The sequence below is a fragment of the Microbacterium sp. NPDC057659 genome, assembly GCF_042799915.1.
Classification (GTDB): Bacteria; Actinomycetota; Actinomycetes; order Actinomycetales; family Microbacteriaceae; genus Microbacterium.
The window spans coordinates 226,441-281,652 of sequence record NZ_JBHVHU010000002.1; the positions used below are offsets into that span (position 1 = coordinate 226,441).

Here is a 55,212-nt window from a genome sequence, read left to right on the forward strand (position 1 = left end):
GCTGCTCGCGCTCGGCGAGATCGGCCGGCGCGTGGCAGCGCGCCTCCGCGGAACGGCACTGACGCTGCTCGCGCACGACCCCTATGCGGATCCCGCGCAGGCGGCGGGCCTCGGCCTGGAGCTGATGGGTCTCGAGGAGCTGTTCGAGCGGTCGGACGTGGTGAGCCTGCACGCCCCCCTGCTCCCCGCGACGACGGGGATGATCGGCCGGGAGCTCATCGAGCGGATGCCCCACGGCGCCACGCTCATCAACACCGCACGCGGCGGCCTGGTCGACGAGGACGGCCTCGTCACGGCACTGCGGGGCCGCCCTGACCTGACCGCCCTGCTCGACGTCACGGTCCAGGAGCCGCCGGCGCCCGACTCGCCCCTGTGGGACCTGCCGAACGTGGAGCTCACGCCTCACGTCGCGGGGTCGATGGGCGGCGACAGAGCGGCCATGGGGTGGCTGGTCGCCGACGAGCTGGAGCGCCTCGCTCAGGGGGTTCCCCTGCAGCACGACGTGCCCCGCGCACGAATCGATCTCCTGGCCTGAACTGGCAACCGCTTGCCAGAGTCGCCGGACTGTGATTGCATGACGGTGCCCACCCGTCGCGCCCCCGCGCCCTGCATCCGGAGATGAAATGACCATCGACAAGGCCGAGGTGATCGTCACCAGTCCCGACCGCAACTTCGTCACGCTCAGGATCACCACCGCCGACGGCGTGACCGGGCTGGGCGACGCGACGCTCAACGGCCGCGAGCTGGCCGTGGTCGCGTACCTGCGCGAGCACGTGGCACCGTTGCTGATCGGCGCGGACGAGGACCGCATCGAGGACACCTGGCAGTTCCTGTACCGCAGCGCCTATTGGCGCCGAGGACCGGTGACGATGGCGGCGATCGCCGCCGTCGACATGGCTCTGTGGGACATCAAGGGCAAGAAGGCGGGGATGCCCGTCTACCAGCTGCTCGGCGGAGCGTCCCGCACCGGGCTGCTCGCCTACGGGCACGCCTCCGGCAAGGAGCTGCCCGAGCTGTTCGACTCGGTGCGCTCGCACCTCGAGCAGGGGTACCGGGCCATCCGCATCCAGACCGGCGTGCCCGGGCTGAAGGCGATCTACGGCATCGCCTCGCAGTCCGCGGACACCGGCGGCGGCGAGGCCCGCTACGACCACGAGCCGGCGCGCCGCGGCGCCCACCCCGTGCAGGAGGACTGGGACACTCGCGCCTATCTGAACCACCTGCCCGGCGTCTTCGAGGCGGTGCGGAACGAGTTCGGACCGGACATCCCTCTGCTGCACGACGGCCACCACCGCATGACGCCGATCCAGGCCGCGCGCCTGGGCAAGGACCTCGAGCCCTACGACCTGTTCTGGCTCGAGGACTGCACGCCGGCCGAGAACCAGGAGGCCCTGCGCCTGGTGCGTCAGCACACCACCACCCCGCTGGCGATCGGCGAGATCTTCAACACCGTCTGGGACTTCAAGGACATCATCCGCGAGCAGCTGATCGACTACGTCCGCGGTGCAGTCACCCACATGGGCGGCATCAGCGCCCTGAAGAAGACTCTCGACTACGCCGCGATGTACCAGATCAAGTCGGGCATGCACGGCCCCACCGACATCTCCCCCGTCGGCATGGCCGCCGCCATGCACCTGGGTCTGGCGATCCACAACTTCGGCATCCAGGAGTACATGAAGCACGGCGCGAAGACCGACCAGGTGTTCCGGCAGTCCTTCACCTGGCGCGACGGCCTGCTGCATCCCGGCGATCAGCCGGGACTCGGTGTCGAGCTCGACCTCGACGAGGCCGGGAAGTACCCCTACGAGCAGGCCTACCTGCCCTACAACCGGCTGGCCGACGGCACCGTCCACGACTGGTGAGCGCAGCTCTGCCGCCGATCGTCGTGATGGGCGTCTCGGCGGTCGGGAAGACCTCGGTCGGGGTCGAGCTGGCGCGCCTGACCGGCGGGGTCTTCCGCGACGCCGACGACCTGCACAGCGCGGCGAACGTCGCGAGGATGCGGGCCGGCATCGCTCTCGACGATGACGCCAGACGCCCCTGGCTGGAGGCCGTCGGCGCCGCGCTCGCGCCCGGGACGGTCATGGCCTGCTCGGCGCTGGCGCGGCGCTACCGCGACGCCCTGCGCCGGCACGCCCCCGGCGCGGTGTTCGTGCACCTCGAGGCCGGCGTCGACCTGCTGGCCGCTCGGGCCCGGGAGCGCACGGGGCACTTCATGCCTCCCGCGCTGCTGCAGTCGCAGCTCGACGCACTGGAGCCGCTCGCCGTCGACGAAGCCGGGGTCGCCGTGCGCGTCGACGCCGCTCCGCGGGAGATCGCGATGCGGGCGGTCGACGCCCTCGGCACCTCGTCCAGGTGGCGGTGATTGCGACCTGAACGCGTCGCCCCGGCAGGATGAACCCATGACGACGAAACTGCGGGTCGGGCTGATCGGTGCCGGCGCGATCTCCGTTCAGCACATCGAGGCACTCCTCGCGCTGGGCGCCGAGATCCGGATGCTGCGCCGCACCGACGCCCCGGTGCTGGCGGAGGCCTACGGCATCGAGATCGTCGATGACCTGGACAGCCTGCTCGACGCGGTCGACGTCGTCGACATCATCAGTCCGACGCGCACGCATCCCGGCATCGCGCTGTGCGCGATCGCCCGCGGACGGCACGTGATCTGCGAGAAGCCGCTGGCCGCGGCATCCGAGGATGCCGCGGAGATCGTGCGCGCTGCGGCGGGTGCCGGCGTGCGGCTGTTCCCTGCGCACGTCGTGCGGTACTTCCCGGAGTACTGGCGGATCAAGCAGGCTGTGGATGCCGGTGAGATCGGCGAGGTCTCCGAGCTGACGCTCAGCCGTGTCGGAGCCGGGCCCACTGCGGCCTGGTTCTTCGATGAGAGCGCCGGCGGCGGTCTCATCCGCGACCTGATGATCCACGACATCGATCAGGCGCTGTGGCTGGCCGGGCCCGTGGCGTCCGTGTCGGCCATCCAGACCCCGCCGTCGACGGCGGGCGTCGCGCCGCGCGAGGTCACGGCCGTCGTCACGCTGACCCACCGCGGCGGCGCAGTCAGCCGCATCCACGGCGGCTGGCTCGGGCCGGGCACGCCGTTCCGCACGGCTATCGAGGTCATCGGCACGACGGGCCGACTGCACCACGACAGTGCGGATGCCGCCGCCGACGGCTATCTGCCGCCCGCGGCCGACGGGCAGGACCCGTATCTGCTCCAGCTCGCCGACTTCCTGTCCGCACTCGAGGCCGGCACGGATGCCCGCATCCTGCCCGCCGAGGCGGTCGACGCCGTGGCCGTCGTCGACGCCGCGTACCGATCCCTCGCCACACGCGCACCGGTGTCATTCTGATCCGAGTCGACCCGCAGGGCAGGATGGAAGCATGACCTGCCTTCCGTCCGCACGTGCGCGGCGCCTCATTCGAGAAGCGACGCGGTGAGGGCCGAGAACGTCACCGGGCCCATCGCGCACCATGCCGAAGGTCCGGTCTGGTGGGCCGGATGGGGCGGTCTGCGCTGGGTCGACGCCGATGCCGGCGACCTGCTCACGCTGCGCGACGACGGCGTGCACCGGCTGCACGTGGACGACCGCTACGCGGCTTTCGTGCGGCCCCGCACGAACGGCGGCTACGTCGCCGTCGGCGCGCACGCGCTGCACCTCGCGGATGCCCCGGATGCGGCGCCGACCCGCAGCGTGGCGCTGCTCGACGATCCCGCCGTGCGGATGAACGACGGGTGCTGCGATCCGCAGGGCCGTCTGCTCGCCGGCTCGATGGCCTACGACAGCACGACGGGCGCGGGCGTCCTGCTGCGCGTGGACGCCGACCTGGCCTCTTCCCCTGTACTGCCGTCGGTGACCTGCTCGAACGGCATCGCCTTCTCTCCCGACGGCGGGCGCGCCTATTACGTGGACACGGCGACGGGCAGGGTCGACATCTTCGATGTCTCGCGCGGCGATCTGATCGGCCGGCGCGGTTTCGCGGCGATGCCGGCATCCGACGGCGTGCCCGACGGCCTCACGGTCGCTGCCGACGGCAGCGTGTGGGTCGCCGTCTGGGGCGGTTCCTGCGTGCTCGGCTACGACGCCGCCGGGACGCTCATCGAGCGCATCGAGCTGCCGGTTCCCCAGGTGAGCGCCTGCACTTTCGGCGGCGACGATCTGGGCACGCTGTTCATCACCACCTCGGCGCAGGGCCTCGGCGCCGACCACGACACCGACGCCGGCAGCGTCTACGCCGTGCACCCCGGCCCGACCGGGATGCCGGTCCTGCCCTTCGCCGGCTGAGACCGCCCGCTCAGTCCAGGCGCACGCGGCTCGTGCGCTGCCGCTGGCTGCCGAGACCGTCGATCTCGATCGTCATCTCGTCGCCGTCCTGCAGGTACGGGAAGCGACCCGACAGCGCCACGCCCTGCGGCGTCCCGGTGTTGATGACGTCGCCCGGCTCCAGCACCATGTAGTGACTGATCTCCTGCACCAGTTGCAGCACCGGGAAGATCATGTCCGCCGTGGACGAGTCCTGGCGGGACTCTCCGTTGACGAACGATCGGAGCCGCAGCACCTGCGGATCGACCTCGTCCGCCGGCACGAGAACGGGCCCGAGCGGGTTGAATGTCTCGGAGCACTTGCCCTTCGACCACTGCCCGCCCGAGACCTCGAGCTGGTAAGCACGCTCGGACACGTCGTTCGACACGGCGTAGCCGGCGATCGCTTCCTGGGCCTCTTCGGGCGAACGCAGGTAGCGTGCGGTGCTCCCGATCACGACGGCGAGCTCGACCTCCCAGTCGACCTTCTCGGCGCCCGGCGGCAGCAGCACGGTGTCGTCCGGGCCGACGATCGTGTTGGGATGCTTGAAGAAGAGCACCGGATGCTCGGGCGGCAGGGACCCGGACTCCGCGGCGTGCGCGGCGTAGTTCTGCCCGACGCAGATCACGGCGGTCGGACGGGCGATCGGGGCACCGACACGCAGCGACGACACGTCGGCCTCGGCCAGCTCGCCGTCCGCCAGCGCCGCGCGCACGCGGGCGATGCCGCCGCCGGCGAGGAAAGCACCGTCGATGTCGTCCGTGAGCGGGGAGAGATCGCGGATGACGCCGTCATCGCCGCGGACGAAGGGCCGCTCGGCCCCGGGCTCTCCCCGTCGCATCAGTTCCATGTGCTCGTTCCTCCGGTGTTCAGCGCGCCAGGACCGCGCGATTGACGATCGCCGGCACCTCGTCACCTGCGAGGAACCGGATGACGTTCTCGGCGGCGTGCACGGGAAGGTCCTGCAGCGCCTCGGGCGAGTACCAGGCGGCGTGCGGGCTGAGCAGCACGTTCGGCGCGGTGCGCAGCGGCGACTCCGCGGCGAGCGGCTCGACCTCGAAGACGTCGAGAGCCGCGGCGCCGATGCTGCCGTCGGTGAGCGCGTCGACCAGTGCCGCCTCGTCGATCAGCGGACCGCGGCAGGTGTTCACGACGACGGCGCCCGGCTTCATCCGGCCGATCGCCGCGGCGTCGATGAGGTACCGCGTCTCATCCGTGAGCGGCACGTGCAGGCTGAGGATGTCGGCGGCGGCGATCGCGTCGTCGATGGTCGCTGGCTCGCATCCGGCATCGCGCACAGCCTGCTCCGGCGCGTACGGGTCGGCGACGAGCACTCGGAATCCGAGGCCGCGCAGGCCGCGGGCGACCAGGGAGCCGATGCGTCCGAAGCCGAGCACCGACACGGTGGTACGGGACGGACGCACCGCGAACGGACGCGCGTCGACGGGCTTCCAGACGCCCTCGCGCAGCGCACGGTCATAGGCGGGCAGTCCCCGGCCCTGCGCCATGATCATCGCGACCGTGTGCGCGGCGACCTCCTCGATGCAGTAGCTCGGGGTGTTGGCGACCGCGATGCCGCGCTCGGTGGCCGCGGCCACGTCGACCATGTCGTAGCCGATTCCGAGCCTGCTGATGAAGCGCAGGTTCGGCAGCCGGTCCATCAGGGCGCCGTCGATGCGGTGCCACTGCACGATGAGTGCTTCGGCATCGGCGCCCAGCGCGGCCAGCGTCTCGGTCGAGGTCTCGGGCGCGCGCACGGCATGCAGCCCGGCCGCACGCAGGGTCTGCTCGGCCGCGTCGCCGGGCAGATCGCAGTCGGTGATGAGGGTCAGGGACTCTTGCATGGCGTAAATGCTATAGCATCTAGCAACTTGCTCGCCAGAGCTTCTCTCCGAGCCAATTCTGCTATAGCGTTTTCCTCATGACTGTTCGCCGTGCCCTCATCACGGGCGCCAGCTCCGGCATCGGAGCCGCCGCCGCCCTCGAACTCGCCGGCGACGGCGCCGCCCTTTGGATCACCTACGCGGGCCGCGCCTCCGAGGCATCCCGCATCGCCGAGGAATGCCGTGCCGCCGGCTCGCCCGACGTCCGCGTGTCGCAGCTCGACCTGCGCGACCCCGCTTCGATCCGGGCGCTCATCGCCGAGATCGATGAGGCCTGGGGCGCACTCGAAGTGCTCGTGAACAACGGCGGCGTCTGCCCGTACGTACCGTTCGACGAGATCGAGATCGACGAGTGGGACCTGGTGCTCGAGACGAATGCGCGCGGCACCTTCCTGCTCACCCGCGCCGCCCTGCCGCTGCTTCGTGCCGCAGAGGGCGACCGCTCGGTCGTGAACATCTCGTCGATCGCCGGCCAGGTCGGCGCGCTGCAGACCGGCATGCACTACGCCGCCAGCAAGGGCGCACTGCTCGCGATCACCCGCAGCTTCGCCCGGCTGCTCGCCGCGGAGGGCATCCGAGTCAACGCGGTCACCCCCGGCCCGGTCGCCAGCGCCATCACCGACCAGCTGCAGGGCGAGGGCCGCGAGAAGCTCGCCGCCTCCATCCCCCTCGGCGACTTCGGTCAGCCGCAGGACGTGGCCTGGATCATCGCCACGCTCGCCTCGGAGAGGGCACGATTCATCACCGGCGCCACCTATGACGTCAACGGAGGAGTACGCATTGACTGACACCGCCCGCACCGCGATCGACACGGTCCAGGCACAGCTGGACGCGTTCAACGCGCACGATCTCGACGCGTTCGTCGCCACCTACTCCGAGGACGCCGTCATCACCGGGGTCGCCGCCGATCCGATCGTCGGAACGGCCGCGATCCGCGCGTTCTACGAGCCGCGACTGCAGAACCCCGAGCTGTCCTGCGTCATCGACACCAGCGTGCTCTTCGGAAGCCGATGGGTGGTCGCCCAGGAGCAGGTCATCAACGCCGGCGTCGCCACCGAGACCATCGCGACTTTCGACGTGGTCGACGGACGGATCGCGCGCGCCTCGATGCTCAAGGCCTGAGTCCGCGGCATCCGGGCCCTCAGGTGCCCACCCGGTTCCTGAGCGAGGAGCGCAGCGACGAGACGAAGGGCGCTCAGGATCCGGAGACTCTCACTCCGCGGTTCCTGAGCGAGGAGCGCAGCGACGAGACGAAGGGCGCTCAGGATCCGAAGGCTCTCGCTCCGCGGCTCCTGAGCGAGGAGCGCAGCGACGAGACGAAGGGCGCTCAGGATCCGGAGACTCTCGCTCCGCGGTTCCTGAGCGAGGAGCGCTGCGACGAGACGAAGGGCATCCTTCGTCTCGCTCCGCTCGCTCAGGATCCGAAGGCTCTCACTCCGCGGTTCCTGAGCGAGGAGCGCAGCGACGAGACGAAGGGCGCTCAGGATCCGGAGACTCTCGCTCCGCGGTTCCTGAGCGAGGAGCGCAGCGACGAGACGAAGGGCGCTCAGCCGTCGAACCGGGCCCGCAGATCTGCCGGCACTGACACGTCGCCGAAGGAGGAGGTCCAGCCGCCGTCCACCGCGATCGACTGGCCGGTCAGGTACGGAGCCTCGTCGGAGAGCAGGAAGGACACCGTCGCGGCGACCTCCTCCGCCCGCGCGATGCGCGCCATCGGCGGGCCCTCGGCGAGCTCGCGCTCGGCCTCGGCGGGGTCGGCGGATGCCGCGATCTGAGCCTCGAGGTGCGGCGTGCGCACCCCGCCCGGAGCGACCGTGTTGGCCCGGATGCCGAGGCCGCCGTAGGTCACGGCCACGCTGCGGGTCAGCGCGTCGATGCCGCCCTTGGTGAACTCGTAGGCGGCATGGTCGGGATGGCTCGCCCTGCCGTGAATCGATCCGATGTTCACGATCGCCCCGGCGACGCCCTGGTCGACGAACGCCGACACCGCGGTGGAGCATCCCCACATGTAGCCGAAGCCGTTGATGCCGATGATCTCGCGCACCACGTCCTCGTCGAGCTCGTGCAACGGCGTGCGCTTGGTGATGCCCGCGTTGTTGACCCAGCCTGCCAGCGGCGCCCGCGCGATCGCGGCATCCGCCGCCCGACGGTGCGCCTCGCGCTCGGAGGAGTCGCCGAGCACAACCTCGGCGCAGATGCCGGCCTCGACCGTGCCGGAGCCGGGCGTGCGCTCCAGGCCGACCACGATCCAGCCATCGGCGGTGAGCCGTTCGGCCACGGCTCGGCCGATGCCCTTGCCGCTGCCGGTGACGACGACGCTGCGCGGGGAGGGGATGCCGGTCATCGGGTGCTCCTGCCGAAGTCGAAGGTGCCGGGGTCGAGGGTGAAGCCGAGACCCGGAGCATCCGCGGGGACGACGGCGCCGTCGTAGCGCGGGCCGCCGACGATGAACGACGGCGCGGGGTCGTAGGGGTTGCGGCCTCGCGCGAAGGTCTCGACGCCGATGCCGAGGTGCGCGGTGACCTCGGAGTACACGTGGCCCGAGACCGGGACTCCGTGCGCGGTCGCCCAGTCGATCATCTTCCTCGCGGGGGTGATGCCGCCGATCGCGACGACGTCGAGGCGCAGCACGTCGACGGCGGCCTCCTCGACGAGGGCGCGCAGCACGGCCGGGTCGGTGACCTCGTCGCCGACCGACAGGGTCAGCCCGCTCTCGCGGCGGATGCGGGCGCAGCCGGCGGCGTCCTCCGGCAGCAGCGGATCCTCCAGCCAGGCGAGCTGCGGATCGCCCCACTGCGCGATCTCGGCGAGCGCCTCGTCGGCGTCGCGCCAGCCGAAGCCCACGTCGACCACCAGGCCGGTGCCCCGAGGCAGTTCGCGGTTCAGGATGTCGATGAGCTCACGCATGTACGCAGGATCGGGCAGTCGTGAGATCTTGACATTCGTCCAGCCGTCCGCCTGCGCGAGTACCTCGTCGGCGACCGCGCGAGGTGTGCGGTCGGGCGTCGGGTAGGCCGCCACGAGCATCGAGGGACGAGGGGCGTCGCCGGTGCCGAGCATCCGCCACAGCGGCTGCCCTGCTCGCCGCGCGGCGATGTCCCACAGCGCGATGTCGACCAGCCCGATCGCCCGGCGAACCAGGCCCACGCGGCCGACGATGGCGCTGCCGCGCAGCATCCGCTCCCAGGTCGTGGCGGGGTCGTCGGCGTCCGCTCCGACCGCGTGCGCGGCGACCAGACGGTCGACGATCTCGGTCATCGGCGCCTCGCGGGAGAGGCAGTACGCCACCCCGGCAGTGCCGTCCTCGTCGGTCACGCGCACGGCGCTGTACTCGCGCCGCGTCACCGTCATCGCTCCCAGCTGCAGGGGCGCGGGGAGCGGCAGCACGGCGGTCGCCGTGTCGACGCGTGCGACGGCGGTCATTCGGGCTTCTTCGCGAGGGGCACGCCGTAGTCCACCATGAATCCGCCGTCCACGTACAGGGTCTGGCCGTTCATGTACCCGGCCTGATCGGAGACGAGGAAGCTCACCGCGTTGCCGATCTCGCTCGCGTCGGCGAGGCGTCCGGCCGGGATGCGGGACAGGATCGTGTCGAGGCTCAGGGTGCCCGCCTCCACGCCCTGCCGGAAGACGCCGGTGTCGACGTACCCGGGCGCGACGGCGTTCACCCGCACACCGCGAGCGGCCCACTCGGCCCCGGCCGTGGCGGTCAGACCGATCACGGCGGCCTTGGTCGTGGCGTACGGGGCACGACCGGCCGAACCCCGCGACGAGATCGACGAGATGTTCACGATGCGGCCGTCGCCGCGGGTCAGCATCCGCCGTCCGGCCGCCTGCAGGCAGGCGAAGACGCCGTGCAGGTTGACGTCGACGACGGCGGCCCACTCGTCCCAGGAGAGATCCTCGATGGCGCGGTGCCGCTGGATGCCGGCGTTGTTGACCAGCACGGCGATCGGTCCGAGCTCGTCCTCGATCTCGCCGAAGACGCGGTCGACGGCGGCGGGATCGGTGACGTCGAGCTCGCACCACAGGATGCCGGCGGGGTTCTCGCCCGCGGTCAGCGCGGGCACCCGGTCGGCGGCGACGACGGTGTAGCCGTCCGCGGCGAGGCGCTGGCCGATCTCCCAGCCGATGCCGGCTGCTCCCCCGGTGACGACGGCGACGGGCGACTGAGCGGTCATGGTTCTCCTTCGGGTGGTGGTGGTCAGGACGCAGGGGCGTCGAGCAGTTCTGAGACGAGGCGGCAGGCGTGCTCCTCGAGCAGTTCGAGGGCGCCGGCGGCGAGCGGCGTCTGCCACGACTGGTAGGCGCCGCGCTCGTAGGCCTCACGGGTGGGCAGGTAGACGAAGCCGGGTCCGTTGGTGAGGTTCATCACCACGATCGGAGTGCCGGGGAAGCGCGCCCGCAGCGTGCGCTGCAGGCGGGAGTACGCCTCGCCGGGATGCCCGAGCAGCACGGCGTCGCCGAATCGCCAGGCCCACACCGGGTGCGACACGGTCGGTCCGTCGATGTACCCCTCGCGCAGGTTGCGGGCCCGCCCGAGTCGCTCCTCGCGGGAGCGAGGGTCGATGTCCTTCCACTCCTCGGCGAGCTCGTCGAGGGTGGGCAGATCGCGCAGCGGCAGGTCGACGGCGCCGAAGACGCCGGAGGCGGAGCCGTCCGCGGACACCGGGCGGCCTGTCCACACCGCGAGCGGAGCGCCGGACTCGACGACCCGGTCGAGCGTGACCTCCTGCCCCGGCGTGGGGAGGCCGTCCAGCGCGGCGAGCACGGCATGCCCGAGGGAGCGGCCGTGCCGGTCGGCCACACCGACGTCGCCGGTGTACTGCTCGCGCGGGGCGAGCTCGCCGGAGGCGCCCTGCACGAACAGGCAGAGAGAACCCGTGGCGGCCTCGACCGTCTCGCGCATCGCGCCCACGTAGTCGGGCGAGACCTCGCGGTTCTGCCAGGCGAGCGTGGTCGGGTGGCAGGCGTAGTTGACCAGAGTGGCGAGCACCTCGCCGTCGACGCTGACCCGGCCGACGACGACGGTGTCGTCCGACTCGCCCGCGGGGTTGTAGCCGACCAGCGCCCGCCCGTCGAGGTCGAGCTCCCGATCGGCGGCGAGGGTGCAGCGCCCCTGCGTCCACTCGACGAGCCCCTCGGCCGCGCTGTCCAGGGCCTCGCGTCCGGCCGCGATGCCCGCCGTGGCGAGCGCCTCGAGGTACCCCGGGATCAGCTCGCCGCCGGGCAGGTGCGCGTCGGCGGCGCAGAGCACGGCGCCGGCGTGGGTGTGCGAGAGCGAGAGCATCAGCTGGTCGGGGGCGAGCCCGAGACCCGCGAGAACCGCGTCGCGCACGCCGCGCTCGTCGGCGACCCGGCGCCACCAGGTGCCGTCCACGGCGAGCAGCACCCGCGGTCGGTCGTCGGCACCGGTGAGCGCGAGCGCGGTGAGGGTGAACGGCCGGTGCGCGCCCTCGGAGCGCTCCCAGTCGGCCGGGCCCCAGTTCTTGGCGCGGATGCCGACCGGCGGCGTGATGTCGCGGCGCGCGACGCCCACCCGCACGGCGCTGCGCGGCACGCGGATGCGGTCGCCGAGGGCGGTGCCGGGGCGCGCCGCGGTCGTGGGCGATTGCTGCATGCTCTCCATGATGGTGCCGTTCCGATGCGGGTGCCGAGGGTCAGACGGTGAGGATCGAGTCGTCGATGAGGACGCGGTCGCCGGGGTCGGGCAGGCTGCGCTTCACGCCGCTCTCGACGGATGCGCCGTAGAGCAGCGTCGAGGCACCGGCGAAGCCCTTCTCGAGGTCGAGTCTTCCGCCGGTGAACCGCGAGTCCTGGATGCGGACGTGGTTGACGCCGGAACCGATCGCGAGGTGCGCCGCGTCGTCGGATGCTGCAGCGTCGATGCCGGTCAGGCGCCAGGTGACGGTGCCGTCGCCGGCCCCCCGGCCGACGGTGGCGCCTCCGGTGCGCGCCGTGCTCAACTCGACGCCGTCGAGCACCACGACCTGGTCGCGGGCGGCCGTCATGACGAGCGCGGCATCGCGGACGGTGCCGCCGCGGATCGTGACCCGCGAAGAGCCGAACTCGACGGGACCGCCGCCTGCGGGACCGCTGAGATCGCAGTCCAGGAACCGCACGGCGCCGGATCCGCGGACCTTGGCGGCATCGAGGCCGGTGATCGTGCAGCGCGAGAAGGTGACGGTGTTCGAGACCGGGGTCTGCACCAGCACCTGCTCCTTCGGGAGCGCGAACGTGCAGTCCTCGATCGTCGTCGGGCGCGTGGATCGCGCGCTGCGCTGCCCGATGGCCAGCAGCCCGGCCGTGCAGCCGCGCAGCTGCGCGCCGTCGGCGTTGATCGTCATGGTCGCCTGCGGGTCGAAGGTCGAGCGGGGGATCACGCGCACGTTCTCGAGGGTGAGGTCGGTGATCTTCGTGCCGGCGACGAACCAGGAGCACACGTGGTCACGCACGGTGATGCGCTTCGCGGAGGTGCCCCACTGGGCGCCCGAGTTCGCGATGTCCATCAGCCCGGAGCATCCGAGGAACGTGAGGTCGTGCTCGTACTGGCCGTGCGTCGTGAAGGGGTTGCCGCCCTGGTCGTCGCCGTCTCCGTGGCAGTTCTCCACGAGGCAGTATGCGCTCGCGGTGAGGTCGTTCAGGTGCCGCGCGTTCGAGGACGTGCAGTCGCTGACCCGGCCGTAGAGGCAGTAGATCTGCTGGGTGAGATACCCGGCGCCGCCGTAGAACACGGTGGGCGGGTTCTCGATCGAGCAGCGCTCGGTGACGAAGTGGGTGTTCCAGCGCCGCATCACCACCGGCCACCAGGTGCGCGAGGCGTGCACGTCGGCGACGTCGCAGCGGGTGGCGTACTCGAAGGCGACCGGATGCGAACCCGTCATCTCCCGCGGATCGGGCAGGCTCCCGTCGGTCGGGCCGTCGAAGGGGCCGGCGCCGAGGAAGCGCATGTTGGCGATGCGCACGCCCGACACCGGCTCGAAGCGGCGCCAGGTCAGGCTGCGGCCCTTGTCGAGCGGCCAGCCGTTCAGGTAGTCGATCCGGATGTGGGTGCCGTCGATCTTCTGGGTGACCTCGACGAAGCGCTGCAGCTCGCGCTCGTCCCCGCCGCCGCCGGCGACCGGCGCGCACTGCACGGCCCACCAGGAGCCGACCGGGAATCTGTCGGCGTCCGGCACCGCGACGGCGTCGGTGAGTTCGGGCCAGGCCTCGGCGAGCGCATGCTCCACAGTCTCGTCCTTCGCGACGCCGGTGAAGAACATGACGGCGCCGAAGGGGTTGTCGTGGGTGTTCTTCTCGATCCCCTCGCTGGAGATCGTGTGCCCGCCGAAGTCGATCTCGAGGTGCGATCGCGTGAAGCGGTGCCGGCGCTGGAAGAGCAGGTCGGTGTGCCCCTCGATCCGGCGGATCGTGGTGTCGCCGACCATCGCGTCGAGCGCGTCGTCGGCCGCTGTCTTCGCATCCGTGATGCCGAAGGCGCGGAAGTCGACGGTGCCGTCGTGCAGGAGCAGCCAGACGGTGCCCTTCTGTGCGGCGATGACGGTTCCGCCGTTCGCCTTCCGGCCCTTCGCGTCGGCGCCGGTGTAGACGAGCAGACCGGCGTCCCCCGCCGTCCGGTACCCGGCGGCGATCGCGATGTCGCCGGCGCGCGCCCGGATGCTCGCCAGCTCGGCGACGCTCTCGACGCGGCGCACGTTCTGCGGACCCTCGGCCGCCTGCGCGGGGGACGCCCCGACGGCGGCGACAGCGCCGCCGAGCGCCGCGGCCCCGAGGCCGGTGATGAGTGCCCGGCGACCGCCGGATCGGACTTCTCCCGCTGACGTCGTCGTCATGAGTCTCTGTCTCTCTGTCCGTGTGGATTTGCTATAGCAAATAATATCAAGGGGCGGGTTGGTGATCCAACCCGCCCCGGGGGGTCACCGCCTGGCGGCATCCGCCGTCTCCGCGAGAGGAGCGGTGGTGAACTCGGCGCGGCGGCTCAGCGCGAAGCCGATCCCGGCACCGAGCAGCGTGAGCGCAGCGATCGGGATGAGACCGAGGATCGCCGATCCGGTGGACTGGCTGATCCAGCCGATCGCGTACGGTCCGGCGAACCCCGCCAGGTTCCCCACGGAGTTGATGAAGGCGAGGCCCGCGGCCGCGGCGGTGCCGGTGAGCACCATCGGCGGCAGGCTCCAGAACAGCGGCGTGGTGGAGAACAGCGCGGACATGCCCACGCACAGCGCCGCGAGCGCCAGCACCGGAACACCCTGAGCCGCGACCGCCGCGATCAGCGACAGCGCGGTGATCGACAGCGTGATGCCGATCTGCAGCGGGATGTTGCCCTGCTTCCGCGCCGCCCGCTCCCACGGCAGCATCAGCAGCGCTGCGCAGATGTTCGGCAGCGCGACCAGCCATCCGGTGGTGGTCGTGGTGAAGTCGCCCATGTTCGCCACGATGGTCGGCAGCCACAGACCGAGGCCGTATGCGCCGAACACGATGCCGAAGAACAGCACGATGAGCGTCCACAGCCGGCCGTTGCCGAACACGGCGGCGAGGCGCACCTTGCCGTGCTTCTGCTCGACCGCCGCGGTCTCGCGGGCGATCGACTCCGAGATCCACTGCTGCTCCGCCGGCGCCAGCCACCGCGCGTCCTGCGGGCGGTCGGGCAGCCAGAAGAACACCACGAACGCGAGCAGGATCGCCGGGATGCCCTCGAGGAGGAACACCAGTTGCCAGCCCTCCAGGCCCCACATCCCATGCAGACTCATGATCCAGCCCGACAGCGGTGCGGCGACGGCGTTCGCGATCGGATTCGACAGCGCGAACACGGCGAGCACCTGGGTGCGGTACTCCCGAGGGAACCAGAGCGTCAGGTACAGCAGGACGCCGGGGAAGAACCCCGCCTCGGCGACACCGAGGATGAACCGGGCGATCGTGAACTGCGTCGCATCCTGCACGAACGCGGTGAGCACGGCGACGATGCCCCACGAGATCATGATGCGCGTGATCCACTTGCGGGCACCGAAGCGCTCGAGCAGCAGATTGCTGGGCACCTCGAACAGCAGGTAGCCGATGAAGAAGATGCCGGCGGCCAGGCCGAAGGCGGCCTCGGTCATGTTCAGCGCCTGCGTCATCTCGAGCTTGGCGAAGCCGGCGTTGTTCCGGTCGACGTAGGCGACGAGGTAGAGCAGGCCCAGGAACGGGCCGAGCCTCCAGATCGCCTTCTTCATCGCGCTCGCGCCGAGATCGGCGGATGCGTCGGTCGGGGACGTGTGGGACATGGTGCTTCCTCCATCGGATGCATCGGGTTTGCTCTGCTATAGCATCTAGCAAAAAGCGGAATCCGTCCAGCCCCTCTTCGGATGCACCACACCGCGGATGCCATAGCATCATGAGGTCGGTACGCCGAGCCCGGTAGGACCACGAGGGGGAACCATGCGCACCGTGTCGGATCAGAACATCGCCGAGCAGGTGGCCGATGAGCTGCGCGCCGCGATCCACTCCGGCGAGCTGCTCCCGGGCGAGCGTCTGATCGAGCGCAAGCTCGCCGAGCGCCTCGGGGTGAGTCACATCCCGGTGCGTGAGGCGCTCACCCGCCTCGCCGAGGAGCGCCTCGTCGTGCGCGAGCCGCGGCGCGGTGCCAGGGTCGCCGAGCTGACCGCGCAGGACCTCGAGGAGATCTCCAGCCTGCGCATCGTGCTGGAGCAGTTCATGGCGATCCGCGTTCAGGAGCGCTGGAACGAGGAGTCGGCGAAGCGGCTGCAGGACATCCTCGAAGCGATGGACGCCGCGGCCGTCGGGGACATGGACGAGGTGCTCCGGCAGGACCGCGCCTTCCACGAAGCACTCGCAGAACTGTCCGAGCACCGCTTCGTCACCGAGCTGAATGCCCAGCTGCGCGGCCGGATCACCGGTTTCATCCAGGCCGCCAACGCCGCCCTGCCACCTGCCGAGCAAGCCGAGCACGTGCGCAGTCACCGCGTCATCTACGAGGCGATCGCCGGCGGCGACCCCGACGAGGTGCGCTCGGTCATCGCCGCGCACGTCACCCGCGCCTTCGAGCGCATCGCGCCGCTCACCGAGAAGCAGCCGGTGAGCGTGGACCCCGCGTGATCAGGCCCCGACGTTGAGGCTCTCGTAGGTCCGGGCCTCGACCCCGCGGCGCTCGAGATCGAGCACCACCTCGTACATCATCGCCTGCAGCAGCAGTGCGCCGATCACGGTCGAGGTGGGTGCCAGCGGGTACGGCTCATGCGGCATGATCGCGTCGCCGGGCTCGCCGCAGTTGTCGATGACGATGTCGGCGACCTCGAACAGCCGCGACCCGTCGGGCGCGCGCGAGGTGACCGACCGGCTGTGCGCGAGCGACGTGAGGGCGATCACGGTGGCGCCGCGCGCCTTGCCGCCGCGGGCCATCTCGACGGGGACCGCGTTGCGGCCGGAGTTCGAGACGACGAGCAGGCAGTCGCCCTCGCTGACGCCGTGGATCTCGAGGATCTCCGCGGCGAGACCCGGCAGCCGCTCGAGGCGCGAGCTCTTCTCGAGGCCCTCGTGCAGCATGAGTGCCGGCTCCAGGATCGGATGCACGTCGACCAGGCCGCCGGCGCGACCCCAGAGCTCCTCGGCGAGCAGATGCGAGTGCCCGCTGCCGAACACCCAGAACCGGTTTCCCCGCTGCATCGTGTCGGCGACGGCGGTCGCCGCCGCCTGCAGGGCCGGGACCTGTGTCTCGGCCGCGCGCTGCGCGACCGCCAGCGCGGCCCGAAGGTAGTCCTGTGCACTCATGTCCGTCTCCTTCGTCGGTCGTCAGAAGTAGTCTGCGGCACCGAAGTGCCGGATGCCGGTGATCCGTGGAGTCCGCCCCAGCGGGCGGGTCATCCCGGTGGCATCCGGCGTCCATTCCGCGGCCGGCGCGAACGCCCGCACTGCGGCCAGGTCAGCCGCGCGATCGGGGATCGCGATGTCGCAGCGGAGCACGCCGGCGTCCCGCCAGTCGGCGGCGATCTCCCCGAGCAGCGCACCCGTGCGCCCGTCTGTCGGAGCGACCAGCTCGGCGACGGTTCCGAGGCCGTCACGGGCCTGGGCCAGGGCGTATCCGTCGGCGAGCCGGTACAGCGTCATGCCGTCGAGTCGCACCGTCGCCATCGCCCAGTCCTGCGGCGAGCGCACCGGTGCGAGCACGACGCCGGAGCGCGAGCGCTCGTAGACGACCGCGAGTGACGCGAGCGTCTCAGCGCTGACCGGTGATCGCCGCACCTCGACATCCGACGTCTCTGCCGCATCGCGCCACGGGCCGGCCAGCGCGCGCCGCATGGCGAACGTCTCGAAGCCGCTCGAGCGGTACACATCAGGGGTGCCCGTGAACAGCAGCACCCAATCGGCGCCCGAGTGCTCCGCCGCCTCCAGCGTCGCCGCCACCAGACGCCGCGCGATGCCCCGCCCACGCGCCCGGTCGGCCACAGCGACGCTGCCGATGCAGTGCACGGCCGCCGCCGCGCCACCGTCCTCGCGCAGGCGTTTCGGCAGGCCGTAGATCGAACCGATCACGCCCTCGTCGTCGACCGCGACGATCGTGTGCGCGAATCGCTCGGCGTCGACCAGCCACTGGTCGGGTCGCAGCGGCGGGGTGAAGGCGGTCGCCCACAGCGCGGCCAGCGGTGCGGCATCCGCCGCGACCGCCGGCCGCAGGATCGGGTCAGCGAGCATCGGCCCGCCGCCCATTCATGATCCTTCCGCTCACACGACCACGTTCCCGGTGGTCAGGATGTTCTCGGCGTCGTCGGGCACGGTGCGCTTCACGCCGGTCTCCACGTTCGCCGAGTGCAGCAGCGTGCTGCCCTTGCCGAACGCCCCGGCCGAGAGCTCGAGCATGCCACCGTCGAAGCGGCATCCGCTCGCCCGGTAGTGGTTGGCTCCCGAGGTCAGCGAAACATGCGTGCCCTTGCCCGAGAACGTGCTGTCGCCGAGCACCACGGTCAGCTCGCCGCCGCCGCTGCGCGACACCGCCGCCGACTTCGACGTGCGCACCGCCGAGCCGCCGAGGATCTCGACCGCCTGCGCCTTGCCGCTCGCCGCGTCGATCCTCACGTCGTCGACCTCGACCCCGGTCAGCCGCAGTCGCGCCGACGAGGTGCTGAACGTCGCGTCCCGGTCGCCGCCGATCAGCTGACCGCCGCGGAACTCCACGGTGCCGGCGCCGCCGAGCTTGATACCGTTCACGCCGTTCAGGCGGGTGTCGATGAACGTCACCGGGTCGGTCACGGTCGCGTTGGTGAGGTCGCCCGCCGCCACGAAGGTGAACTCCGAGGCCTCGATCACGGTGGGCCGCTTCGAGGCATCCGAGGCCTGGGTGATGATGAGCGTGTCGGTCGCCGAGCAGCCGCGCAACTGGGCGCCGTCGGCGTTGATCCAGAGCATGCCCGAGCCCGCGAGGTCGGGCTTGCCGATGACCCGCACATCCTCGAGCGTCAGGTCGGTGACCTTCACCCGCGCCACGAACCACGAGCACACATGCTTGCGCACGGTGATGCGCTTGGCCGCGGAGCCCCAGGCCGCCCCCGAGTTCGCGAAGGTCATCAGTCCGGAGTTGCCGACGTAGGTCAGATCGTGCTCGTACTGACCGTGCGTCACGAACGGGCCCTGATCGTCGCCGTCACCGTGGCAGTTCTCGACCAGGCCGTAGGCGCTGGCAGTCCAGTCGTTCAGGTGCCGCGCGTTCGAGGTGTGACAGTTCGCCACGTAGCCGTACAGGCAGTAGATCTGCTGGGTCATGTACCCCGCACCGCCCCAGGTCACCGAGGTCGGGTTCTTCAGCGTGCAGCTCTCGGTCGTGAAGTACGTGTTCCACCGGCGCATGATCAGCGGCCAGAACGTCGCCGTGCCGTCGATGTGGTCGACGTCACAGCGCACCGCGTACTCGAACGCCAGCGGGTGCGAACCGGTGAATTCGTCGGTGCCCTTGCCGAGGAAGCGCAGGTTCGACACGACGACGTTCTGCACCGGCTTCACGTGCCTCCAGGTGATCGAGCGATCCTTGCCGAGCGGCCATCCGTTCTGGTAGTTCACCCGGATGCGGGACCCGTCGACGATCTGGGTCACTTGGACGAGTCGCTGCAGCTCGCGCTCCCACCGGCCGGCGAGAGCGTTCACCTCGGCGGCGTACCACTCGCCGACCTGGAAGAACGACGAGTCGCCCACCGGGTAGACGTCGGCCAGATCCGCGACCGGCGCGCCGAGTGCCGCCGTGTGCTCCTTGCCGGTCAGCTCGCCCTGGAAGAACATCACGGCGGCGAACGGATCATCCTTGCCCGCGTTCTCGATCCCCTCGGTCGTCATCAGCCGGTTGCCGAAGTCGAACACGATGTTCGATCGCGAGAACTTGTGGCGCTTCACGAAGTTCAGGTCGGTGTGCGCCTCGATGCGGTGGATGCCGGCATCCGCCACCATCGCGTCGAGGGCGTCGTCGGCCGGCGTCTCCGGGCCGAAGATGCCGAACGCGCGGAAGTCCACCGTGCCGGAGTGCAGGCGCAGCCAGACGTCCGTGCCCTTGCCCGCCACCACGGTTCCGCCGTTGACCTTCGGCTGGTCGCCGGTGACGCAGCGGAACAGCCCGCCGCCACCGTCGCCGGGCTTGGCGTAGCCGGCGACCGCGACGATGTCGTCGGTCTTCGCCTCGACCTTCTTCAGCGCGGCGACCGTCGATGCCGACACCGCATCCCTGGCCATCGGCACCTGCGTCGCCGCGTTCGCGGGGGCTGCCGTGCCCGCGACGGCGATGCCGCCGAGCGCCGCCGCGCCGAAGCCCGCGAGCACCATGCGGCGCGAACGCCCCTCGTCCGCCCGCACCGTCTCCTGCTGGATCGTCTCCGTCATCTCTCCTCGTTTCCGGCATCCTTGCCATCACGTGCGGACCACCCGCACTCCGGGTCGCGCCAGCGCGACCCGCCTACGTCCCCAGTCGTCCTCTGCAGGTCCGCGCGAGATCCGCGGCCGCGATCGCGTTCCGGTACACCGCGGAGGTGCGCGTCGCGTCGACGGGAACCGTCCCCGCCCCCAGACGCAGCACGGCGTCGGCGACGCCGCCGTAGCCCAGCCCGTCCGCGTCGTGCGGCAGCACCAGCTCGCGCAGGCCCTCGTCGTGCCAGGTGCGCACCGCGTACCGGTCGGCGCCTGCGACACCGGAGATCGCCAGCATCACGGGGATCCCGTCGGCGCGGGCATGCACCGTCGCGAGCAGCTCCGACGCGGTGCCGTCCGTCGTGACCCGTGTCGCAGAGAGCATCTCGACGGTCACGCCGGGCAGGAGGACGTCGAGCATCTCCCAGGCGTGCACGCCGATGTTCACCATCGTCCCGCCGGCGCCGGACGGGGAGTCCTGCCAGCTCCGCCCGGCTGTGAGGAATCCGGCGATGTCGTGCTGGGCGTGCACCTCGATCGCCCGGGGACGCGACGGCAGCCTGCCGGCGAAGGCGACCAGTTCCGGGGCGAAGCGCAGCACCGATGACGTGAACCGGGGCGCCTCGGGCAGCGCCTCCCAGCGGGCGAGTCCCTCGGCATCGGCCGCGACGGTCTTGTTGAAGAACACCGGGACATCCGCCGCGGCGCAGGCGAGGGCGATGTCGACGGCCCGCGGCGTGCGAGGCGTCGCCACGACGACGTCGGGGCGCTCGGCGAGCAGTTCGGGCAGTCCGGTGAACACGGGCACCGGGAAGCGGGCGGCGAAGTCGTCGCGTCGATCCGCGTCGTCGGCATCCCACATGCCGATCAGCTGCGCACCACGCGCGGCGAGGTTCGCGGCGTCGGCGAAGGGATGCGAGTGCGCGGCACCCGCGAACGCGACCCTCATCGTCAGGCCATCACGGCGAGCTGGTCACGGGTGATGGCCTGCTGCAGCGGCCTGCCCGCCGCGAACGCCTCGACCTCGTCGGCGACGATACGGCCCTGCTCCAGCCGGCCCTCGGCGGTGCCGGCCGCACGGTGCGGGGTGAGCAGCACGTTCGGCAGCGCGCGCAGCGGGCTGTCCTGCGGCATCGGCTCCTCGTCGAAGACGTCGAGCGCGGCCGCGATCCGTCCCGTCGCCAGCTCGGCCTCGAGGGCGTCGCCGTCGACCAGCCAGGACCGCGCGGTGTTCACGAGACCGGCGCCGTCGGGCATCAGCGCCAGCTCCCGCGCGCCGATCATGTGATGCGTCTCGGGCAGCGTCGGCGCGTGCAGGGCCACGACCCTCGCACGCCGCAGCGCGTCGGGGAGCTCGACCTTCTCGGCGCCCAGCGTCGCTGCCTCCGCGGCATCCACCGTCGGATCCACCAGCAGCGGGCGTGCGCCCAGGGCGCGGATCAGCTCGAGGTACGACCGGCCGGTGCGCGAGGCGCCGATCACGGCGATCGGGGCACCGAGGATCTGATGCTGCACGCCCACGGCCGGGTCGTACCAGCCGCCCGGCGCGCGCAGGGCGACGCTCATCTCGCCGATCCGGTGCAGCAGCAGGAGCGTGAAGGTCAACGAGACCTCGGCCACCGGTCGCGCCATCGCGGCGCCTGTCTGGGTGACCTGCACGCCGCGATCGAACAGCTCGTCGGTGACGAACGTCTTCACGCTCGCGCCGGTGTGCGCCACGAGCTCGAGACGGGGCATCCGCTCCAGCAGCTCCGCGTCGAACGGCACCGCACCCCAGCTGGTGAGGACGACCCGCGTCGTGCCGAGATCCGGCACATCCGCGAGGCGATCCACCCGCACCCAGTCCCCGCCCAGAACGGATGCCGCCGCGCGGAGGCGCTCGACGTCGGCAGCCGTGAAGAACTCCGCCATCAGTTCGGTGCTGACCACGGCGACGAGGACGGGAGAGGTCATCGCAGCCACTCCTCGAGGTGCTCGGCGATGAACGCGTCGTCATTGAGCTCGGGATAGGCGCTGCGCACGCGGGCGATCTCCTCGGCCTGCCCCGGCGAGAGCCCCTCGGCGGGATCGAGGCACCAGGTGCCGTCCATCAGCCCCTGCTGACGCAGCATCTCGTGCACTCCGGCGATCACCCCGTGGAAGTCGTGACCGGGATCGAACACCGCCTGGTTCACGTCGACGAGGTCGGACGCCATCCGGCCCAGGGCGAGATAGGCGTCGCGGTCACCGGCCGCAGCCCGGTGCGAGAGCTCCAGCAGCGAGACCGCGGCGCGCGTGCCGACCGCCCACTGGCCGAGAAGCCCGCCGACGAACCGCAGCGTGCGCGGGCCCGCGGGCGACTCGACGTGGAACTCGGAGAGGAGGTCGGCGACGATCGCGTCGTCGTTGCCGGTGTACAGCGCGATCTCGTCGGCGCGGCCCGACGCCGCCACACCGCGCACCAGTTCGAGGGTGCGGTAGCGGTCGAAGGGCGCGGCCTTGACGGCGACGACCGACGGGATCGAGGCGAACTCGCGCCAGAAGTCTCGGTCGAGCACCGGCCCGCCGATCGCGGTCTGCAGGTAGAAGCCCACCACCGGCAGCACCTCGCCGACCGCACGGGCGCGCTCCAGCAGGGCAGCCTCGTCGGCGCCGGCCACGCGCGGGCTCACCAGCACGGCGTCGTAGCCGAGCGACTTCGCGACCTCTGCCTCGGCGACGGCCTGGACGGTGCCGCCGGCGACGCCGGCGATCCGGACGACCTCGGGATCGCCGTGCGCCTCGAGCTCCTCCGCGGCGAGTGCGAGCACCGGCTCGAACAGTGCGTGCTCCGGGTCGCGGATCTCGAACTGCGTGGTGTGCACGCCCACGGCGACGCCGCCGGCGCCGGCCGCGAGGTAGTACCGGGTGAGCGCGCGCTGCCGGCGCTCGTCGAGGCGACGTTCGGCCGTCAGCGCGAGAGGATGCGCGGGGATCACCGCACCGCGCGTCAGGGTGCGTGCGGCTTCTGGCCGCAGAGCCGGTGCGGCCATCAGAACTTCCCGTCCCGCACTGCCCACTTGGTGGGCTTGGCCGACATCGGATGTCCCGCTTCGACCCAGGCGGCCTGCAGTCCGATCAGGGCGTCGGCCGAGACGGACGGATAGCCGAACAGCGCCATGCAGCGCCGGGAGTCGTTCAGCAGGGCGGTGGGCAGCGGCTCGTCCACCAGCTCGACCTCGCGGCCCAGCAGCTCGCCGAACCGGCGGGCGACCGCGGCGACGCTGAGCGTCTCAGGACCGGTGAGGTTCACGGTGAACACGTCGGACGACGCGTGCCCGATGCTGCGGAGCACCACCTCGTTGGCGTAGCCCTGCCACACCACGTTGACGTTCGCGGTGGCCACGGACACCGGCTGCCCCGCGTGCACGGCGCTGCCGATGTCGGCCAGCACGCCGTAGCGCAGGTCGATCGCGTAGTTGAGGCGGATGATCGACACCCTCGTGCCCCGCTCCTGCGCGCCGAACTCGAACACGCGCTCCCGGCCGAGGCAGGACTGCGCGTACTCGCCGATCGGGGCCGGCGCGACGTCCTCCGACGCACCGCCGGAGGACGCAGGAACGAACGGGTAGACGTTGCCGGTCGACATCACGGCGATCGCGCTGTCGCGGTAGCGGCGGGCCACCCGGTCGGGCAGGGCGGCGTTGACCTCCCACGCCCAGGACGGGGCCGTGGCGGCGCCGAACTTCGCACCGACCATGAACACCACGTTCGGGGCATCCGGCAGCGCGGAGAAGTCGTCGTTCTCGATGAGGTCGAAGGGGACGACCTTCACGCCGGCACTCTCCAGGCGCTCGCGCACGACGGCATCGCCGAAGCGCGAGACTGCGTGCACCTGGTCGCCGGTGCGCCCCGCGGCATCCAAGCCGCGCCGGGCGAGCACCGCCAGGGTCGGGCCCATCTTTCCGCCGGCCCCGAGGATCACGAGATCCCCCGACCCCTGTGCGAGATCGGCGACGAGCGCCTCGCTCGGCGTGGTGAGCACGTCCTCGAGTTCCGCCTCGCCGGCGAATGCCTGAACTGTCACGTGGACGTCCTTTCTGTAGTGCGGGGATGCCGAAGTCACGGTCATCCCTTGATGCCGGTGCCCGTCACGCCCTCCTGCACGTACCGCTGAGCGATGAGGTACGCGAGGAAGATCGGCGCGAGGGCGACGACGGAGCCGGCGAGCATGGTGCTCAGCGGCACGTTCTGCTGCTGCAGCGACGAGATTCCCACGGTCAGGGTGAACATCGCGTTGGACTTCGCGATGATCAGCGGCCAGAGGAAGTCGTTCCAGTGCCAGAGGAAGACGAAGATGCCGAGCGTCGCGAGGATCGGCTTGCACAGCGGCAGCACGATCCGCAGGAAGATGCGGAACTCTCCCGCGCCGTCGATGCGGGCCGCCTCGAACAGGTCGTCGGGCAGGCCCTGGATGAACTGCCGCATGAGGAACACGGCCTGCGCGTTCGCCAGGGTCGGCAGGATCAGACCCCAGTAGGTGTCGACGCCGCCCAGGCCGGCCATCAGGATGAAGGTCGGGATGAGGGTCACGTGGAACGGCACCATGACCATGGCCAGGAACGACCAGAACATGACCTCCTTCCCCGCGAACCGCTTCTTGGCGAAGGCGTAGCCGGCGAGCGCGGAGAGGAACAGCACCGCCACGACCGAGACCAGTGAGTAGATCAGCGTGTTGCCGAGCCAGCCGAGGATGTTCTGCCCCGACAGCACCTGCGCGTAGGCGTCGAGGGAGATGTCCTTCCAGGGCAGCAGCGACTCGGGCAGCTCGACGATCTTGCCCGGCTTCAGGCTGAGCACGACCATCGCGTAGAAGGGGAAGAACGCGAGGATGCCGGCGAGGGTCAGCCAGATCCAGCGGACGACGACGCCCGTCCTGGTCGGCTCGAGCGCGCGGAAGGAGCGGTTGCGCGGCGGCATCGGACGCCGGGAGCCGGAACCGTCGGTGAGGATCCGCTCGGTCATGGTCGTCATTTCTGCTTTCCGATCACGAGGCGCTGGATGAGGGCGACGATGAGTGTCATGACGAAGAGGGCGACGCCGATCGCGGCGGCGTAGCCGTAGTCGAAGTACTTGAAGCCCTGGTCGTAGAGCATGTACACCAGCGAGTAGCTGGCATTGGCCGGGCCGCCCTGGGTCATCACGTAGATCACGTCGAAGACCTGGAAGGCCGCGGTGGTCTCGATCACGGCGAGGAAGAAGATCGTCGGCTTGAGGAACGGCAGGATGATCGAGCGGAATCTCTGCCAGGAGTTCGCGCCGTCCATCAGCGCCGCCTCCTCCAGCTCACGGGGGATGTCCTGCATCGCGGCGATCATGATCATCATCCCGTAGCCGAACCGCGACCAGACTCCGACGATGACGATCGCGGGGATCACGAGCACCGTGCTGCCGAGCCAGGATCCGCCGAGCCCGAGCGGGGTCATCAGCTTCGACCACGGGCCGTCGTTCGAGAAGATCCAGACGAAGATCGAGCCCGCCAGCACCAGCGACGTGATCACCGGCAGGAAGAAGACGGAGCGGAAGAAGCGCGACCCGCGGAACGATCGCCGCACGCCGAGCGCCATCAGGGTGGACAGCACCAGTGAGATCGGCACGGCGAAGACGGTGTAGATCACGGTGGTGCCGAGCGCCCGCCAGAACAGCGGGTCGGCGACCATGCGCTGGAAGTTGGCCAGCCCCTTCCAGTCGAGCTCTCCCGAGATGTCGTACTGGAAGAAGCTCAGGGCGACGCCGGCGATGCTCGGTCCGAAGCGGAACGCGATGAAGAGCAGGAATGCCGGCAGCACGAAGAAGAAGGCCACCCGCGCCTCGCGGCGCGAGATGAGACTCTTCCCGGTCCTGCGCCGGCGAGCAGCGGGCGTCGCCGTCTCTGCGGATGTCGCCGTCGTCATAGTGATTCCACCTCGGGTCGTGGGGAGGGGGCGCACGAGCTCTCCGTGCACCCCCTCATCGCTGCTACTTGTTCAGGAGGGGCGCCGCGGCGTCGGCGGCGGCCTTCAGCGCGTCGGACGGGGACTTCTGTCCCAGCAGCGACGCCTGGATCTCGGGCGACAGGACGCCCATCAGCGCGCGCGAACTGGTGGCCAGCTGCCCCACCGTCGTGTCAGGCACGTACTTCTCGACCTCGCCGAGCAGCGGGTCGTCCGCGTACAGCGGGTCGGTGTCGCTCAGCGCGGAGAAGAAGCCGGATGCCAGCAGGTAGGGCTTCACGACGTCGGCGCTGGTCGCGTACTCGGCGAACTCGGCTGCGGCCTTCTGCGACTTCGACGCCTTCAGCACGGAGAGCGAGCCGACGGTGCCGTAGGCGATCGACTCCTTCTCGGTCAGCGGAGGCAGCACCTTGACGTTCTCCTTGCCCCAGAACGGCTCGACCTCGGGGACCGCGTTGTTCCACGTGCAGGCGACCTTGCCCTGAGCGACGGCGGTCTGCTCCAGGGGCACGCTCGTGGTGATCGCCTCGGGGTCGAGCGCCTTCTCCTTGGCCAGGTCGGTGATGAAGGTCAGTGCCTTCTTGCCCTCGGGGCTGTCGAAGCCGACGTCGCCGTCCTTGGTGTAGACCTCGCCACCGGCCTGCCAGAGCAGCGGGTAGTAGGTGAGGTTGAGGGTGTTCTCCGGCGAAGCGGGATAGTTCAGGGCGTACAGGCCCTTCTCGACGAACTTCGGCGCCATCGCCGTCACGTCGTCCCAGGTCTTCGGGTAGTCGGTGACGCCGGCCTTCTCGAACACGGCCGCGTTGCAGAGCAGCGGCATCGCGCTGGTGAGGATCGGGGCGCCGAGCAGGTCGCCGTCGATCGTCGCGGACTTCTTGACGTTGGGCAGCAGCTCCTTCTGACGATCCTTGCTGAGCAGATCGTTCAGGGGCTGGATGGACTTCTGATACGCCGCGAGCTGGTCGGGGATCAGGTAGACGAGGTCGGGACCCTTGCCGGCGGCGATGGCGGTCTGCAGCGCCTCGTCGCGGTTGGCCCAGGGGAAGACCTCGTACGAGACCTTGATGTCCTTGTGCTCCTTCTCGAACGCCGAGATGGTGTCGTCCCAGAACTGCTTGTTCTTGGCCTCGTCGGCGACGACCGGGTACAGCCAGACCTTGACGTTCTGCTCGCCCGAGGAGGAGTTGCCGCCCCCGCCGGCGGAGCAGCCCGCCAGGAGGGCGATGGCGGCGACGCCTGCGGCGAGGCCGGTGAACTTTCTGACGCGCATGGTGCTCCTTTGCTAGAACCGTGCAGGGGTGGGTAGGCCTTCATTATGACATTGAGGTGTGATAATTAGTCAATACCCAGTTTTCTGCGGCTTGTGAACGGACGAGTATTCCGCGAGTGAGCTGTGCTATTTTGATCGCACCGACGACGAAGGCGACGAGAGGAGGGACATGTCGAGCCCCGCACCGACCCCGATCGTCGCCCGAGCCGCATTGCAGCTGCGCGACGGCGGCGCCGCCACCGTGAACGAACTGGCCACAACGCTCGGACTCTCCCGCACCTCGGTCGAGAACGCCGTCGGCGCCCTGGGCGATGCCGAGCTCATCATCGAGGCCCCGGCCGCGAACGGACGCGGCGCGGGCCGGCCCGCCCGCCGGTACGCCTTCGATGCGGAGGTGGGCGCCGTGGTGGGCGTCGACATCGGCGCCGCCAGCATCCGGGTCGCGATCGCCGATCTCGGCGGTCGCGTCGTCGCCCAGCAGACCTTCCCCGGCGTCTCGGACGAGCGCGACGGCGCCTCCAAGCTCGCGGCCGTTATCACCGACGTCCGCACGGCCCTCGACGATGCCGGCTTCCCGGTCTCGCGCGTGCGTGCGATCGGCGTCGCCCTCCCGGGCATCGTCGACGACGCCGGCCGCGTCACCGCGTCCGTCGTCATCCCGGACTGGTCGGGGATCGACATCGGCTCGCACATCCGTCAGGCGTTCGGATGCCCGGTCGCCGTCGACAACGGCGTGCGGCTGGCCGCCGTCGCAGAGCACCATCTCGGCGTCGCCCAGCTGGTGGACGACGTGCTCTACCTCTCCGTCGGCAACCGCATCGCGGCGGGCCTGATCCTGGGAGGGAGCCCGCGGCGCGGCATCCACAACGCCGCCGGTGACATCGGTCGCCTCGCCTTCCGCGGCCTGAACACCGAGACCGGCCAGATCACCTGGCGCGCGGCAGACACCGCGGCCGAGGTCTTCGAGCTCGCCCGCGCCGGCGACGTCGCGGCGACCGCGGAGATCGACGCCTTCGTCACCGAGCTCGCCCACGGCATCGCGACCCTGGTGCTCACCGTCGACCCGGCGATGATCGTCATCGGCGGCGGACTCTCCGCCGCGCACGGGCAGCTGCTCGATCCGCTCCGCGAACGGCTGCAGCGCAACATCGGCCTGCCCTTCCAGGTGCCGATCGCCGAGGCGAGACTGGGCGCCGAGGCCGCCGCGCACGGCGCACTGGTGCACGCGTTCCGCCGGCATTCCACCGCGGTGTACGGCATCGAGGGGCTTCCGGTGCCCTCGGTGACCCCGCTGAGCCACGACGGATCCGCCGATGCGGCCGATCCGATGACCCTTGAGGAGAGACTGTGACCAGGTTGCGTGTCGGGCTGATCGGCGCCGGCGGGATCTCGCGCGTGCACGCGGATGCGTGGCGGGCGCTGGGCGCTGAGGGGTATGTCAGCTCAGTGCAGGGCGCGGAGGCGATCGCCGAGGAGTTCGGGTTCCAGGCGGTCGACGACGTCGACGAGCTGGTCGGCCTGGTCGACATCGTCGACATCGTCACCCCGAGCAGCACGCACGCGGATCTGGCGCTGCGGGCGATCGCCGCCGGCCGGCACGTGATCTGCGAGAAGCCCCTCGCGTCGACCTCGGTCGATGCCGCGCGCGTCGTCCGCGCGGCCGAGGCCGCCGGGGTCCGGCTGTTCCCCGCGCACGTGGTGCGCTACTTCGGGGAGTACCTGCGCATCAAGCAGGCCATCGATTCCGGTCGCCTCGGCGACATCGCCGTGCAGCGGTTCAGCCGTGCGGGCTCCGCTCCGCAGACGCCCTGGTTCTTCCGTGAGAGCACGGGCGGCGGCGTCATCCGCGACCTGATGATCCACGACATCGACCAGGCGATCTGGTTCGCGGGCCCCGTGGCATCCGTGTACGCCGTGCAGAACCCGCCGACCGTCGACGACGTGGTGCCGGCACCCGTGACCTCCCACGTGGTGCTGACGCACGCGAACGGCGTGATCAGCCACCTGCACGCCAGCTGGGTCGCGAACGGGATGCCGTTCCGCACCAGTGTCGAGGTCTCCGGGGCGTCCGGGCGGATGCGGCACGACAGCGCAGAGGACCGCGTGAGCCGCAGCGACACCGCGGCGGTCGCCGCCGCCACCGACTACCTGCCGCCGATGTCGCCGCAGGAGAGCCCGTACTACGCAGAGATCGCCGACTTCGTCGCTGCGCTCGGCACCGACGCCGACGTGCGGATCACTCCGGCGGAGGGCGTCGAGGCCGTCGCCGTCGCCGAAGCCGCCTACGCCTCGATCGCCGCGGGAACGCCGATCGCCCTCGACACCCTGGAGCTCGTCCGATGACCGCCGCCACCCCGCTCCGCGTCGCGGTGCTCTCGTTCGCGCACACCCACGCGCTCAGCTACGTGCAGTCCTTGAGCGCGATGCCGGGGATCGAACTCCTCGCCGCCGACCCCGACGGGGCGACGGCGCCCGACGACGCGCCTCGCGGTGCCGAGCTGGCGGCCGAACTGGGGGTCGCCTACGTCGACAGCTATGAGGAGGCCTTCGCCTGGAAGCCCGACGCCGTGGTGATCGCCGCCGAGAACTCGCGGCATCGCGCGCTCGTCGAGATGGCGGCCGCGGCGGGTGCGCACGTGCTGTGCGAGAAGCCTCTGGCGACCTCGGTCGAGGACGCCGAGGCCATGCGCGAGGCGTGCGAGCGGGCGGGCGTGATCCTCATGGTCGCCTACCCGGTGCGCTTCGCCCCGTCGTTCCGCGACGCGCTGGCGCAGCTCCGCAGCGGGCGGCTGGGGCGTGTGCTCGGCGTCACCGGCGTCAACAACGGCAAGCTGCCGCAGGACCGCGCCTGGTTCACCGACCCCGAACTGGCCGGCGGCGGCGCTCTGGTCGACCACGTCGTGCACTGCGCCGACCTGCTCGACGAACTGCTCGGCGAGCGCCCCGGCACCGTGCGGGCCGTGTCGAACGGCACGCTCTACGCCGACCGCGACCTCGCCGTCGAGACCGGCGGAATGGTCACGCTGCAGTACCCGAGCGGAGTGATCGCCAGCATCGACTGCTCCTGGAGCTGGCCGGTGTCGTCGCCCACCTGGGGCGGGCTCACGCTGCAGGTCGTCGCCGAGCACGGCACGATCACGGTCAGCCCCTTCGCGCAGGGCGTCGCCGGACACGACGCGCACGGCGAGACCTGGGACCCCGTGGGACTCGACCTGGACGCACTGCTGCTCGCCGAGTTCGTCGCCGCGGTCCGCGAGGGCCGCCGGCCGCAGCCGGATGCCGGCGTGGGCGTGCGCACCGTCGAGATCGTGAAGGCCGCCCAGGCCTCGGCGGCCCGCGGCGGCGAGGTCGTCGCCCTGGCCTGACGATCCGCGCCGACGGATCGTCCTGACGAAGAAGTGAGGAGAACCACCGCATGACCGAGAGCTGGCGGGAACGGGCTCTGGCGGTGATGCCGGTGGGCTCGAGCACCAATTCGAAGGCCCCGTCGCTGCTGCCGGAGGAACCCGAGGTCATCGTCCGCGGGCGCGGATGCAGGGTCTGGGACGACCGCGGCAGGGAGTTCATCGACTTCCGCTGCGCTCTCGGACCGATCACGCTCGGCTACGCCGATCCCCGGGTCGACGAGGCGATCCGCCGGCAGCTCGACGACGGGATCCTGTTCGGCCACCCGCATCCGCTCGAGACGACCACGGCCGAGCTGTTCTGCTCGATGGTCCCCGGCGCCGAGGCCGCGCGGTTCCTGAAGACCGGGGGCGAGGCGCTCGCCGCGGTGATCCGCATCGCGCGGGCCCACACGCGCCGCGACCGGGTGGTGCAGATCGGGTACAACGGCTGGCTGAACTCGCTCGCCGCGGGTGCCAGGGTGCTGCCCGGGGCCGTCTCCGACTCGATCCCCGGTGTGCCGGCGGCGCTCGCAGCGCTGCACCACGCCGTCGACTGGGACGACCGGGAGACCCTCGACCGCCTGTTCGCCGAGCAGGGATCTGAGATCGCGCTCATCCTCGTCGCGGCGGACTACCCGTCGATCCCCGCATCCGCCGGGTTCTACGCCTACCTGCGCGAGCTGGCCGACCGGCACGGCGCGCTGCTCGCCTACGACGAGATGGTCACGGGCTTCCGGGTGGCGCTCGGCGGCATGGCGGAGTTCACCGGGGTGCTGCCCGACCTGGCTGTGCACGGCAAGGGCGTCGCGAACGGGATGCCGCTGTCGGTGTACAGCGGCCGTCGCGATGTGCTCGGCGTGCTCGACCGCGGCGAGGTCGTCGTCACCTCGACCTATGGCGGCGAGACGCTCTCGCTCGCCGCAGCATCGACGACGATGACGATCCTGCGCGATGAGGATGTCCCTGCGAAACTGCGCCGCTCGGGCGAGCGGATGCAGGCCGGGCTGAACGCGCTGTTCGAGGATGCCGGCGTCGCGCTGCGTCTGGACGGGCACCCGACCTGCCCGCAGTTCGTCGGCGACGGCGCCCTGATCGACGCGTTCCTGCGCGCCTCCTTCGCCCACGGGGTGTCGTTCTACCGGGTCGTGTACGTGAACGCCGCGCACACCGCGGACGACCTCGACGAGGCACTCCGTCGTGCCGCCGCCGCCATCGAGGACATCGCATGACCGTCATCGACGCGCACACCCATCTCGACGACGGACGCTTCGATCCGCGCGTGCTCGACCTCGGCGATCGGCTCGGCATCGACCTGTTCCTGTGCACCGACATCGGCGCCTTCATCGCGCATCCGTCGATCGACGAGGTGCGCGAGATGAACCGCACGCTCGCGGGCGAACTCCGCAGGCACCCGGATCGGCTGCGCGGCTACTGCTACGTCAATCCGCGATACGGCGCCCGGACCATGGACGACCTGCGCCGCAACGTCGAGGACGAGGGGATGATCGGGATCAAGCTGTGGATCGCGACCCTCGCCGACGACGCGCTGTGCGATCCGATCCTGGAGTACGCCGCCGAGCACCGTCTGATCGTGCTCACGCACGCCTGGCGCAAGAACGTCGGCGGGTTCCCCTACGAATCGACCGCCGAGCACGTGGCGCGCGCCGCGGCGAGGCATCCCGACACTCGGTTCCTCATGGCGCACCTGGGCGGTCAGCCCGAGTCGGCGACCGCCGCGGTGCTGCCGCATCCGAATGTGTGGGTCGACACCTCGGGCACCCTCATCGGTGCCGGCGAGGTCGCACTCGCCGTGGAACGGCTGGGCGCCGAACGAGTGGTGTTCGGCTCCGACCTGCATCACGTGGACCTGGTCGAGAACGTCGGAAAGATCCTCGCCGCGCGGCTGGAACCCGCCGAAGAGGCTCGGGTGTTCGGCGGGAACATCGCGCATCTGCTCGAGGAGGCCTCCCGGTGACCGCACGCGCCCACGAACTGCTCGACGGCTTCACCCGACTCGGTGCCGTCGACACTCTCGCCCTTCTCGGTCAGTGGCCGTACCGGCTCGGCGCCGCGGCAGCCGCCGACGGCCTGCGCGCGCACGCCCGCCGGCTCGGGCTGCAGCAGCTCTGGGTGTCGCATCTCGCGACGCTCACCGGCTTCGACACCCGCACCGGCAACGAAGCGCTGCGGAGCACCTGCGGCGACGACCCGCTGTTCCGCCTGTTCGCGGTCGTCGACCCGGGCGCACCGGAGTGGCGGAGGGAGCTGGCCTGGGCCGCGCGGGAGGGCTTCACCGGAGTGCGCCTGTTCCCCGGCGACCACGGCACGTCGGTGGAGGCGCTGCGGCCGGTGATCGACGAGGCCGCCGCGCTCGGGCTGACGGCGCAGATCGTGCTGCGGCTCGACGATCCGCGCGTGCGTCATCCGCGTTCGCCGGCGATCGATCCCGGGATTCCCGAGGTCGCCGAGCTGGTGCGCCGTGCGCCCGCTCATCCGCTCGTGCTCAGCGGCCTCAACCGGCTGGAGTGGATCGAGCTCGGCAGGCACCTCGGTGACGACGTCCCCTCGCACGTGCTTCTCGATCTGTGGCATGTGAACGGCCCGACCTTCGTCGGCGACACCTGGGGCGATGATCCGGGCCGATGGGTGTTCGGCAGCGGATTCCCCGTGCAGGCCGCCGAGCCCACGGCCCTGCAGATCGCAGCCGCATCGATCACCGACGACGCGCGCCGACGGATCGCCGCCGGCAATGCCCTGCTGCTCCAGGCGTCCCTCCGAGACACGGAAGAATGAACTCATGACCACCGCCGAGACCGCCAGGCTGCAGGCCGCCCTCACCGCCGAAGAGCCCCTGAACTGGGTGATCACCGGCGACTCGATCACGCACGGACTGATCCACACCCAGGGCGGGCGCAGCTACCCGGAGCACCTGCACGAGCTGATCCGCGGCGAGCTGGCCCGCACCCGCGACATCGTGATCAACTCCGCGATCAGCGGGCACAAGATCGTGCAGATCCTCGCCGACTTCGACCGTCGCGTCGCATCGTGGAACCCCGACATCGTCACGCTGATGATCGGCACCAACGACTGCTCGACCGCGGTCGCGACGCTCGAGCCCGCGGACTTCGGCGCGTCCATCTCCGAGTTCGTGGCGCGCGTGCGCGCGCTCGGCGCCGTCCCGGTGCTGCTGACGCCGCCCTCGGTCGACGTCGCCGCCGCTCCGGAGCGCGCGCGCATCGGCGCGTTCGCGCAGGCGATCCGCGATGTCGCCGCACGCGACGACGTGCTGCTCGTGGACCAGCACGCCCGCTTCGCCGAGGTCGGCCACGGCGGAGTGCCCTGGGGTTTGATGAACGACCCGTTCCACCCGAACGAAGCCGGCCACGCGCTGCTCGCCCTCGAGGTCGCAGCCGCGCTCGGCGTCCGTCCGGAGCCCTCGCGCGCGCTCACGCTGCTGCGGGCGCAGGTCGCTGCCGCCTCGCTCAACCCCTGAGTCCGGGCCCGAGAGGGCACCCCGCACGCCCCGACGCCCGGATCCGCGCCCTGATCGCCCATCCGCGCCGAACCCTGCCGCCGCGCCCCCGACCGTCCTAGGCTCGGAGCACCGACGAAGGGAACGCGCATGCGCATCGACCTCAGCGGCAGGACCGCTCTCGTGACCGGATCGACCCAGGGGATCGGGCAGGCGATCGCCGCCGCGCTCGCCGACGCCGGCGCACGCGTCGCCGTGAACGGCCGCAGCGCGGCGAAGGTGGATGGCGCCATCGCCGAGCTCGCTGCCGACGGACGCGAGTTCATCGCGGCGCCGGGCGACGTCACCACCGAGGAGGGCGCGGCGGCGGTGCTCGCCGCTGCCGGCCAGGTCGACGTCCTCGTGAACAACCTCGGCATCTTCGGTGCCGAGGAGCCGCTCGCGATCACCGACGACGAATGGCGGCGCTATTTCGACGTCAACGTGCTCGCCGCCGTGCGCCTCATCCGCGCCACGCTGCCCGGTATGACCGAGCGCGGCTGGGGCCGCATCCTGAACATCGCGAGCGACTCCGCGATCGTGATCCCCGCCGAGATGATCCACTACGGCATGTCGAAGACGGCGCTGCTCGCGGTCTCGCGCGGCTTCGCGAAGGCCGCGGCCGGCACGGGCGTGACGGTCAACTCGGTGCTTGCGGGGCCGACGCACACCGGCGGCGTGGAGGACTTCGTCTATCAGCTGGTCGACAAGGACCTGCCGTGGGATCAGGCGCAGCGCGAGTTCATGATCACGCACCGGCCGCAGTCGCTGCTGCAGCGGCTGATCGAGCCCGAGGAGATCGCGAACATGGTCGCCTATCTCTCCTCGCCGCTGGCGTCGGCGACGACCGGCGCCGCGGTCCGCGTGGACGGCGGCTACGTCGACTCGATCGTGCCGTGATGCGCGCCGATCACTACGACGAGTTCGCGGACGGCTACGACGCCGAGAACGCCGCCAGTCTCGTCAACGCCTACTACGAGCGTCCCGCGATGCTCGAACTCGCCGGCGATGTCCGCGGACGCCGCATCCTCGACGCGGGATGCGGCTCCGGTCCGCTGTCCGCGGCGCTGCGCGAACGCGGGGCGGACATGACCGGCATCGACGGCAGCCCGGCCATGCTCGACCTCGCCCGCGCCAGGCTGGGCACCGACGTGCCGCTGCAATTGGCCGACCTCGCCGAGCCGCTGCCGTTCCCCGACGACTCCTTCGACGACGTCGTGGCGTCGCTCGTGCTCCACTACCTGCCGGACTGGTCCGCCACGCTGGCGGAGCTGCGGCGGGTCCTGAAGCCGGGCGGCCGCCTGATCGGATCGGTCAACCACCCCTTCGCCCGCGCATACAACTACCCCGACGAGGACTACTTCGCCGTCGAGCAGTTCTCGGAGGAGTACGACTTCGCCGGGACGCCCGGGGTGCTCACGTACTGGCATCGGCCGCTGCACACGATCATCGAGGAGTTCGTCGCGGCCGGGTTCGAGATCAAGGTGATCGACGAGCCCGCGCATTCGCCGGACACGCCGCCCGAGCTGCTGCCGCCGCTGATCCGCAGCGGCGAGCGCACGCGGTTCATGTCGTTCCTGTTCTTCGTGCTCGTCGCGCCCTGACGTCCTTCGTCACTTCGTCTCGCTTCGAAGTGACGAAGGACGCCGCGGCTCAGCCCTCGAGCATCCCCTTCATCTCGGCGATCTCGTCGGTCTGCGCGTCGATGATCTTCTGAGCGAGGGCCGTGGCATCGGGGTTCTTCCCGTTCTCGACCTCGTCCTTCGCCATGTCGACGGCGCCCTCGTGGTGCACGATCATCTGCTCGAGGAACAGCTTCCCGGCATCCGCTCCGGACGCCGCCTCGAGGGCGGCCATGTCGTCAGCGCTCATCATGCCGTCGTCGTGGCTCATCGAGCCGTCGGCCTCCGGCACGCCCCAGTCGTCGAGCCAGCCCTTGAGCTGCTCGATCTCGGGCCCCTGCGCCTCCTTGATGCGGGTGGCCAGATCCGCGACCGCGGAGTCGAGGCCCTCCTTGCCGAGCACGAGATCGCTCATCTCGATGGCCTGCTCGTGGTGGCCGACCATCATGCTCGCGAACATCGCGTCGGCGTCGTTCGCCGCAGCATCGGATGCCGGCGACTGCGACATCCCCGGCATGTTCTCGTGCCCCGACGGCGTGGGCGTGCACGCGGCGAGAGTGGTCAGCGACAGGACTGCTGCGCCCGTGATCAGGGCGCGACGAATGGTGTTCATGGTTCTCCTTCAATGTTCGATGACGGTGCTTCGGCGCGCGGGCGCGCCAGAGCACGGGTCATCTGCGACTGATGCAGAGAACGTCGAGAGAGGGCGGCCACGGGGCGACGGGCGCCGCGGCGAGCGCGCGCCGCAGGATGCCGGGCGCGGGCAGTCCCCCGCGCAGCACCGGCGCGCGCAGCAGCAGGATGCCGGCGAGCAGTGCGAGCACGCAGAGCGCGGCCATCGCGCCGTCGGCGCCGGAGCCGTGACCGCCGGGTGCCTGCAGGACGGGGTACGCGTCGGCAGCCATCGGCTGCGGGGCATCCGTCGTCATCGTGGCATCCGCCGTCATCGCGTGGGTGACCGCGGTGTCGGACATGGCGTGGTGCTCGGAGGAGCCGTGCAGTCCTAGCACGTGCATGCCGAGCAGGCCTGCGAGCAGCACGATGACGGCGATCAGCCGTCCCGTCCGCAGCGAATACCCCACCTGGGTATCATACGACCGATCGCCCATCGCGGGCGTTCAGCGCGCCGCGGCCCGCCCGCTCCTGCGCCGCCGGACCAGCGCCCGGCCGCAGCCCGCGAGAGCGAAGACGCCGAGAGTCGCAGTGATCATGCCGAGGAGCGCGAACGCGACGGGCGCCAGTCCGTCGGCCGGGCTGGCATCGACCGTGCGCCCTCCGAGCGACCACAGTCCGACGAAGATCGGGCTCGATGCGCGGAGCCCGACGCCCAGGATCACGATCCCGACCCCGGTGATCGCCGCACTGATGGCGAGAGTGCTCAGCGGTCGCCTGGCGGATCTCTCCGCGCTGATCCCGAACGCTCCCCGCCCCAGGAATCCGGCCGTGAGCATGACAGCACACGCCATCCAGGCGATCCGCGTGACCGGGACGGCGCCCGCCGCATCGAGAACGGCGAAGTACATCACACCGCCGACGGCGAGCGATGAGCAGATGAACACCCACTGCGGCTCGACCCCGAGCATGCCGACGATCCCGGCGGCAGCGAGAAGGCAGGAGATTCCCGCCGAGAGCACCCCGGTCGCGATGGCCACGACCGGGTCGGCATCGGGCATCAGTGCCGGCGTCACGATCCATCCGATGCCGGCGCCGATCAGCGTCGCCGCGACGAGGATCGCCGCGCTCGTACCGGCCGACAGTCTCCAGCGGGCTTCTTCGCGCTCGCGCTCCTCACGCGCCTCACGGCGGGCTTGCCGCGCCTTCCGGCGCTTCTCCTGTTCCGTCGTCGACAGTTGCTTGGCCACGCGATCCCCCTCAGTCGGCGGTCGGCGCGTTGAGTGCCGCGAAGTACCGCGCCACGACCTCGAGCTCCTCGAGTGCGAATCCGGCGTGAACGCGTTCCATGTGCGCGGAGACCTCGGCGTAGGGCGAACCCTCGACGGGCGAGCTGATCCGCGCGAGCTGCTCCTCGTCGACCTGCACCACGACGCGGCGGCGGTCAGCAGGGTCGGAGACCCGGGTCACCAGCCCCTGCTTCTCCAATCGGTCGATGACGCGCGTCGTCGTGCTGCTCGGCAGCTCCGTGCGCTGACTGAGCTCGCCGGCGGTGAGCGGATGCCCGGCCCTGGCGAGCACGCCGAACGCCTGCAGATCGACGACGTTCAGGCCGAGGGTCCGCGCGATCCGCTCGTTGCGCAGCACGGCGTCCGCGATCAGCACCTGCATGTCGGCGTTGAGACGGCCGATCACCTCGGACCTGCTTGACATCGTTTCCTCCCACGCATATTCTCTCCGTTGTGGAATTATCCCGATTCGGAAATATTCCATGAAGGAGACATCAACAGTCTAAGGAAGGACTCCTCATGGCCACCACCACGCGACGAGGGCTTGCCGTCGGCATCCTCCTGTTCGCCTCGTTCATGGACCTGCTCGACGTGACCATCGTGCAGGTCGCGCTCCCGTCGATCGGCGCCGGGCTCAAGACCGGCCCTGCCGCGCTCGAGTGGATCGTCTCGGGCTACATCCTCGCCTTCGCGGTCGCCCTCATCACGGGCGGCCGGCTGGGCGACATCTTCGGCCGCAAGCGGCTGTTCCTGATCGGCATCATCGGCTTCACCGTCGCCTCTGCGCTGGCCGCCTCGGCATGGTCGGGCGAGGCGCTCGTCGCGTTCCGGGTCATCCAGGGTCTGTTCGCCGCACTCATGGTGCCGCCGCTGCTCGCCACCATCCAGGCGCTGTACTCGCCGCGCGAACGCGCCCCGATCTACGGCCTGGTCGGTGCCGTCACCGGACTGGCCGCCGTGATCGGCCCGCTTCTCGGCGGCTGGCTCGTCGACGCCGACATCGCCGGACTCGACTGGCGGTCGATCTTCTTCATCAACCTGCCGGTGGGCATCGTGATCGCCGCGCTCGCGGTGCGCTTCGTGCCCGAGACCCGCTCGGAGCGCCCGCTGCGCACCGACCTGTGGGGCGTGGTGCTGCTCACCGCGACGCTGCTGTGCCTGATGATCCCGCTGATCGAGGGACGCTCGCTGGGCTGGCCGGTCTGGCTCTGGTCCGTCGTCGGCGCCGGCGTGGTGCTGCTGGCCCTGTTCATCGTCCACTCCCGCCGCCGGATGGCGCGAGACGGATCGGCACTGCTGCCCCTGCCGCTGTTCCGCAACCGCGGCTTCTCGGCCGGACTCGTCACCCAGGCGATGTTCCAGGGCGCGATGAATGCGTTCACGCTGCCGTTCCTGCTCTACCTGCAGCTCGCGCTGGGCTTCGACGCGCTGGGCGCCGGCCTGAACCTGCTGGCCTTCAGCATCGGCGCCATGCTCGGAACCGGCCTGGCCGTGCCGCTCACCGCGAAGCTCGGCAAGGCGCTGATCGCCGCCGGCTGCGTGCTGATGGGCGCTGGTATCTGGTGGACGTACGCGGTGCTGGTCGCCACGGGCGCCGGGTTCACCGGCTGGGCGGCGGTCGGCGGCATGCTCACCGCCGGCGTCGGACTCTCGCTGATCATCATTCCGCTCGTCGACGTCGCACTCGCGACCGTTCCGGTGCAGGATGCGGGTGCGGCATCCGGCACCTACAGCACCTTCCAGCAGATCGGCGCGGCCGGCGGCATCGCCGTGTCGACGACGATCTTCTTCGCCCTGATCGGCGACGACTGGAGCCGCACGTCGATGATCGACGCCCTCGGCGCCTCGGTGACCGTCGCGCTGATCGGTCTCGCGATCGCCGCCGCGGCCAGCCTGCTGCTGCCCGGCGTGCGCGCCGTGCGGGCGCACCTCGCCGAGGAGCACGCGCTGGCGGAGGCGGATGCCGCGGAGGCGGTCACGGTCCCCGGCCGTTGAGCGAGCGACGGTCGTTGAGCGAGCGACGGTCGTTGAGCGAGCGAAGCGAGACGAAACGCACAGACGAAACGCCCCGAGCGGGTCACGCCAATAGCCTGGCAAATGGTCAGCACACGCTGTATGGTCAGTGCGTGCTGACCATTGCCTCGCGAACGGACGTGATGAACCGCCTCGGGCGGGCCATGTCCGACCCGACCCGCTCGCGCATCCTGCTGTCCCTGCTCGATGGCCCGGGATATCCCGCGAAGCTCGCCCGCGACCTCGATCTCACGCGCACGAACGTGTCGAACCACCTCGCCTGCCTGCGCGGATGCGGCATCGTCGTCGCAGAGCCCGAGGGCCGGCAGACCCGCTACGAGATCGCCGATCCGCACCTCGCCGCCGCGCTCACCACGCTGGTCGAGGTGACGCTCGCCGTGGACGAGAGCATTCCCTGCATCGACCCCGCCTGCACCGTTCCCGGCTGCTGCGGCACGGAGCAGCCGTCATGACGACCGCAGTTCTGACCCCGGAGCGGACCGCGGTGCTGCGGCGACGGATCAGGATCGTCGTCGCGATCACGATCTCCTGGAACGTGATCGAGGCCATCGTCGCCCTCGCGGCAGGAGGAGCGGCCTCCTCGGCCGCACTGATCGGGTTCGGGCTGGACTCCATCGTGGAAGTGCTCTCCGCCGCGGCGGTCGCCTGGCAGTTCGCAGCACCCGATCCCGAGCGACGTGAGAAGACCGCCCTGCGGGTGATCGCCGTCTCGTTCTTCGGGCTCGCGGCCTACGTGTCCGTCGACGCGGTCCTGTCGCTGGCCGGGTTGCGCGAAGCGGAGCACTCGCCCGTCGGCATCGCCATCGCCGCACTGAGCCTGCTGGTGATGCCGTTCCTGTCCTGGTTCGAGCGCCGCACCGGCCGCGAACTCGGTTCGGCGTCCGCGGTGGCGGACTCCAAGCAGACCCTGATCTGCACCTACCTCTCTGCCGCCCTGCTGGTCGGACTCGTGCTGAACAGCCTGCTCGGGTGGGCATGGGCCGATTCCCTCGCCGCGCTCGTCATCGCCGGCTTCGCGATCCGCGAGGGCGTCGAAGCCTGGCGTGGCGACGCGTGCTGCGCGACGCCTGTCGCCGTGCTCACCGGAGAGCGCGAGGCCGACCACTGCGACGATGGCTGCTGCAGCCCGAGCTGAGCACCGGATCACCGGCCGATCGGGTGCACCACGACCCGGCGCCGGTCGCGCACCCAGACCTCGCCCGTCTCGCGATGCTCGGCGCGCGAACTGAAGCGGTACCGGTACGAGACCGCCCGCACCCAGCGCGGCGTGCGCCCGTCGAAGGGGTCGGCGGCAAGGAGGCGCAGCGTCGGCGCATCCGCCTCGAGCAACCGCACCAGGAAGACCAGAAACCAGTCGTCCAACGAGTACCCGAGCGGCAGGAACCACATCAGCCAGTCCAGTCGCAGGTGGTAGGGCGCGAACTGCCGGGGCACCCGGCCCAGCTCCCCCGGCTTGCCCTTGAAGGCGTACTCGACCCACTCCGCGGCATCCGGATCCTCGTCGAGCGTGCCCTCGACCACGATCTCGATGCGCTGCTTCGTGACCGTCCCGAACGCCCCGTAGGCGTTCGCGAGCTGCCACGGATTGAAGCTGGCGTTCATCATCTGTCTGCGCGCGAACAGATTGAGCAGCGCGGGCCGGCTGATGACGACGTAGAGCAGGCCGACGGCGGAGGTGATCACGAGCCAGTAGAGATCCACCTCGCCGGTTCCTGAGCGAGCGAAGCGAGCGTCGTACTGAGCGAGCGAAGCGAGACGAAGTGACGAAGGGCGCTCAACGACCGGGATCGCCGAGAAGGCCAGCACGATCGTCGCCCAGTTCAGCCACGCGAAGTTGCCCGTGATCACCAGCCAGCACTGAGTGGCGATGACGATCGCGGCGGCGACTGCACCCACGACGAGCGGCACCGGACCCGGCACCCACAGCGACAGGATCGAGGCGAACAGGAAGAACGGCACCACCAGCTGGGCGAAGTGGTTGCCGATCACCTCGCCCTTGTGGAACCAGCGCGGCAGGAGGTGTGCCTGACGGCTCAGCGGGCCCGGCATCGGCTGCGTCTCGTGATGGAACGTCAGCGCGGTCAGGTCTCGCCATTCGCGCCCGCCGCGGATCTTGATCATCCCGGCACCGAACTCCAGCCGGAAGACCAGCCACCAGAACAGCACGATCACCACGGTCGCCGGCGGCTGGTCACGCGAGCCGAGGAACGCGGCGAGGAACCCCGCCTCGAGCAGCAGCATCTCCCATCCGAAGGAGTAGAAGGTCTGCCCGATCGTGACGATCGACATGTATCCGAGCCAGAGCAGCAGGAAGGCGATCATCGGCACCCACGGCGGGCCGAGCTGCGGGATGCCGGCGACGAGCACAGCGGAGAGCACGATGCCCGTCCAGCACAGCGCGATGAGGCGCCGGTCGGTGTAGCGGATGACGCGGAACAGCGTGGGCCGCCGCATCCGATGCTTCCCCGCCGCCACCCAGGCGAGCAGCTCGGGTGCAGGCAGCAGTCCGCGCTCGCCGAGCAGCGGACGGAACTGGTTCAACGTCGACACGAACGCGACGAGGTACAGCGCCGCGATGCCGCGCTGCAGCACTTCGCGCGCGAACCAGAAGTCCGGCGCCGCGAAACCGTCCATGCCGAAAGGCTACGACCGCCGTCCGGCTCTGCGGTAGGGCAGCGGCGGCCGCTTGACCGTGACACGAAACGGGGGCCGACACGCCGGATGTCGGACAGAACACGGCGTTCCGTCCGACATCTGGCGTGTCAGCCCCCGAACTGTGTCGGGTCGAATGACCGTCAGGCCTGCGGCAGCGCCGCGACCACGTCGATCTCGACGAGGATGTTCGCCAGCTGCGAGCCCACGGTGGTGCGCACCGGGTACGGAGCCGTGAAGAACTCCTCGTACGCCGCGTTGAACTCCGCGAAGTCGGCGAGGTCCTGCAGGTGCACGGTCGACTTGACCACGTCGTCCATGGTCAGGCCGTGCACGGCGAGCACCTTCTGGATGTTGCGCAGCACCTGGCGGGTCTGGTCGCCCACGTTGTCTGCGATGGCGTGGTCGTTCGCGGCATCCTGCGGGCCGAAGCCGGCGGTGTACAGGAATCCGTTCGCGACGACCCCGTGGCTGTAGGGGCCTGCGGGGGTGGGGGCGCCTTCGGCGTAGAAACCGATCTTGTTAGCCATGTTGTTCTCCTTCTTCTCGGTTCGGTCGGTTCGGTTCATCCCAGCTGGTGGGAGATCTCGGCGGCGGCCTCGCGCAGCACGGGTACGCGCTGCTCGAGCTGCTCGCGGCTCTGGGCGGCGCGCAGCGCCGTGAGCGACAGCGCTCCGACGACACCCGCCGAGGTCACGATCGGCACGGCCACGCAGCCCACGAAGTCCTCGAACTCCGCGTCGTCGAAGGCCCAGCCGCGGCGGGCGGTCAGGGCGAGGTCGGCGTCGAGGGCGGCACGACTGGTCAGGGTGTTCGCCGTGTGCCGATGCCAGTCGCAGCCCGCGAGCAGTGCGTCTCGACGGTCCGCCGGAAGCTCCGCCAACACGGCCTTGCCGATGCCGCTGCAGTACGGAAGCACGGCGGCGCCGACGCGGGAGTACATCCGCACGCCCGCGGCATCCTCGACCTTGTCGACGTAGACGATCTCGTCGCCGATCAGCGCTCCGACGTGCACGGTGTTGCCGACGATGCGGTGCAGGCGGCGCACCTGCGCGAAGGCCGCGCCGCGCAGGTCGAGCTGCTCGAGGGCGGCGCCGCCCAGCACGGCGAGCTGCATGCCGACCGCGTAGCGGCCGTCGGGCTGCTTGCGCACGAACCCGACCTGCTCCAGGCTCTGCAGTTCGCGGAACATCGTGGTGCGGTGGATGCCGAACTGCGCGGCCAGCTCGGCCGCCGACATGGGCCCTGCGGCGATGGACGCCAGCACAGCGGCGGCACGGGTGACGCTCTGCGACATCAGGCGTCCCCTCTACGCAGCCCGCGACCGGGGAGGGCGCCGGTCGGCTCGCCGTCAGCGAGAACGCGGACGCCGGCGACGAACACGTCGTCGATGCCGAGCGCGAGTTCACGCGGGTCGTCGTAACTGGCGCCGTCGGCGACGGCCTCCGGGTCGACGAGCACCACGTCGGCGACCGCGCCGGGCTCGATCGCACCGCGCCGGACGAGGCCGAAGCGCTGCGCCGGGTGCGCGGACAGGTGCTGCACGGCATCCGCCCACGACCAGGTGCCGAGCTCGCGGACGAACTCGCGCAGGTACCGCGCGAAGGATCCGGCCGCGCGCGGATGCGGATGCTTGCCGATGAAGATGCCGTCCGACCCTCCAAGGTGCCCCGGGTGCGCGAAGATGCGCGCCAGCTCGGTCGCCGGACGCGGATTGTGCACCGCCATGACGGCGCTGCTCTCCATGCGGGATGCCGCGAGCAGGTCGAGCGCGAAGTCCATCGGGTCGGCTCCGGTGCGAGCGGATGCCTCGCGCAGGGTCAACCCGTGCGCCCAGTCGTAGGCAGGCGCCGCGATGTGCGCGAGCGTGATCATGTCGGGCCAGTCAGGGCCGAGACTGGGGCTGTTCGAGGCGCGCTGCACGCAGGCGGCGCGCAGCGCCTCGCGGCCATCGGCGTCGGTGAGACGGGCGACGGCCTCATCGACGGTGAGCGCAGACACCTCGGGCGGCAGCAGCGGCATGCCGAGCAGCGTGCAGCCGCGGATGTAGGGGTAGGCATCGAAGGTGGCGTCGACGCCGGCCGCGGCGAGCGCGTCGAGCTGGTCGAGCACGATGTCGGCGTCGGCGTGCAGGTGCGAGACGTGCACGGGCAGCGGGGCACCGGCATCCGTCGTGGCGATCCGCGAGATCTCCGCCATCTCGGCGATGCCGGCGGCGCTGTTGTTCTCGTAGCCGCCGCGCATGTGGCTGACGTACACGCCTCCTGCGGCGGCGACCGGCACGCACAGTGCGGCGATCTCGTCGGCGTCCTGGAAGATGCCCGGCACGTAGTCGAGCCCGGTCGACAGGCCCAGCGCGCCCTCCGACATCCCCTGCGTCACCAGCTCGGCCATCCTGGCCCGCTCGTCGGCGGACGCCGGGCCGGTGCGACGGCCGCAGACCTCGAAGCGCACGGTGCCCGCGGGCACGAGGTACCCCGCGTTCAACGGCGATGCGCCGTCGACGGATTCCAGCAGGGCGGCGACGCCTCCGCCCCGATAAGTGGGGTGCGGGCCGTTGATCGCGGCGAAGTACTCGGTCGCGTACGCGCCGTCGCCGGGCGCGTACGAGATGCCGTCCTGCCCGCCGATGACGGTGGTGACCCCCTGCCGCAGCAGCGAGGTGGTCACCGCGGAGTCCTGCAGCAGGCCGTCCGCGTGGGCGTGCGCATCGATGAAGCCGGGCAGGATCAGCCGGCCGGTCGCGTCGATGACCACATCGCCGGGCTGCTCCGAGACGTCGCCGACCGCGGCGATCATCGCGCCGTCGATGACGACGTCGGCGCGCGTCACGCCGGCGGGCGAGACGACCGATCCGCCGCGGAGAACTGTACGACCGGACATGTCGCTCCTCAGAAGTACGTGCGGACGAGGCCGGTGACCACGCCGGACTCGAGCGAATCGATCACGGGCAGCACGCGCCACTTGTCGAAGGCGGTGCACGGGTGCGAGAGGCCGAACCTCACGACGGAGCCGACCGTGAGCGGCTCGGCCGGGCGCACGTAGGAGTGCTGGTCGTTCATCGCGGAGAGGGTCGCGTCGACGGGATGCCAGGGACCCGCGAGATCGTCGGCCGCGGCGCGCGGGATGGGCAGGCCCTCGTCGTAGGGGAAGTCGCGCTTGCCGGCATCCACCAGCGCGAGAGCAGGCTCGGGGCTCGAGACGACCCGCGCGATGCCGTGCATCGCGTTGACGAAGTGCGGGCCCTCACCGCTGCCGCCCTCGTCGAACGGCGAGATGCCGCGGTAGAAGCCGTCGTCGTGCACGATGTAGGCGCCGGAGCGCAGCACGAAGCGGGTGCGTCCGTCGCGCTCGGCGCCGGACCAGACGTCGGCGACGACCTCGAAGTAGGCGCTGCCGCCGGCGGTGACGTACACGTCGCCGTCGCTGTAGAGCGGCGTGATCGTGCGGTGCAGCGCCAGCTGCGCCTCGAGGTAGGAGCGCACGGCGGCGAGCCCCGCCTCGGAGCGGTCGTGCGCGAGGCTGCCCTCGTAGCCGGCGACGCCGGCCAGTCGCAGCACGTCGGATGCGGCGATCCGCTCGGCGATCGCCACGGCCTCCTCCGACGAGCGGGCGCCGGTGCGTCCGCCCTCGGCACCCAGCTCGACGCAGACGTCGACCGGACGAGGCACGCCGACGGCGCGCAGACCGCGCTCCATCGCATCGACCGTGGCGAGCGAGTCGGCCCAGCACACGAAGCGGAGGCCGGGGTCGGCGAGCTCACCGGCGAGCCAGGCCAGCGAGCGGGCGTCGACCGCGGCGTTCGCGAGCATGATCGAGTCGAAGCCGAAGTCGCGGGCGGTGCGCACCTGACCCATGGTCGCGAGGGTGATGCCGAGGGCGCCGGCGTCGAGCTGGCGCTGCCACAGGTCGGGGGCCATCGTCGTCTTGCCGTGCGGCATGATCTCCAGGCCGCGCTCCGCGCACCATTCGGCCATGGTCGCCACGTTCGCCCGCATCGCGGCGTCGTCGAGCACGATCAGCGGAGTCCAGAACTCGTCGAGACGCGGCTTGGTCGCGAGGAAGGCGGATGCGGTCATGCCGACGGCGCGCACCGGGATGCCCTTGTCCCGTGCGGTCAGCAGCTCGTCGTTCAGGTCGTTCATCTCACACTCTCCTCACGTTGTGCATATGTTGCAACATCGGTTGCATTCTGCGCACATGCCGTCTCATCATGGTAACCATGCCCGACGCCTCCGCACCACGCCTCATCACCATCGGTGAGACCATGGCTCTCGTCACCCCCGCACTCGCGGAGCCGCTGGCCACCGCCGTGGACGTGCGACTGCTCGTCGGCGGAGCCGAGTCGAACGTCGCGATCCACGCCGCCCAGCTCGGCGTGCCGACCGCCTGGGTCAGCGCCCTCGGCGACGACGCCCTCGGCGTGCGCGTGCGCGATGAGGTCGCCCGCCACGGCGTCGACGTGCGCTGGGTCACCACCGATCCGTACGCACCGACCGGCGTCTACTTCAAGGACCCGGGGCGCGGAGTGCTGTACTACCGGCGCGGATCGGCGGCCTCGGAGATGAGTCCGGCGACCGTCGCCGAGATACCGCTCGAGCAGGCCGAGATCGTGCACGTCTCGGGCATCACGCCCGCACTGTCGGCCACCTGCTTCATGCTGATCGACGCCGTCATCGATCGCGTCGACGCCGGGTCGGGCGTCCTGAGCTTCGACGTCAACCACCGGGCAGCCCTCTGGGAGCCCGACGCGGCGGCCCCGGTGCTGCTCGCTCGCGCGCGGCGCGCGGGCATCGTCTTCGTCGGGCTCGACGAGGCCGAGGGCCTGTGGGGAACCTCCGATGCGGACGCCGTGCGCGCCCTGCTCCCCGAGCCGGAACTGCTCATCGTCAAGGACGGCGACGTCGGCGCGACCGAGTTCCAGCGCAGCGGCGACGCCGACGTGCGCACCTTCGTGCCCGCGATCAAGACCGAGGTGGTCGAGGCCGTCGGCGCCGGCGATGCGTTCGCCGCCGGCTACCTCGTCGCCCGGATGCAGGGCGCGGATGCCGCCGAGCGACTCGCCGCGGGCCACCGCAGGGCGCACCTCGTGCTGCAGTCCACCGGCGACCTCGTGCCCGACAACGACTGAGAGGCCCCTCATGACCGACAACTCCGTGTTCGAAGAGATCTTCCGCGACGTGCCGCTGATGGCGATCCTGCGCGGGATGGGGGTCGAGCGCACGCTCGCCACCGCCACCCGTGCGTGGGACCTCGGCATCACCGCCGTCGAGGTGCCCGTGCAGACGCCGACCGACGTCGAAGCGCTGCGTGTGCTCGCCGAGGCGGCCCGCGAGCGCGGCCTGACCGTGGGCGCGGGGACCGTCGTGTCGCGCGAGCACGTGCGCCAGGCCGCCGAGGCGGGCGCTGCGTTCACCGTGAGCCCCGGCTTCGACGTCGACGTCGTGCGCGCCTCGCACGAGGCGGGGATGCCGGCCCTTCCCGGTGTCTCCACCGCCTCGGAGGTGCAGCACGCGCTGGGCGAGGGACTCACCTGGCTCAAGGCGTTCCCGGCATCCCTGCTCGGCACCGGCTGGTTCCCGGCCATGCGCGGGCCGTTCCCGCAGGCGCGGTTCGTCGCCACCGGCGGCATGGACTCCGGGAACGCGCAGGCGTACCTGGATGCCGGGGTGCGGGTCGTCGCCGTCGGCTCCGCCCTCGAGGACGAGAGCCAGCTGCCCGCACTGGCCCGGCTGCTCGGCTGACGGGCGGCGCCCGCCGCGACATCCGGAGCCATGCTCCGCGTGTCGCGACGCGGATCCGAACGTGGGCACGGGAGCAGCCCCGGGTGCGAATCCGCACCCGGGGCTGCTCCGCGCTGTCGCAGCATCCGCTCGCTCAGACGGTGGTCTTCACCGTCGTCGTGGCGGCGAGCTCGTGCAGTCGGCCCGCGCCCTCCACGTCGGGGATGATCGACGCCTTCAGAGTCGCGATCACGCCGACGATCGAGATGACGGCGGCGTAGACGACCACCGGCCAGAACGACCCGCCCGCCCACGCGACCAGCGCGGTGCAGATGATCGGGGCCAGGCCGCCGCCGAGGGTGTTCGAGACCTGGTAGCCGATGTTCACCCCGGTCGTGCGCGCCTCTGCATCGAACATCTCGGCGAGCATCGTGGACAGCGTCGCCTGCATCGCGACGCCGAACACCACGAAGCCGAGGATCTGGCCGAGCCAGATCAGCCACATGTTGCCGGTGCTGAACAGCGCGAACGCCGGATAGACCATGGCCGCGAAGCCGAGGCATCCGATGATGTAGACCGTGCGACGGCCGATCCGGTCGGAGATGTGCCCCCACAGCGGCGCGACGACGATCTGCAGCAGGCCGACGATCATCGTGCCGGCGAAGCCCATCCACGCCGGCAGGTGCTTGTTCGACACCATGAAGCCCAGGCCGTAGGTGAGGATCACGTAGCCCGCGATCGACTGCGGCAGGCCGATCAGGATGCCCATGATCGCGTTCTTCGGGTGCCGGAAGGCCTCGACCAGCGGGTTGGCCTTCTTGCCCGCAGCGGCGAGCTGCAGGGCCTGCGTCTCGGTGAACTCCTCGGACTCCTCGAGGTGACGGCGCAGGATGACGGCCACGATGGCGAGCACGATCGAGAACACGAACGGGATGCGCCATCCCCACTGCAGGAACCACGACTCCGGCGCGAGGCCGAGAGCGGCCATGAGGCCGCCGGAGACCACGTTCGCGACACCGGCGCCGGTGATCAGGAACGCGCCGTAGAGTCCCTTCCTGCCGGTGGGCGCGGCCTCGACGACCATGGTCGCGGCACCCCCCATCTCACCGCCGACGAAGAAGCCCTGGAACAGGCGGCACAGGATCAGCAGCAGCGGTGCGGCGATGCCGATCACCTTGTCGGAGGGGATCAGGCCGATGCCGGCCGTGGCGATGCCCATGCCGACCACGGTGGTCATCAGCACGACCTTGCGGCCGACGCGATCCCCGACGATGCCCCAGACGATGCCTCCGACCGGGCGGAGGAAGAACCCGACCGCGAAGGTGGCGAACGATGCCAGCTGCGCGACCACCGGGTCGTCGGACGAGAAGAACACAGCGGGGAACACGGCGGCCGATGCCAGACCGTACAGGTAGTAGTCGTAGTACTCGATGAGCGTGCCGATGGCGCCACCGGCGACCGTCTTGCGCTGCCGAGGTGTCAAGCCGCGCGTCTCAGCGACTGTTGACATGGGAGCCTCCTTGCTCGGGTGATGCGGAGAATCGGGTGAAGTCGGATCCGCCCTCGACGTGGCGGGGCGTGGTGGCTAAACTAGCCCGACATAGACAATCTGTCCAGTACAAAGATTTTTTGTAAAGCAGAGGTGGACGATGGCGACCCAGTCGACGATGGATGCGACGGCGAGTGCCCTGGCGGGCGCCGCCGCCCGTCAGACCTACGAGAGTGCCGAGGAGGTGCTGCGGCTCTACCAGCCGGTGATGCGGGCCCTCGCCAGCGCGGCCGGACCGTCCGTCGAGGTCGTGCTGCACAACCTCGACGGCGCCGACGTCGACCTCGGACACACGATCATGGCCATCGAGAACGGGCACGTGACCGGGCGCTCCGTCGGCGGCCCCTCGACCTCTCTCGGCCTGGACGTCATGAAGGACCGGCAGGCCGACCACGACGCCTTCGGCTACCGGGGGACGACGAGCGACGGCCGCGAGCTGCGCTGCTCGTCGGTGTACTTCCGCAATGCCGCCGGCGACATCATCGCCTCGTTCTGCATCAACGTCGACCTCAGCCCGATCCAGCAGGCCAGGAACATGCTCGAGGCACTGCTGCCCGTGGCAGGCAGTGCCGGCAGCGCCGAGCCCGGCCCGCATGAGCACTTCGGCACCGACCTGGTGTCGGTGATGGACTCGATGATCACCGCCGCGATCGCCGAGATCGGGCGCCCTGTCGAGCAGATGTCGCGCGACGACAAGATCACCGTCCTCGAGCGGCTCGACCAGCGCGGAGCGACCCAGATGCGCAAATCGACCGAGGCGATCGCCAAACGGCTGGGCATCTCACGGGTGACCGCCTACGCCTACCTCGACGAGGCGCGCACGCGCGGTTGACCGGAGAGCAGGCAGACATGAGCGCAGCATCCGAAGAGGTCCTCGCCGCGCGGCTCGCGCACGTCGACGCTCGGCTCGCGTACGAGATCGACGTGGTCGCCGCCGCGGCGGCGGTCGAGCGGGGCGAGGCCGTTCTCGTCGACACCCGCCGCCAGGAGTCGTGGGACCACGGTCACATCGCCGGTGCGCTGCACCTGCCGACGAAGACGCTGGATGCCGGGATCGCCGAGCTCCCCCGCGACCGGATGCTGGTCGTGTACGGCTGGGGTCCCGGATGCAACGGAGCCACCGCCACGGCCCGCATCCTGCTCGCCGCAGGGCTCGACACCCGCGAGCTCTTCGGCGGTTACGAGTACTGGGCCCGCAACGGATTCCCGGTCGAGGCGGACGGGGTCGTCACGCGGCGGACGCCCGACCCGCTCGTCACAGCCGAGGCGTGAGACGACGGTGCCCCGTCCCGCACGAGGCGGGCCGGGGCACCGGCAGGACGCGAGAAGTCAGTCGACCTCGGTCTCGAACGCGTCGGGGTTGTTCTTCACCCACTCGGTGACGGCCTCGGACTCCTTGCCCTCGCCGTACTTGTTCACGACCAGGTCCTCGAGCTCGCCGTACTGCGCGTCGTCCAGCTTGATGCCGGCGATCAGCTCAGCCGCCTCGGGGTACTTCTCGCCGAAGCCCTTCGTCGCCAGGAAGTGCAGGCCCTCGGGCTCGCCCATCGCGCCCTTCGGGTCCTTCAGGTCCTTCACCTTGTAAGTGTCGTTGGCCCAGAACGGGCGCCACAGCGTGACGACGATGTCCTTCTGAGCCTTGATCGCCTTGTCCAGCTCGGTGAGCATGGCCGGGGTCGACGAGGTGACCAGCTCGTACTCGTCCTGCAGGCCGTACGCGGGGATCATCTTCTCCTGGGTCTGCTTGGTCAGACCGGCGCCCGGCTCGATGCCGATGATCTTGCCGTCGTACTGCGCACCCTTGCCCTTGAGGTCCTCGATCGAGTTGAGCTTCGAGTACTCGGGCACGGCGATCGTGAGCTTGGCGTTCTCGTAGTACGAGCCCAGGTCCTCGATCTTGTCGCCGTACTCGTCCATGTAGGACTTGTGCGTGAGCTCGGGCCAGGCCGACGGGTAGATGTCGACGTCGCCGCGGGCGAGGCCGGTGTACAGCGGGCCCGCCTCGGTGAGGGTCTTCAGCTCGACGTCGTAGCCGATCTTCTCCAACTGGTTCTGCAGCAGGTAGGCGGTGCTCAGGCCGTCGGTCCAGGACGGCAGGAAACCGAGGGTGATGGTGCCCTTGTCTCCGGAGCCCGATCCGGAGCCGCTGCCGCTGCCGCTGCCGGTGCCACCGTCGCCGCCGCTGGCGCAGCCGGCGAGGGCGAGCGCCGCCGTCGCGGCGAGAGCGATGGATGCTGTGAGGTGCCTCTTCTTCATGTTTCTTCCTTTTCGTATGTCATTCATCTCGATGTGCAGGTTCTTCGATCAGACGGTCGACGTGCGGCGGACCTTCTCGCGCTCGGTCTCCTCGTGGATCCGCGCGGCCTCGGCCGCGGCATCCGCCGCCGCCCGACGTCGCTGCGTCCGCCGCTTCGACAGCACGCCCAGCAGGGAGTCCTTGTTCTCGGCGGGAGTGCCCAGCGCCGCGGTGACGCGGTCGAGGAACACGGCGATCAGCACGACGCCCAGGCCCGCCTCGACACCCTTGGGGATGTTGATGGTCGAGATCGCCTCGACGACGAGCTTTCCGAGGCCGTCGGCGCCGGCCATGCCAGCGATGACCGCCATCGACAGGGCCAGCATGATCACCTGGTTGACGCCCGCCATGATCGTGGGCATGGCCAGCGGCAGCTGGATGCCGCCCAGGATCTGCCCGCTCTTGGCACCGAACGCCTGTCCGGCCTCGACGGTCTCGCTGTCGACGCCGCGGATGCCGAGCTCGGTGAGGCGCACGCCCGGGGGCAGAGCGAAGATCACGGTCGCGACCAGACCCGGCACCACGCCGATGCCGAAGAACACGATCGCCGGGATCAGGTACACGAAGGCCGGCATGGTCTGCATGAAATCGAGGATCGGCTTCAGCACGGCGCCGACCGTCGCGCTGCGCGCCGACCAGATGCCGAGCGGGATCGCGATGACGAGGGCGACGATGGTCGCCATCAGCACGAGGGCGAGCGTCTGCATCGCAGGCACCCAGAGGTTCATGCCGACGATCAGCAGGAACGACAGGGCAGTGCCGATCGCGAGCTTCCAGGAACGGACCAGCCAGGCCAGCAGCGCGGCGATGATGATGATCACCGGGAACTGCACCGACAGCAGCATGGCTGTCAGGCCGTCCACGAGGAACGTGACGATCACGGAGATCGCGTCGAGCACGCCGCCGAGGTTCGCCTGGATCCAGTCCACGCCTGCATCGACCCAGTCGCCGATCGGAATGCGGAAACCGTCCATCAGAGCACCTCTCCCTCGTCGCCGGATGCCGCGAAGGCGGCGCCGCCGCCCACGACGGGCGTGCCGATGGTGTCGGCGGGCTCGCCGAGCACCTCGTTGATGGTCGCCTGCGGCATCGGCTGCAGCGGCAGGGTGAGCTCCTCGGTCGCGGTGGTGCCGGGGCCGAGCGCGGCGAGCAGGGTGATGCGCGGGATGACGCCGACCAGACGGTTCCGGTCGTCGGTGACGGCGAGCGGTAGCACCGACTCGACGGACGGCACGAACAGATCCATCAGCACGGAGTCCTCGTTCACAGCCTGCGGGGCGGGCTTGATCACCGAGGCGAGGTCACTCGACCCCTTGCGCACCAGCTTCACGGCATCCCGATCGGTGACGATGCCGAGCAGGGTGCGGTCGCGACTGACGACGTAGGTCGCCGACATGTAGGCGTCGCGCATCTGGCGCAGCGCGGTGCGCGGGCCCGCCGACTCGGAGATCACCGGACGCGGACGCTCCATGACGTTCGCGGCGGTGAGCACGCGAGCGCGGTCGACGTCCTGCACGAACTGCTCGACGTAGTCGTTCGCCGGGTCGGTGAGGATGTCCTCGGGAGTGCCGATCTGCACGATGCGGCCGTCGCGCATGACCGCGATCCGGTCGCCGAGGAACATCGCCTCGTTCAGATCGTGCGTGATGAACACGATGGTCTTCTGCAGCTTGGCCTGCAGTTCGACGAGCTGCTCCTGCATCTCGCGGCGGATCAGCGGGTCGAGGGCCGAGAACGCCTCATCCATGAGCAGGATGTCGGTGTCCGCGGCGAGAGCGCGGGCGATGCCGACGCGCTGCTGCATTCCGCCGGACAGCTCGCCCGGCAGCTTGTCGCCCCAGCCGGCCAGACCCACCAGGGCGAGGATCTCTTCGGCCTTCTGCAGGCGTTCGGCCTTGCCGACGCCGCGGAGCTCGAGCGGGTAGGCCACGTTCGCCGACACCGTGCGGTGCGGCAGCAGCGCGAAGTGCTGGAACACCATCGAGATGCTGTCGCGACGGATCTCGCGCAGGCGCGATGACGACGCCTTGGTCAGCTCCTCTTCTCCGATGAGGATCTCACCGGAGGTGGTGTCGTGCAGGCCGTTGAGCATGCGGATGAGAGTGGACTTGCCCGATCCGGACAGGCCCATGATGACGAAGATCTCGCCTCTGTTCACCGTGAAGCTCGCGTCGATGACGGCTGCCGTTCCGGCATCCTTCACATCGTCGCGGCTCTCGCCGGCCTTCAGCCGTTTGACGGCCTGGTTCGGGTTCTTCCCGAACACCTTGTACAGATGACGCGCTTCAAGAGCGGTTTCAGACACGCTTCCCCCGTGGCTCACCTCGGGTGGGTGAGCCCACTTCGGTTACGCCCGGGTGGTGATCACGAGGCCGTTCGACTGCGTCGTGCTGGCGGCACTGGCCCGGATTTCGGATCCGGGCAGAGATCACCGACCATACGCCCGCATCTCACACCAGTAATAAGCACAAAGTTCGAAGAAAGACACGGTCGCGGACTGGTCTTCGGGCCGTCAGGCCCGCATTCCAACGTAACGAGTGGCTGATCGGGTGGCAAATTCTGTCACCCGATCGTGACCGGCGTCAACGCTTCGTGGACTTTGTGACGATGAACTTCGGGGTGCGTTCGACCTGCTCCGTCGGACCCACTTCGCGCTGCAGGATGCGGCGGTGGTCGAGGTGCGAGTTGAACACGGTCCACACCTCTCCGCCGGGTCTCGTCAGCCGCGCGGCGGCCTGGATCAGGCGGTGTCCCGCGGCCTCGTCGACGGCGCTTCCGAGGTGGAACGGCGGGTTCAGCAGGACGAGGTCCGCCGTGCCGACGGGAAGCTCGGAGCCGGCGTCGTCGAGCGTCACGGTCACGTTCTCGAGGCCGTTCGCGGCCATGGTCGCGCGGGCCGAACGGACGGCCGCCGCCGAGCGGTCGGTCGCGATGACCCGGGATGCCGGATGCTGCATCGCGTAGGTGGCGGCGAGCGCGCCCGTGCCGCAGCCGAGGTCGATGGCGACCTCCGCGCTCCGGATGTCGGGGAGCACTTCCAGAAGCACCCGCGTTCCGATGTCGATCCTGTCGCCGGCGAACGCTCCGCCGTAGGCGCAGAGGGTGAGTCCGGGATGGGCCGTGGAGACCGGGAACGGCGGAGGCCCGTCGGGTCGGCGCAGGCCGCGCGCCACGAGAAGCCGCGACTTCCGCTCGGCGCGCTGCGGCTGCACTTCCGCGAAGTACCGCCCGAGCACGTCGTTCTGCCCGAGCGACATG

56 protein-coding genes and 1 riboswitch (2 of these 57 cut by a window edge) are annotated in these 55,212 nt (G+C 70.5%); of the genes, 24 read left to right on the top strand and 32 right to left on the bottom strand.

Translation table 11 applies throughout. The annotated features are described in order from the left end of the window. From ACFVAE_RS09725 to ACFVAE_RS09745, 5 genes are all read left to right on the top strand, one after another. Positions 1–535, top strand: partial view of a hydroxyacid dehydrogenase gene (locus ACFVAE_RS09725; RefSeq protein ID WP_378891101.1) — the 3' portion only. It extends 476 nt beyond the left edge of the window; the window shows 535 of its 1,011 coding nt (coding positions 477–1,011); its start codon lies off the left edge, out of view; it ends in the stop codon at positions 533–535. An 88-nt stretch (positions 536–623) separates the two neighbouring features. Beyond that, positions 624–1,862 carry a D-mannonate dehydratase ManD gene (manD, locus tag ACFVAE_RS09730; protein WP_378891103.1) on the top strand — a complete coding sequence of 413 codons (1,239 nt, stop codon included), beginning with the start codon at positions 624–626 and terminating at the stop codon, positions 1,860–1,862. After that, positions 1,859–2,365 carry a gluconokinase gene (locus ACFVAE_RS09735; protein WP_378891105.1) on the top strand — a complete coding sequence of 169 codons (507 nt, stop codon included), beginning with the start codon at positions 1,859–1,861 and terminating at the stop codon, positions 2,363–2,365. Before manD ends, ACFVAE_RS09735 begins: the two co-directional genes overlap by 4 nt. A 37-nt stretch (positions 2,366–2,402) precedes the next feature. After that, positions 2,403–3,347 carry a Gfo/Idh/MocA family protein gene (locus ACFVAE_RS09740; protein WP_378891108.1) on the top strand — a complete coding sequence of 315 codons (945 nt, stop codon included), beginning with the start codon at positions 2,403–2,405 and terminating at the stop codon, positions 3,345–3,347. Positions 3,348–3,431: 84 nt separating this feature from the next. Further along, positions 3,432–4,280 (top strand): SMP-30/gluconolactonase/LRE family protein, encoded by an 849-nt coding sequence (locus ACFVAE_RS09745; protein WP_378891110.1) that lies wholly within the window; start codon positions 3,432–3,434, stop codon positions 4,278–4,280. Positions 4,281–4,290: 10 nt separating this feature from the next. Here ACFVAE_RS09745 and ACFVAE_RS09750 read toward each other — a convergent pair whose 3' ends face one another. Both ACFVAE_RS09750 and ACFVAE_RS09755 read right to left on the bottom strand, forming a co-directional pair. Continuing rightward, entirely contained in the window at positions 4,291–5,148 is an 858-nt protein-coding gene (locus ACFVAE_RS09750) for a fumarylacetoacetate hydrolase family protein (protein WP_378891112.1), read from the bottom strand. A gap of 19 nt (positions 5,149–5,167) precedes the next feature. After that, entirely contained in the window at positions 5,168–6,142 is a 975-nt protein-coding gene (locus ACFVAE_RS09755; RefSeq protein WP_378891114.1) for a C-terminal binding protein, read from the bottom strand. A 77-nt stretch (positions 6,143–6,219) separates the two neighbouring features. Between ACFVAE_RS09755 and ACFVAE_RS09760 the strand changes: the two genes are divergently transcribed. Together ACFVAE_RS09760 and ACFVAE_RS09765 are read left to right on the top strand one after the other, a co-directional pair. Then, entirely contained in the window at positions 6,220–6,969 is a 750-nt protein-coding gene (locus ACFVAE_RS09760) for an SDR family NAD(P)-dependent oxidoreductase (protein ID WP_378891116.1), read from the top strand. Continuing rightward, complete coding sequence (locus ACFVAE_RS09765) at positions 6,962–7,303, top strand: nuclear transport factor 2 family protein (protein WP_378891119.1); 342 nt, start codon at positions 6,962–6,964, stop codon at positions 7,301–7,303. The genes ACFVAE_RS09760 and ACFVAE_RS09765 overlap by 8 nt, the downstream gene beginning before the upstream one ends. A 236-nt stretch (positions 7,304–7,539) precedes the next feature. Continuing rightward, a riboswitch (S-adenosyl-L-homocysteine riboswitch) is annotated at positions 7,540–7,621 on the top strand. Between the two features lie 106 nt (positions 7,622–7,727). On the opposite strand, the gene ACFVAE_RS09770 is transcribed toward ACFVAE_RS09765, so the two are convergent. The 6 genes from ACFVAE_RS09770 to ACFVAE_RS09795 form a co-directional block, all read right to left on the bottom strand. After that, positions 7,728–8,525: an SDR family NAD(P)-dependent oxidoreductase gene (locus ACFVAE_RS09770; RefSeq protein ID WP_378891121.1), complete on the bottom strand. Its 798-nt coding sequence runs from the start codon at positions 8,523–8,525 to the stop codon at positions 7,728–7,730. Continuing rightward, positions 8,522–9,604 carry an enolase C-terminal domain-like protein gene (locus ACFVAE_RS09775; RefSeq protein WP_378891123.1) on the bottom strand — a complete coding sequence of 361 codons (1,083 nt, stop codon included), beginning with the start codon at positions 9,602–9,604 and terminating at the stop codon, positions 8,522–8,524. Before ACFVAE_RS09775 ends, ACFVAE_RS09770 begins: the two co-directional genes overlap by 4 nt. After that, positions 9,601–10,362, bottom strand: coding sequence for an SDR family NAD(P)-dependent oxidoreductase (locus tag ACFVAE_RS09780; RefSeq protein ID WP_378891126.1), 762 nt, complete (start codon positions 10,360–10,362; stop codon positions 9,601–9,603). Before ACFVAE_RS09780 ends, ACFVAE_RS09775 begins: the two co-directional genes overlap by 4 nt. 23 nt (positions 10,363–10,385) lie before the next feature. Then, positions 10,386–11,801, bottom strand: a complete 1,416-nt coding sequence (locus ACFVAE_RS09785) for a hypothetical protein (RefSeq protein WP_378891128.1) — start codon at positions 11,799–11,801, stop codon at positions 10,386–10,388. Between the two features lie 40 nt (positions 11,802–11,841). Next, complete coding sequence (locus tag ACFVAE_RS09790; protein WP_378891131.1) at positions 11,842–14,013, bottom strand: peptidase C14; 2,172 nt, start codon at positions 14,011–14,013, stop codon at positions 11,842–11,844. An 84-nt stretch (positions 14,014–14,097) separates the two neighbouring features. Continuing rightward, the gene (locus ACFVAE_RS09795) at positions 14,098–15,444 is read right to left on the bottom strand and encodes an MFS transporter (protein WP_378891133.1); all 1,347 of its coding nucleotides are present in this window, start codon (positions 15,442–15,444) and stop codon (positions 14,098–14,100) included. A 154-nt stretch (positions 15,445–15,598) separates the two neighbouring features. Here ACFVAE_RS09795 and ACFVAE_RS09800 point away from each other — a divergent pair, with 154 nt between their 5' ends. After that, positions 15,599–16,276 carry a GntR family transcriptional regulator gene (locus ACFVAE_RS09800; RefSeq protein ID WP_378891135.1) on the top strand — a complete coding sequence of 226 codons (678 nt, stop codon included), beginning with the start codon at positions 15,599–15,601 and terminating at the stop codon, positions 16,274–16,276. Here ACFVAE_RS09800 and ACFVAE_RS09805 read toward each other — a convergent pair whose 3' ends face one another. From ACFVAE_RS09805 to ACFVAE_RS09850, 10 genes are all read right to left on the bottom strand, one after another. Next, entirely contained in the window at positions 16,277–16,948 is a 672-nt protein-coding gene (locus ACFVAE_RS09805) for an SIS domain-containing protein (protein ID WP_378891137.1), read from the bottom strand. Positions 16,949–16,969: 21 nt separating this feature from the next. Beyond that, positions 16,970–17,884, bottom strand: coding sequence for a GNAT family N-acetyltransferase (locus ACFVAE_RS09810; protein ID WP_378891140.1), 915 nt, complete (start codon positions 17,882–17,884; stop codon positions 16,970–16,972). Between the two features lie 15 nt (positions 17,885–17,899). Next, on the bottom strand, positions 17,900–20,035 hold the full coding sequence (locus tag ACFVAE_RS09815) for a peptidase C14 (RefSeq protein WP_378891142.1): 2,136 nt from the start codon (positions 20,033–20,035) through the stop codon (positions 17,900–17,902). A 73-nt stretch (positions 20,036–20,108) separates the two neighbouring features. Beyond that, positions 20,109–21,008, bottom strand: a complete 900-nt coding sequence (locus ACFVAE_RS09820; RefSeq protein ID WP_378891145.1) for a Gfo/Idh/MocA family oxidoreductase — start codon at positions 21,006–21,008, stop codon at positions 20,109–20,111. Between the two features lie 2 nt (positions 21,009–21,010). Then, positions 21,011–22,012 (bottom strand): hydroxyacid dehydrogenase, encoded by a 1,002-nt coding sequence (locus tag ACFVAE_RS09825; protein WP_378891148.1) that lies wholly within the window; start codon positions 22,010–22,012, stop codon positions 21,011–21,013. Further along, complete coding sequence (locus tag ACFVAE_RS09830; protein ID WP_378891151.1) at positions 22,009–23,070, bottom strand: dihydrodipicolinate synthase family protein; 1,062 nt, start codon at positions 23,068–23,070, stop codon at positions 22,009–22,011. Before ACFVAE_RS09830 ends, ACFVAE_RS09825 begins: the two co-directional genes overlap by 4 nt. Beyond that, on the bottom strand, positions 23,070–24,104 hold the full coding sequence (locus ACFVAE_RS09835) for an NAD-dependent epimerase/dehydratase family protein (protein ID WP_378891153.1): 1,035 nt from the start codon (positions 24,102–24,104) through the stop codon (positions 23,070–23,072). The genes ACFVAE_RS09830 and ACFVAE_RS09835 overlap by 1 nt, the downstream gene beginning before the upstream one ends. Before the next feature lie 41 nt (positions 24,105–24,145). Next, complete coding sequence (locus tag ACFVAE_RS09840; RefSeq protein WP_378891155.1) at positions 24,146–25,051, bottom strand: carbohydrate ABC transporter permease; 906 nt, start codon at positions 25,049–25,051, stop codon at positions 24,146–24,148. Next, positions 25,048–25,971 carry a carbohydrate ABC transporter permease gene (locus ACFVAE_RS09845; protein WP_378891157.1) on the bottom strand — a complete coding sequence of 308 codons (924 nt, stop codon included), beginning with the start codon at positions 25,969–25,971 and terminating at the stop codon, positions 25,048–25,050. Before ACFVAE_RS09845 ends, ACFVAE_RS09840 begins: the two co-directional genes overlap by 4 nt. Positions 25,972–26,035: 64 nt before the next feature. Continuing rightward, a complete protein-coding gene (locus ACFVAE_RS09850; RefSeq protein WP_378891160.1) occupies positions 26,036–27,280 on the bottom strand; it encodes an ABC transporter substrate-binding protein in 1,245 nt (414 codons plus the stop codon). Positions 27,281–27,449: 169 nt separating this feature from the next. Here ACFVAE_RS09850 and ACFVAE_RS09855 point away from each other — a divergent pair, with 169 nt between their 5' ends. The 9 genes from ACFVAE_RS09855 (at position 27,450) to ACFVAE_RS09895 (ending at position 35,781) form a co-directional block, all read left to right on the top strand. After that, complete coding sequence (locus ACFVAE_RS09855; RefSeq protein WP_378891163.1) at positions 27,450–28,631, top strand: ROK family protein; 1,182 nt, start codon at positions 27,450–27,452, stop codon at positions 28,629–28,631. Next, a complete protein-coding gene (locus ACFVAE_RS09860) occupies positions 28,628–29,623 on the top strand; it encodes a Gfo/Idh/MocA family protein (RefSeq protein WP_378891165.1) in 996 nt (331 codons plus the stop codon). The genes ACFVAE_RS09855 and ACFVAE_RS09860 overlap by 4 nt, the downstream gene beginning before the upstream one ends. Continuing rightward, positions 29,620–30,645 (top strand): Gfo/Idh/MocA family protein, encoded by a 1,026-nt coding sequence (locus ACFVAE_RS09865; protein ID WP_378891167.1) that lies wholly within the window; start codon positions 29,620–29,622, stop codon positions 30,643–30,645. The genes ACFVAE_RS09860 and ACFVAE_RS09865 overlap by 4 nt, the downstream gene beginning before the upstream one ends. A 50-nt stretch (positions 30,646–30,695) precedes the next feature. After that, entirely contained in the window at positions 30,696–31,895 is a 1,200-nt protein-coding gene (locus ACFVAE_RS09870) for an aminotransferase class III-fold pyridoxal phosphate-dependent enzyme (RefSeq protein ID WP_378891170.1), read from the top strand. After that, positions 31,892–32,641 carry an amidohydrolase family protein gene (locus ACFVAE_RS09875; RefSeq protein ID WP_378891172.1) on the top strand — a complete coding sequence of 250 codons (750 nt, stop codon included), beginning with the start codon at positions 31,892–31,894 and terminating at the stop codon, positions 32,639–32,641. Before ACFVAE_RS09870 ends, ACFVAE_RS09875 begins: the two co-directional genes overlap by 4 nt. Next, positions 32,638–33,459, top strand: a complete 822-nt coding sequence (locus ACFVAE_RS09880; RefSeq protein WP_378891175.1) for a hypothetical protein — start codon at positions 32,638–32,640, stop codon at positions 33,457–33,459. The genes ACFVAE_RS09875 and ACFVAE_RS09880 overlap by 4 nt, the downstream gene beginning before the upstream one ends. A gap of 4 nt (positions 33,460–33,463) precedes the next feature. Further along, a complete protein-coding gene (locus ACFVAE_RS09885) occupies positions 33,464–34,159 on the top strand; it encodes an SGNH/GDSL hydrolase family protein (RefSeq protein ID WP_378891178.1) in 696 nt (231 codons plus the stop codon). A 129-nt stretch (positions 34,160–34,288) separates the two neighbouring features. Then, positions 34,289–35,077, top strand: coding sequence for an SDR family NAD(P)-dependent oxidoreductase (locus tag ACFVAE_RS09890; RefSeq protein ID WP_378891181.1), 789 nt, complete (start codon positions 34,289–34,291; stop codon positions 35,075–35,077). Beyond that, positions 35,077–35,781 carry a methyltransferase domain-containing protein gene (locus ACFVAE_RS09895; protein WP_378891184.1) on the top strand — a complete coding sequence of 235 codons (705 nt, stop codon included), beginning with the start codon at positions 35,077–35,079 and terminating at the stop codon, positions 35,779–35,781. The genes ACFVAE_RS09890 and ACFVAE_RS09895 overlap by 1 nt, the downstream gene beginning before the upstream one ends. Positions 35,782–35,830: 49 nt before the next feature. Here the strand turns inward: ACFVAE_RS09895 and ACFVAE_RS09900 are convergent, their stop codons facing one another. The 4 genes from ACFVAE_RS09900 to ACFVAE_RS09915 are packed head-to-tail and all read right to left on the bottom strand — an operon-like array spanning position 35,831 to position 38,124. Beyond that, positions 35,831–36,412, bottom strand: a complete 582-nt coding sequence (locus ACFVAE_RS09900; RefSeq protein WP_378891186.1) for a DUF305 domain-containing protein — start codon at positions 36,410–36,412, stop codon at positions 35,831–35,833. Positions 36,413–36,470: 58 nt separating this feature from the next. Continuing rightward, a complete protein-coding gene (locus ACFVAE_RS09905; RefSeq protein ID WP_378891188.1) occupies positions 36,471–36,881 on the bottom strand; it encodes a DUF6153 family protein in 411 nt (136 codons plus the stop codon). A gap of 36 nt (positions 36,882–36,917) precedes the next feature. Further along, on the bottom strand, positions 36,918–37,661 hold the full coding sequence (locus tag ACFVAE_RS09910; protein ID WP_378891191.1) for a hypothetical protein: 744 nt from the start codon (positions 37,659–37,661) through the stop codon (positions 36,918–36,920). Positions 37,662–37,671: 10 nt separating this feature from the next. Beyond that, positions 37,672–38,124: a MarR family winged helix-turn-helix transcriptional regulator gene (locus ACFVAE_RS09915; RefSeq protein ID WP_378891193.1), complete on the bottom strand. Its 453-nt coding sequence runs from the start codon at positions 38,122–38,124 to the stop codon at positions 37,672–37,674. A gap of 95 nt (positions 38,125–38,219) precedes the next feature. Here ACFVAE_RS09915 and ACFVAE_RS09920 point away from each other — a divergent pair, with 95 nt between their 5' ends. The 3 genes from ACFVAE_RS09920 to ACFVAE_RS09930 all read left to right on the top strand — a co-directional run bounded on the left by ACFVAE_RS09920 (position 38,220) and on the right by ACFVAE_RS09930 (position 40,869). Continuing rightward, positions 38,220–39,695, top strand: a complete 1,476-nt coding sequence (locus tag ACFVAE_RS09920; protein WP_378891195.1) for an MFS transporter — start codon at positions 38,220–38,222, stop codon at positions 39,693–39,695. Between the two features lie 131 nt (positions 39,696–39,826). Then, complete coding sequence (locus tag ACFVAE_RS09925) at positions 39,827–40,186, top strand: ArsR/SmtB family transcription factor (RefSeq protein ID WP_378891198.1); 360 nt, start codon at positions 39,827–39,829, stop codon at positions 40,184–40,186. Next, the gene (locus ACFVAE_RS09930; RefSeq protein ID WP_378891200.1) at positions 40,183–40,869 is read left to right on the top strand and encodes a cation diffusion facilitator family transporter; all 687 of its coding nucleotides are present in this window, start codon (positions 40,183–40,185) and stop codon (positions 40,867–40,869) included. The genes ACFVAE_RS09925 and ACFVAE_RS09930 overlap by 4 nt, the downstream gene beginning before the upstream one ends. A gap of 8 nt (positions 40,870–40,877) precedes the next feature. Here ACFVAE_RS09930 and ACFVAE_RS09935 read toward each other — a convergent pair whose 3' ends face one another. From ACFVAE_RS09935 to ACFVAE_RS09955, 5 genes are all read right to left on the bottom strand, one after another. Next, complete coding sequence (locus ACFVAE_RS09935) at positions 40,878–42,368, bottom strand: lipase maturation factor family protein (RefSeq protein WP_378891203.1); 1,491 nt, start codon at positions 42,366–42,368, stop codon at positions 40,878–40,880. Between the two features lie 161 nt (positions 42,369–42,529). Continuing rightward, a complete protein-coding gene (locus ACFVAE_RS09940; protein ID WP_378891205.1) occupies positions 42,530–42,916 on the bottom strand; it encodes a RidA family protein in 387 nt (128 codons plus the stop codon). Positions 42,917–42,951: 35 nt separating this feature from the next. After that, positions 42,952–43,683, bottom strand: coding sequence for an IclR family transcriptional regulator (locus ACFVAE_RS09945; RefSeq protein WP_378891207.1), 732 nt, complete (start codon positions 43,681–43,683; stop codon positions 42,952–42,954). After that, entirely contained in the window at positions 43,683–45,269 is a 1,587-nt protein-coding gene (locus ACFVAE_RS09950) for an amidohydrolase family protein (protein WP_378891209.1), read from the bottom strand. Before ACFVAE_RS09950 ends, ACFVAE_RS09945 begins: the two co-directional genes overlap by 1 nt. A gap of 8 nt (positions 45,270–45,277) precedes the next feature. Continuing rightward, positions 45,278–46,531: an amino acid aldolase gene (locus ACFVAE_RS09955; protein ID WP_378891211.1), complete on the bottom strand. Its 1,254-nt coding sequence runs from the start codon at positions 46,529–46,531 to the stop codon at positions 45,278–45,280. Positions 46,532–46,608: 77 nt separating this feature from the next. On the opposite strand from ACFVAE_RS09955, the gene ACFVAE_RS09960 reads away from it, so the two are divergent. Both ACFVAE_RS09960 and ACFVAE_RS09965 read left to right on the top strand, forming a co-directional pair. Next, positions 46,609–47,517, top strand: coding sequence for a sugar kinase (locus tag ACFVAE_RS09960; protein ID WP_378891213.1), 909 nt, complete (start codon positions 46,609–46,611; stop codon positions 47,515–47,517). Between the two features lie 10 nt (positions 47,518–47,527). Next, the gene (locus ACFVAE_RS09965) at positions 47,528–48,130 is read left to right on the top strand and encodes a bifunctional 4-hydroxy-2-oxoglutarate aldolase/2-dehydro-3-deoxy-phosphogluconate aldolase (RefSeq protein WP_378891215.1); all 603 of its coding nucleotides are present in this window, start codon (positions 47,528–47,530) and stop codon (positions 48,128–48,130) included. A gap of 133 nt (positions 48,131–48,263) precedes the next feature. Here ACFVAE_RS09965 and ACFVAE_RS09970 read toward each other — a convergent pair whose 3' ends face one another. Continuing rightward, positions 48,264–49,619 carry an MFS transporter gene (locus tag ACFVAE_RS09970; protein ID WP_378891218.1) on the bottom strand — a complete coding sequence of 452 codons (1,356 nt, stop codon included), beginning with the start codon at positions 49,617–49,619 and terminating at the stop codon, positions 48,264–48,266. A gap of 139 nt (positions 49,620–49,758) precedes the next feature. Here ACFVAE_RS09970 and ACFVAE_RS09975 point away from each other — a divergent pair, with 139 nt between their 5' ends. After that, the gene (locus tag ACFVAE_RS09975) at positions 49,759–50,490 is read left to right on the top strand and encodes a transcriptional regulator (RefSeq protein ID WP_378891220.1); all 732 of its coding nucleotides are present in this window, start codon (positions 49,759–49,761) and stop codon (positions 50,488–50,490) included. Between the two features lie 17 nt (positions 50,491–50,507). After that, positions 50,508–50,930, top strand: a complete 423-nt coding sequence (locus tag ACFVAE_RS09980) for a rhodanese-like domain-containing protein (RefSeq protein WP_378891222.1) — start codon at positions 50,508–50,510, stop codon at positions 50,928–50,930. A 57-nt stretch (positions 50,931–50,987) separates the two neighbouring features. Here the strand turns inward: ACFVAE_RS09980 and ACFVAE_RS09985 are convergent, their stop codons facing one another. The 4 genes from ACFVAE_RS09985 to ACFVAE_RS10000 form a co-directional block, all read right to left on the bottom strand. After that, a complete protein-coding gene (locus ACFVAE_RS09985; protein ID WP_378891224.1) occupies positions 50,988–51,914 on the bottom strand; it encodes a glycine betaine ABC transporter substrate-binding protein in 927 nt (308 codons plus the stop codon). A 48-nt stretch (positions 51,915–51,962) separates the two neighbouring features. Continuing rightward, positions 51,963–52,928 carry an ABC transporter permease gene (locus ACFVAE_RS09990; protein ID WP_378891227.1) on the bottom strand — a complete coding sequence of 322 codons (966 nt, stop codon included), beginning with the start codon at positions 52,926–52,928 and terminating at the stop codon, positions 51,963–51,965. Continuing rightward, positions 52,928–54,259 (bottom strand): glycine betaine/L-proline ABC transporter ATP-binding protein, encoded by a 1,332-nt coding sequence (locus tag ACFVAE_RS09995; RefSeq protein WP_378891230.1) that lies wholly within the window; start codon positions 54,257–54,259, stop codon positions 52,928–52,930. Before ACFVAE_RS09995 ends, ACFVAE_RS09990 begins: the two co-directional genes overlap by 1 nt. A gap of 277 nt (positions 54,260–54,536) precedes the next feature. Next, positions 54,537–55,212, bottom strand: partial view of a class I SAM-dependent methyltransferase gene (locus ACFVAE_RS10000; RefSeq protein ID WP_378891233.1) — the 3' portion only. 500 nt of this gene lie beyond the right edge of the window; the window shows 676 of its 1,176 coding nt (coding positions 501–1,176); the start codon falls outside the window, past its right edge — the gene reads right to left on this strand; its stop codon occupies positions 54,537–54,539.

Bases quoted from the DNA above. Each gene is read 5' to 3' on its own strand.
- ACFVAE_RS09825 (WP_378891148.1), bottom strand. From the start codon at position 22,012: ATGACCTCTCCCGTCCTCGTCGCCGTGGTCAGCACCGAACTGATGGCG.
- ACFVAE_RS09875 (WP_378891172.1), top strand. From the start codon at position 31,892: ATGACCGTCATCGACGCGCACACCCATCTCGACGACGGACGCTTCGAT.
- ACFVAE_RS09810 (WP_378891140.1), bottom strand. From the start codon at position 17,884: ATGGGCGGCGGGCCGATGCTCGCTGACCCGATCCTGCGGCCGGCGGTC.
- ACFVAE_RS09920 (WP_378891195.1), top strand. From the start codon at position 38,220: ATGGCCACCACCACGCGACGAGGGCTTGCCGTCGGCATCCTCCTGTTC.
- ACFVAE_RS09840 (WP_378891155.1), bottom strand. From the start codon at position 25,051: ATGACGACCATGACCGAGCGGATCCTCACCGACGGTTCCGGCTCCCGG.
- ACFVAE_RS09845 (WP_378891157.1), bottom strand. From the start codon at position 25,971: ATGACGACGGCGACATCCGCAGAGACGGCGACGCCCGCTGCTCGCCGG.
- ACFVAE_RS09865 (WP_378891167.1), top strand. From the start codon at position 29,620: ATGACCGCCGCCACCCCGCTCCGCGTCGCGGTGCTCTCGTTCGCGCAC.
- ACFVAE_RS09960 (WP_378891213.1), top strand. From the start codon at position 46,609: ATGCCCGACGCCTCCGCACCACGCCTCATCACCATCGGTGAGACCATG.
- ACFVAE_RS09985 (WP_378891224.1), bottom strand. From the start codon at position 51,914: ATGAAGAAGAGGCACCTCACAGCATCCATCGCTCTCGCCGCGACGGCG.
- ACFVAE_RS09885 (WP_378891178.1), top strand. From the start codon at position 33,464: ATGACCACCGCCGAGACCGCCAGGCTGCAGGCCGCCCTCACCGCCGAA.
- ACFVAE_RS09850 (WP_378891160.1), bottom strand. From the start codon at position 27,280: ATGCGCGTCAGAAAGTTCACCGGCCTCGCCGCAGGCGTCGCCGCCATC.
- ACFVAE_RS09890 (WP_378891181.1), top strand. From the start codon at position 34,289: ATGCGCATCGACCTCAGCGGCAGGACCGCTCTCGTGACCGGATCGACC.
- manD (WP_378891103.1), top strand. From the start codon at position 624: ATGACCATCGACAAGGCCGAGGTGATCGTCACCAGTCCCGACCGCAAC.
- ACFVAE_RS09970 (WP_378891218.1), bottom strand. From the start codon at position 49,619: ATGTCAACAGTCGCTGAGACGCGCGGCTTGACACCTCGGCAGCGCAAG.
- ACFVAE_RS09935 (WP_378891203.1), bottom strand. From the start codon at position 42,368: ATGGACGGTTTCGCGGCGCCGGACTTCTGGTTCGCGCGCGAAGTGCTG.
- ACFVAE_RS09855 (WP_378891163.1), top strand. From the start codon at position 27,450: ATGTCGAGCCCCGCACCGACCCCGATCGTCGCCCGAGCCGCATTGCAG.
- ACFVAE_RS09975 (WP_378891220.1), top strand. From the start codon at position 49,759: ATGGCGACCCAGTCGACGATGGATGCGACGGCGAGTGCCCTGGCGGGC.
- ACFVAE_RS09805 (WP_378891137.1), bottom strand. From the start codon at position 16,948: ATGAGTGCACAGGACTACCTTCGGGCCGCGCTGGCGGTCGCGCAGCGC.
- ACFVAE_RS09815 (WP_378891142.1), bottom strand. From the start codon at position 20,035: ATGACGGAGACGATCCAGCAGGAGACGGTGCGGGCGGACGAGGGGCGT.
- ACFVAE_RS09755 (WP_378891114.1), bottom strand. From the start codon at position 6,142: ATGCAAGAGTCCCTGACCCTCATCACCGACTGCGATCTGCCCGGCGAC.
- ACFVAE_RS09830 (WP_378891151.1), bottom strand. From the start codon at position 23,070: ATGGCCGCACCGGCTCTGCGGCCAGAAGCCGCACGCACCCTGACGCGC.
- ACFVAE_RS09870 (WP_378891170.1), top strand. From the start codon at position 30,696: ATGACCGAGAGCTGGCGGGAACGGGCTCTGGCGGTGATGCCGGTGGGC.
- ACFVAE_RS09820 (WP_378891145.1), bottom strand. From the start codon at position 21,008: ATGAGGGTCGCGTTCGCGGGTGCCGCGCACTCGCATCCCTTCGCCGAC.
- ACFVAE_RS09950 (WP_378891209.1), bottom strand. From the start codon at position 45,269: ATGTCCGGTCGTACAGTTCTCCGCGGCGGATCGGTCGTCTCGCCCGCC.
- ACFVAE_RS09930 (WP_378891200.1), top strand. From the start codon at position 40,183: ATGACGACCGCAGTTCTGACCCCGGAGCGGACCGCGGTGCTGCGGCGA.
- ACFVAE_RS09965 (WP_378891215.1), top strand. From the start codon at position 47,528: ATGACCGACAACTCCGTGTTCGAAGAGATCTTCCGCGACGTGCCGCTG.
- ACFVAE_RS09790 (WP_378891131.1), bottom strand. From the start codon at position 14,013: ATGACGACGACGTCAGCGGGAGAAGTCCGATCCGGCGGTCGCCGGGCA.
- ACFVAE_RS09915 (WP_378891193.1), bottom strand. From the start codon at position 38,124: ATGTCAAGCAGGTCCGAGGTGATCGGCCGTCTCAACGCCGACATGCAG.
- ACFVAE_RS09785 (WP_378891128.1), bottom strand. From the start codon at position 11,801: ATGCAGCAATCGCCCACGACCGCGGCGCGCCCCGGCACCGCCCTCGGC.
- ACFVAE_RS09955 (WP_378891211.1), bottom strand. From the start codon at position 46,531: ATGAACGACCTGAACGACGAGCTGCTGACCGCACGGGACAAGGGCATC.
- ACFVAE_RS09795 (WP_378891133.1), bottom strand. From the start codon at position 15,444: ATGTCCCACACGTCCCCGACCGACGCATCCGCCGATCTCGGCGCGAGC.
- ACFVAE_RS09945 (WP_378891207.1), bottom strand. From the start codon at position 43,683: ATGTCGCAGAGCGTCACCCGTGCCGCCGCTGTGCTGGCGTCCATCGCC.
- ACFVAE_RS09940 (WP_378891205.1), bottom strand. From the start codon at position 42,916: ATGGCTAACAAGATCGGTTTCTACGCCGAAGGCGCCCCCACCCCCGCA.
- ACFVAE_RS09900 (WP_378891186.1), bottom strand. From the start codon at position 36,412: ATGAACACCATTCGTCGCGCCCTGATCACGGGCGCAGCAGTCCTGTCG.
- ACFVAE_RS09780 (WP_378891126.1), bottom strand. From the start codon at position 10,362: ATGACCGCTCAGTCGCCCGTCGCCGTCGTCACCGGGGGAGCAGCCGGC.
- ACFVAE_RS09740 (WP_378891108.1), top strand. From the start codon at position 2,403: ATGACGACGAAACTGCGGGTCGGGCTGATCGGTGCCGGCGCGATCTCC.
- ACFVAE_RS09770 (WP_378891121.1), bottom strand. From the start codon at position 8,525: ATGACCGGCATCCCCTCCCCGCGCAGCGTCGTCGTCACCGGCAGCGGC.
- ACFVAE_RS09895 (WP_378891184.1), top strand. From the start codon at position 35,077: ATGCGCGCCGATCACTACGACGAGTTCGCGGACGGCTACGACGCCGAG.
- ACFVAE_RS09750 (WP_378891112.1), bottom strand. From the start codon at position 5,148: ATGGAACTGATGCGACGGGGAGAGCCCGGGGCCGAGCGGCCCTTCGTC.
- ACFVAE_RS09760 (WP_378891116.1), top strand. From the start codon at position 6,220: ATGACTGTTCGCCGTGCCCTCATCACGGGCGCCAGCTCCGGCATCGGA.
- ACFVAE_RS09775 (WP_378891123.1), bottom strand. From the start codon at position 9,604: ATGACCGCCGTCGCACGCGTCGACACGGCGACCGCCGTGCTGCCGCTC.
- ACFVAE_RS09800 (WP_378891135.1), top strand. From the start codon at position 15,599: ATGCGCACCGTGTCGGATCAGAACATCGCCGAGCAGGTGGCCGATGAG.
- ACFVAE_RS09990 (WP_378891227.1), bottom strand. From the start codon at position 52,928: ATGGACGGTTTCCGCATTCCGATCGGCGACTGGGTCGATGCAGGCGTG.
- ACFVAE_RS09980 (WP_378891222.1), top strand. From the start codon at position 50,508: ATGAGCGCAGCATCCGAAGAGGTCCTCGCCGCGCGGCTCGCGCACGTC.